Origin of the sequence: Citrobacter sp. Cf087 (assembly GCF_030334285.1) — a bacterium.
GTDB lineage: Bacteria > Pseudomonadota > Gammaproteobacteria > Enterobacterales > Enterobacteriaceae > Citrobacter > Citrobacter freundii.
Genome location: NZ_JAOWED010000020.1, coordinates 1 through 57,671 on the forward strand (window position 1 = coordinate 1; position 57,671 = coordinate 57,671).

A 57,671-nucleotide genomic window follows, 5' to 3' on the forward strand; every position below is an offset into this window, starting at 1 on the left:
TATCTTCGAGTGCCCACACAGATTGTCTGATAAATTGTTAAAGAGCAGTTGCGACGCGCTTTAGCGCTCTGTCGCGAGGTCCCGTATATTACGTTTTCCTCATTCAGAGTCAAGCATTTATTTTTGCTTTTCTCTACGAGATTCTCAGGAGAACCCCGCTGACCCGGCGGCTTGTAATCCGTTGTTCCGTGTCAGTGGAGGCGCATTATAGGGAGTTATTTCGGGCTGACAAGGGGAAATTTAAAATAATCTTCCGAGTGCGTATTTTTTCATCAAAACCACTTAAACTGACAGTTTTTCGAGCGTTTTAAAGCCATAGCGCTGTAGCACGGGCAATAGTTGTTCGGCTTCTGTCGTCATTGCCATACAAAATGCAACGTTCTCATCGGTTGATTTCGCATCTGGCGCTTCATGTTCTAATAACCAGGCCGTGCGGCGCGCAATCGCGGCACCAGAATCCACCAGCCGCGTCCCCTCGGGCAGGACCTGTAAAAGCTCTTCCTGTAATAGAGGGAAATGAGTGCAACCGAGCACTACCGTATCGGGTGGTTCCGACATCCGCAGCCACGGACGCAGAATACGCCGCAGCTCTTCCAGAGAGACCGTTTCGCCGTGCAGCTTCGCTTCCGCCAGTTCCACCAACTCAGCAGAACCCAACATTGCAATTTGGCATTCGTTAGCAAACCGCGCAATCAGCTCATGGGTATACGAGCGCTTCACCGTTGCACGCGTAGCCAGCAGTCCCACAACGCCATTCGCCGTGAGTCGCGCCGCCGGTTTAATAGCAGGAACGACGCCTACAACCGGGAAGGCAAACTTCTCACGTAACGCAGGAAGCGACACCGTGCTTGCTGTATTACATGCGATTACCGCAAGAGAAAGGGGATAGCGCTGCTGGACAGCAGTCACAATCTCAACAACACGCTCGACGATAAACTCCTCGCTCTTCTCTCCATAAGGAAAGGCGACGTTGTCGAAAGCGTAGATATAGTGGAGATCCGGCAGAAGACGCCGGATCTCGTCATAGACCGACAACCCACCGACGCCGGAATCAAACACCAGCACGGTGGGACGGGGATCAGAAGGTGTAGCTGCCAGACAAGGTGTATTCCCGTCCTGCAGTTGCGTAGCCATAAACTGTCTCGTAATCTTTATCGAACAGGTTGGCGATTTTACCACGAACTGTCAGCTGTGAGGTGATTGGATATGACACGGCAAGATCCCACAGGCTAACTCCTCCCATTTTTACCGGCTGGTAGGTTACGTAGTCCGTGTCATAACGCGTTCCCAGGTAGTGATACGTCAGGCCCCAGTCAAAATCATAGACCTGCCAGTCAAGCTGGTATTTCACCTGCTGTTTAGAACGTCGTGCGAGCGGCTTGTCCGTAATTGCATTGCGCGAATCGACATAATCGTAGCTCAACGTATGTGCCAGCGGTCCGGTATCAAAGTTTGCGGTCGCTTCAACGCCTTTAATGCGTACTTTACCTTCGTTAAAGTATTTCTCGGTATGTGGGTCATAATCGATCATGTCATCGATATCGTTACGATACCCTGAAACTCGCCAGTTCACACCCGCCGTTAAGCCTTCAAACGCCCCTTCCCATTGCTTACTTTGTTCAGGATCCAGGTTCGAATTGCCGTAATAACCATGCAACTGCCCGAGATTAGGTGCTTTGTAAGATGTACCGTAGGACGCAATAAAGCGATAGCCTTCAATAAACTCCCATCCGGCGCTGGTTTGCCATGTGCCATGACGTCCAAACTCGGAGTTATCATCACTGCGCGCAGCACCTTCGAAAGTGAAATCACCCAGTTGCTGTAATCCCGTCAAGTAGAGGCCGGTATTTCGCTGGTCGTAACCGTCCGTGACATACCCGGTGCCAGGCTCCGTAGTTTGCTTTTGCCAGTCGACACCAGCGCCCACATTACCATGACCAACCACTATGCTGTTTGACCACTGCACATTATATTGCTTCATCTCATCCAGTGTGGCCGAGGAATCATAGCGGCCATAATCCGGATCATAGTTGTAGTCTTTGCTATGGCTATAGCTCGAAACCAGCTGCGACTGGATAAGCTCGCCATTAAAACGCAGTCCGGCATCCCAGCTTTGGCTGTAGAGTTTTCGGGTATCGAGGAGCGGCGAGCCAGGAGAGTAATATGAGTCGTAATTCGTGCGGTTATCATAACCATAACCGCGAACAAACCCGCTCCATGTATCGGAAAAGTTGTGTTCCAGCGCGCCATACAGCGTTTTACTTAAAAAACCGTCTTTATCGGGCTGAGCCTGAGAGCCGGTGCTGCCGTATGCTACAACATCAAAGCCTTTGGTATAGGCATAATCGCCCATCAGCGTGACGCGCGTATTTTCGCCGAGCTGTTGTTGGGTTGAGACATCGTAATTCTGGTAGCCATTGCTTCCCACGCCAGCGGTCAGTTCCGTCCCCGGCTTTTCGCGCGTGGTAATGATATTCACCACGCCGCCAATCGCATCAGAACCATAAACCGCCGAACGCGGCCCTCGAATGTATTCGATACGCTGCACTAACGAGACCGGGAACTGGCTGAGATCGGCTGCGCCGCTAACCCCTGCCAGGTTCAGGCGCACGCCGTCAATCAGCACCAGAACATGGCTGGCGTTGGTGCCGCGAATAGAGATAGACGAGTTTTGTCCCATACCACCGTATTGAGCGATATCGACGCCAGGCAGGCGACGAAGCACATCATTCACGGAGGTAGATTGCCAGCGATCGATATCCTGACGCGTAACAACGGTAATAGGAGCGAGTACTGCGCTACGAGGCTGCTGAAAACGGTTGGCAGTGACGACGAGAGTATCCGGGCGAGTGTCCTGTGCCCAACCAGAAAATGCCGTGACGGACAGCGCCGTGCACAGCAATGATTTTTTGATCATTGTAAAGCATCCACAATTTAAGAAGGATGCCGCAGGTCCCACCGATAGTACGCGATGATGAAAACCAGATGCGACGTTAGCCGGCAGGTCTTCGGGCTTGGAGGCGACTTAAAGAGACGATGACTTCCCGCGGCAATCCGCAGTGTCTGCACCAGGTGCGCTCATCTCTTACCTTCCTTACCGCTGCGCGTCAGCTCCAGATTTACACTGGATTCCCTTTTAACTCACAGGACCGGAAAACGGATGCTACAGTTTGTTACAACCTGGTGTCCAGACCGCGTATCACATTATCGGAAATCATCAATGACTGGACATCTGTTGAGCAATCCCTACAATCCCCGCGTACTTTTATTTTTCAGGACGCATCATGACCCCCGAACACCTTCCGACAGAACAGTACGACGCCCAGTTAGCTGAGAAAGTAGTGCGTCTGCAGAGCTTAATGACGCCATTTTATGCACAGGCTCCGGAAGTGTTTCGCTCACCGGTCAGCCATTACCGTATGCGCGCCGAATTCCGCCTGTGGCATGACGGTGATGACCTGTACCACATCATGTTCGACAGCCAGACCAAAAACCGTATTCGCGTCGACAGCTTCCCGGCTGCCAGCGAGCTCATCAACACGCTAATGACGGCAATGATCGACGGCGTTCGCAACAACCACGTCCTGCGCCACAAACTGTTTCAGATTGATTACCTCACAACCCTGAGCGATCAGGCGGTGGTTTCGATGCTGTACCATAAAAAGCTGGATGATGAATGGCGTAAGGAAGCCGAAGCGCTGCGAGATGCGCTGCGGGCGCAAAACCTGAACGTGCATTTGATTGGTCGGGCTACCAAAACCAAAATTGAGCTGGACCAGGACTACATTGACGAACGCTTGCCGGTTGCAGGTAAAGAGATTATCTACCGCCAGGTTGAGAACAGCTTCACCCAGCCAAACGCCGCCATGAATATTCAGATGTTAGAGTGGGCGATTGATGTCACCAGGGGCTCAAAAGGCGACCTGCTGGAGCTGTATTGCGGCAATGGCAATTTCTCGTTAGCCCTGGCGCAAAACTTCAACCGCGTACTGGCCACTGAAATCGCCAAACCGTCCGTGGCTGCTGCACAGTACAACATCGCGGCTAACCATATTGATAACGTACAAATTATCCGCATGGCGGCCGAAGAGTTTACACAGGCGATGAACGGTGTTCGCGAGTTCAACCGTTTGCAGGGAATCGATCTGAAGAGTTACCAGTGTGAAACTATCTTCGTTGACCCACCGCGCAGCGGTCTGGACAGCGAAACGGAGAAAATGGTGCAGGCGTATCCGCGCATTCTGTACATCTCCTGCAATCCGGAGACGCTGTGTAAGAACCTGGAAACGTTAAGCCAGACGCACAATGTTTCACGTCTGGCGCTATTCGATCAGTTCCCGTATACGCACCATATGGAGTGCGGAGTACTGTTAACGAAGAAGTAAGACTGAACGGAAGCCGGATAAGCACTACCGGTTCAGATTGCCGGATAGCGGCTTTGCCTTATCCGGCCTACAGCGACAACTATTACTCCACAATTTCCTGTTTACGGTTACGCACTTTAAAGCCGATCCAGAACACCAGAATCACCGACAGCACCGCCGGGAAGAAGTTAGAGCCAATATCCGGATATTCAGCGCGTACCACGGTGCTGTACAGCAGAACACCGAGAATAAAACAGGCGGCGGCCAGGCCCGGCAATCCCACAGGCATGGTGCGGTTCTGATAGCGTTGATGCAAACAATAAACCGTCAGCACCAGCGAAATAATCGGGAATACGGAGAATGGCACAATGGAGCTAAACAGCGCCGCAAATGTACCATTGATCGATAAGCCAGCAACCAGCGCCAGCAGCAGCGTACCTTTATCTTGACCTGACTGTTTCATTGCTTGTCCTTCTCGTTACTCGGAGTGGTGCGTCATCTTCTCTTGTTCACGGCGGTACCAATAAAATGCGCCTTTCGCGATCATGCGCAGTTGCAATACCAGCCGCTCTTCTAGCTGTCGACGCTGTTCAGCGCCAACATCCAGTGCTTCTGCCCCGGCGCTAAAAACAATGGTTACCATGGCTTCGGCTTGCGCTTCAGTAAACGCACGAGGCATATGGTTTTCGAGTTCCAGATAGTCCGCAAGTTCCGCAATGAAGTGCTGAATTTCACGTGCGACCGCTGCACGAAACGCTGCGGATGTCCCCGAACGCTCGCGCAATAATAAACGGAAGGCGTTGGGATTGTTGCCGATGAACTCCATAAATGTTGAGACCGAGGTGCGGATCACACTCCCGCCCTTCGCGATACGCTGGCGCGCCTGGCGCATCAATTGACGCAGCATCAGACCGCTTTCGTCCACCATCGTCAGGCCGAGTTCATCCACATCGCGGAAATGGCGATAAAACGAGGTTGGCGCAATGCCCGCTTCACGAGCAACTTCGCGTAAACTGAGGCTGGCAAAACTACGCTCAGCGCTCAGTTGACTAAATGCGGCTTCTACCAGCGAACGCCGGGTTTTTTCTTTTTGTTGCGCTCTAACGCCCATCACGATGTCTGAATCCTTCCACATACCTTGCTGGCACTATACCAGAGATTAGGCGGTTGGCATGGCTTTGTGAATGATTGTTTACGCGCAGTTTGTGCTTCGACTTCGCAAAAAAGCACAACGATAATTGGGTTATCCTGACAACGATGTTACTATTCTGTTGCTTTTATGTATAAGAACAGGTAAGCCTGACCATGTCACATTCCTACGATTACGATGCAATAGTAATAGGTTCCGGTCCCGGCGGCGAAGGCGCTGCAATGGGTCTGGTTAAGCAAGGAGCGCGCGTCGCGGTGATTGAGCGCTATCATAACGTCGGCGGAGGCTGTACCCACTGGGGCACCATCCCGTCGAAAGCCCTCCGCCACGCCGTCAGCCGCATTATTGAATTCAATCAGAACCCACTGTACAGCGACCACTCCCGACTCCTTCGTTCTTCTTTTGCCGATATTCTCAACCACGCTGATAACGTTATTAATCAGCAAACGCGTATGCGGCAAGGATTTTACGAGCGCAATCACTGCGAAATTTTGCAGGGGAATGCCCGTTTTGTTGATGAACACACGATCGCCCTCGAATGTCACGACGGTACGGTGGAAACGCTGACTGCGGATAAGTTTGTTATTGCCTGCGGTTCGCGTCCTTATCGCCCTGTTGATGTCGACTTTTCGCATCCCCGGGTTTACGACAGCGACTCTATCCTGAGCCTACACCACGAACCCCGCCATGTGCTGATTTATGGCGCGGGGGTCATTGGCTGTGAATATGCGTCGATCTTCCGTGGAATGGATGTCAAAGTTGATTTAATCAACACCCGCGATCGTCTGCTGGCATTCCTCGATCAAGAGATGTCCGACTCGCTCTCTTACCACTTCTGGAACAGCGGTGTGGTCATTCGCCACAACGAAGAGTATGAGAAGATTGAAGGCTGCGATGACGGCGTCATCATGCACCTGAAATCCGGTAAGAAACTGAAGGCAGACTGCCTGTTGTACGCCAATGGCCGTACCGGTAATACCGATTCGCTGGCGCTGGAAAACATTGGTCTGAAAACCGACAGCCGTGGGCAGCTCAAAGTGAATAGCATGTACCAGACGGCGTTGCCGCATGTGTATGCCGTAGGGGATGTGATCGGTTATCCGAGCCTGGCATCGGCGGCCTACGACCAGGGACGCATTGCCGCCCAGGCGTTGGTAAAAGGCGAAGCCACCGCACATCTGATTGAAGATATCCCGACCGGGATTTATACCATTCCAGAAATCAGCTCCGTTGGTAAAACCGAACAGCAACTCACGGCAATGAAAGTTCCATACGAGGTTGGCCGCGCCCAGTTTAAGCATCTGGCACGTGCGCAAATCGTGGGTATGAGTGTCGGAACGCTGAAGATCCTGTTCCATCGCGAAACCAAAGAGATTCTGGGGATCCACTGCTTTGGGGAGCGCGCGGCCGAAATTATTCACATCGGGCAAGCGATAATGGAGCAAAAAGGTGGTGGTAACACTATCGAGTACTTCGTTAACACCACCTTTAACTACCCAACCATGGCAGAAGCCTATCGGGTAGCAGCGCTAAATGGCTTAAACCGCCTGTTTTAACGCACTGTCGAAATGGCCATCCATTGATCCACGGATGGCCTCTGCCAACTGTTCATAACGGCTGCGCAGCGGCGAACCAGGACGGTACACCAGACCAATCGTACGACGCGGTTCGGGTTTAATGCCTGGCAGATAAACGACACCATCACGCTTACGCTCCGGCGGAACAGCCAGCGCAGGCAGTAAGGTAATACCGCTTCCTGCCGCCACCATGTTACGCAGCGTTTCCAGACTGGTTGCCCGAAAATGGGTATCTTCATCAGCACCCGCTTCAAAGCAGAAGCCCATTGCCTGATCGCGCAGGCAGTGGCCATCTTCCAGCATCAGCAGTTTTTCACCCGCCAGATCGGACATCGGTACACAGTCACGGTTTGCCCACGGATGATCTTCATAGATCGCCAGCAGCATAGGCTCATCAAATAGCGGTACTTCGATGAACGCCTCACTCTCTTTCACCAGCGCCAGAATGACGCAGTCGAGCTTGCCGCTATCCAGTTGCGCTAACAGCTGATGTGTCTGCGCTTCATGGAGATACATTTCCAGTTTTGGGAAGGTCTGGTGCAACATCGGAATAATATGCGGCAGCAGGTATGGCCCCACCGTTGGGATCAAACCAATATGCAGCGGGCCAGACATTGTCTCGCCTTGTTGGCTTGCCATCTCCTTGAGCACTTTGACCTCGCGCAGCACGGTGCGCGCCTGATCCACCAGCAGCAAACCAGCCTGGGTGAACAGCACCTTGCGACTCGTACGCTCCAACAACATGACGCCAAGCTCATCTTCCAGCTTGCGGATCTGCCCGCTCAGCGTTGGTTGGCTAACGTGACAGGAGTCTGCCGCTCGTCGGAAGTGACGATGTTCGGCTAGCGCTACCAGGTATTCAAGATCACGAATATTCATTATTCATCCTCCATCGCCACGATAGTTCGTAGCGATAGGTAGCATAGCAACGAACGATTATCCCTATCAAGCTTTCTGTTTAATAATGCACCACAGAAACGGAACGGTACCCCTTTAACCCTTGAAGCTACTGTCCGTTTTGAGAGTTTCTCTCATACTCGAAATAACTAAAGCCAACGTGAACTTTTGCGGACCTTGTGTCCGCATTTTTTTTGCATAAAAAAGCCCGGCGTGACGCCAGGCTCGAATGATTACCCATCAATTTATGCCAGACGCGCCTTCGCGTAGTCGATCGCCTGTGCAACCTGCTGGGGTGACACGCCGCCTTTCGCCGCACGCTTGTCCAGGCACGATTGCAACGAGAGGATCGGGTAAACGTCATCGCCAATCACCTGGCTAAACTTTTGTAAGTCAGCAAGCGACAGCGCCTCCAGCGGTTTGCCCTGTCGAATCGCCTCGACCACCGTTTCACCTACGATATGGTGCGCTTCGCGGAACGGGACACCTTTCGCCACCAGATAATCCGCCAGTTCAGTGGCGTTAGCATAGCCCTGCTGCGCCGCTTCCTGACAACGCGGACGTTTCACCTGGATACCATCCAGCACCAGCGCGGCCATATGCAGACAGTCCAGCCAGGTGTCGAGCGCGTCGAACAGCCCTTCTTTGTCTTCCTGCATATCTTTATTGTATGCCAGCGGGAGGCCTTTTAACGTCATCATCATGCCGGTCAGCGCACCCTGCACGCGACCGCATTTACCTCTGATCAGCTCCAGCGCATCCGGATTTTTCTTCTGCGGCATCAAAGATGAACCCGAAGTCACACGATCGGACAGCTCGACAAAGCCCGCTTCGCCGGTGTTAAAGAAAATCAGGTCTTCAGCAAAACGCGACAGGTGTACCATGCCGATAGAGGCGTCTGAGAGTAACTCCAGAACGTGGTCACGGTCAGAAACGCTGTCCAGACTGTTGCGCGTAGCCGAGGCAAAGCCCAACCAACCCGCCAGCTGCTCGCGATCGATTTCATACGCCGTACCCGCCAGCGCGCCGCAGCCTAACGGACTGACGTCCAGGCGTTTGAGCGCATCCTGCAGGCGGCTCTCGTCACGCGCCAACATTTCAACATAGGCCAGACACCAGTGAGCAAACGTCACCGGCTGCGCACGTTGCAGGTGGGTGTAACCCGGCATGACGGCGTCCTGGTTATTCTCCGCCGTCACCACCAGCGCAGTTTGCAACTGACGATTGGCCGATAGTAATTCGATAACCGTGTCTTTGCACCACAGCTTGAGATCGGTCGCGACCTGGTCGTTACGGCTACGTCCGGTATGCAGTTTTTTACCAAGCTGGCCGACTTTATCAATCAGCTTACCTTCCACCCAACTGTGAATATCTTCGGCATCGCTTTGCAGAATCTGCTGAGGATTCGCACGAACCTCTTCCAGCAGATTATTCAGCGCCTCTTCCAACCGCAGCTGTTCATCAGCAGTCAGTACACCGACCGTTACCAACGCTTTGGACCAGGCCACAGAGCCAACAATATCCTGTTCTGCCAGGCGGTAGTCAAAACGCAATGAGTCGTTGAACTGTTTGAACCGCTGATCTGCTGCCTGTGTAAAACGCCCACCCCAAAGTGCCATAACGAATTTCCTTAATATGATATTTTTGCCCGGTGGCGCTGCGCTTACCGGGCCTACAAAACCCACGTAGGCCGGATAAGGCGAAGCCGCCATCCGGCACATTAGTAGTTAAGCCAGAATACGCGTACCAATTGGCGTGCCGTTAAACAGCGCCGGGAGTTGCTCTGCATGACGCCAGGAGGCGATATCCACCGGTCGACCCAGCGTACGCGCGGCATCCAGCGCCGCATTCACCTTCACGATCATGCCATCGGTAATAATGCCCTGTTCAATCAACTGTTCCGCTTTCGCTGCAGTCATTTCGGCAATACGCTGGCCTTTGCCATCCAGAATACCGCTCACATCAGAGAGCAGGATCAGATCCGCACCCAGCGTTGCCGCCAGCGCCGTTGCCGCCTGATCGGCATTCACGTTCATCAGCAGCCCATCATCAGTGACGCCAATAGAGCTCACTACCGGCAGAAAGCCGCTTTCCAGCAGCGTGTTAATCAGCTTAGGCGAACCCGGCTGCGCCAGTCCAACATGACCCAGTTCTTTATCGAGCGGCGTCACTTTTACGCTGTCGCCATCGCCAAGATACAGACCCACAGACGCGATGTGATGCTTTTTCGCCCAGGCCAGCAAGGTTTTATTCGCCGTTCCTGCCAGAGCACCGGTAATAATGTCAATTTGATCGGCAGGCGTGACGCGCAGACCATTTTTCTTTTTCACCGGCAGATTCAGCTGCTTCATTAGCTCGTCAACCACACAGCCGCCACCGTGCACAATGACCAGCGGACGCTGGTGCGACTCACGATAATTCACCAGTGCGGTAAACAAGCGCTCCAGCGCCTCTTCGCTATCCAGTAAAACGCCGCCCAACTTGATAATTAATGGATTCATTGTTGCACCCTAAATAAGAGACTGCGTTTGGGCAAAGCCAAAACGAATATTTGCGCACTGCATCGCCTGTGCCGCCGCGCCTTTCAATAAGTTGTCTTCCGTCGCCACGACGATCAGGTGTTCACCCTGTACGGCAAACCCGATATCGCAGAACGGTAATCCAACCACATTCTTCAGCGCCGGAACCCCTTTGTCATACAGACGCACCAGCGGTTTATCGCCATACGCCTGTTGCAGCGCCTGAGCCACCTGAGCATGGGTTACGCCCGCCTTAAGGCGGCAAGTGATAGTTTCCAGAATTCCGCGCGGGAAGTTACCCAGATGCGGGGTGAAAATCACTTCTGTCCCCAGATGAGTGGCGATTTCCGGCTGATGACGATGGGTAAACACGCCATACGGCTGCAGGCTCACCTCACAAAAGCTGTTGGAGATAGCCGCTTTACGCCCCGCACCGCTCACGCCGCTGGTCGCATTAATTACCGGCCACTGGCTGAGATCCAGCAGCCCGGCATCAATCAACGGTTTCAGCGAAAGCTGCGCCGCCGTCGGGTAACAACCTGGCACAGCAATCAGATTCGCTTCTTTCAGTTTGTCCGCGTTCCACTCCGCCAGCCCATAAACGGCCTGCTCCAGCAGCTCAGGATGCTGATGCGTAAAGCCATAATATTTTTCATAGAACGCGCCGTCGTTTACGCGAAACGCGCCCGAAAGGTCAAACACCACGCAACCGGCCTGCAAAAACTGCGGAGCCAGGTCATGACTCACCTCATGAGCCGTTGCGAGGAACACAACATCCACCCCTGCGCTAAACTCGCTGATATCTGACATTGGCTGCAACGGTAAATCGACAATGCCTTTCAACTGCGGATGCAAATCGGAGATTAATTTTCCTGCATCATTGCTTTGCGCTGAGACGGTCAAAGCGGTTATGGTCATATCAGGATGGCGATTTACATAGGTCACAAGCTCTGCGCCGGCATAGCCACTGGCGCCCACAATCAGCGTATTCAACATCGGGGCAGCTCACCTTCTTAGATTCTGTTGCCAGGTATAAGCCTTTATCACCTCACCTTACACTTGGTGGGTTTTATTACGCTCAACGTTAATGTATTTTTATTCACAAATACTGCATGAATATTGATACTATCATGACCCGAGGTGTGTCAACAATGAAAAACAATTTACCGCCATTTATCGAGATTTACCGCGCTCTGATTGCCACGCCATCGATCAGTGCCACCGAAGAAGCACTCGATCAAAGCAATGCAGGTTTAATCACTCTGCTGGCGGGCTGGTTTAAAGATTTAGGCTTCAATGTGGAGGTCCAACCGGTTCCCGATACGCGAAATAAATTCAATATGCTGGCGAGCATTGGACAGGGCGCTGGCGGCCTGTTGTTGGCGGGCCATACCGATACCGTACCCTTTGACGACGGACGCTGGACCCGCGATCCGTTCACTCTAACCGAGCATGACAATAAGCTGTATGGTTTGGGTACGGCGGATATGAAAGGCTTCTTCGCCTTTATCCTCGACGCGTTGCGTGATGTCGACGTCACGAAACTGAAAAAACCCCTGTACATTCTGGCCACTGCTGACGAAGAGACCAGCATGGCGGGAGCTCGCTACTTCTCTGAAACTACCGCTCTGCGCCCGGACTGCGCGATCATTGGCGAACCCACATCCCTGCAACCGGTGCGCGCGCACAAAGGCCATATCTCTAATGCGATACGCATTCTGGGACAGTCGGGTCATTCAAGCGATCCGGCGCGTGGCGTTAATGCGATTGAACTGATGCATGATGCCATCGGCCATATCATGCATCTGCGCGATGACCTGAAAGCGCGCTATCACCATGATGCCTTTACCGTCCCGTATCCAACGTTAAATTTGGGCCACATCCACGGCGGTGACGCCGCCAACCGAATCTGCGCCTGCTGCGAACTGCATATGGATATTCGCCCGCTACCGGGTATGACGCTAAACGATCTCAATGGGTTACTTAACGAAGCGCTGGCCCCTGTCAGCGAACGTTGGCCGGGTCGCCTGACCGTATCGGAACTGCATCCGCCGATTCCCGGCTATGAGTGCCCACCTGACCATCAACTGGTAGAGGTGGTTGAGAAACTGCTGGGCGCACAGACTGAAGTGGTGAACTATTGCACCGAAGCGCCGTTTATCCAGACGCTTTGCCCAACGCTGGTGTTGGGTCCAGGCTCCATTAATCAGGCGCATCAGCCGGATGAGTATCTGGAAACGCGCTTTATTAAGCCAACCCGCGAATTAATCACTCAGGTTGTGCACCATTTCTGCTGGCATTAACTGCTTGTCACCCCGCTAATCCCTTAGTGGTAAGCGGGGCGATTTTTTAACATTTCCATAAGCAACGCTTATTTGATTGGATGTGAATTAAATAACGTAAATTCACGGCATTTATTCGTTTGCTGAACCGATTTCGCAGCAATTGACGTCACGTGTTTTACGTGGCTTTATAAAAGACGGCTAAAAAGTTAAGTCCGCAAGATTTTGCGTGATAGTCAGGCGCGAAAGATACAGGACATATTCAAAATAGATGGGGTGTCTGGGTTAATATGAACGAACAATATTCCGCGTTGCGTAGTAATGTCAGTATGCTCGGCAAAGTGCTGGGAGAGACCATCAAGGATGCGTTGGGAGAGAACATTCTTGATCGCGTAGAAACAATTCGAAAGCTGTCCAAATCATCTCGCGCTGGCAATGAAATTAATCGCCAGGAATTGCTCACCACACTGCAAAATCTGTCTAACGACGAGCTGCTGCCGGTTGCCCGCGCATTTAGCCAGTTCCTGAACCTGGCCAACACCGCCGAGCAGCACCACAGCATTTCGCCAAAAGGCGAAGCCGCCAGCAACCCGGAAGTGATTGCTCGCACTCTGCGTAAACTGAAAGAGCAGCCCAACCTCAATGACGCCACCATCAAGAAAGCCGTAGAATCACTCTCTCTGGAGCTGGTACTCACCGCCCACCCGACCGAGATCACTCGTCGTACGCTGATCCATAAAATGGGTGAAGTGAACGCCTGCCTCAAGCAGCTTGATAACAAAGACCTCGTCGATTATGAACGCAACCAACTGATGCGCCGTCTGCGTCAGCTCATTGCTCAGTCCTGGCATACGGATGAAATCCGCAAACTGCGCCCAAGCCCGGTTGATGAAGCTAAATGGGGATTCGCGGTTGTTGAAAACAGCCTGTGGGAAGGTGTGCCGAACTACCTGCGCGAGCTGAATGAACAACTGGAAGAGCATCTTGGATATAAGCTGCCGGTTGATTTTGTCCCGGTTCGATTTACCTCCTGGATGGGCGGCGACCGTGACGGCAACCCGAACGTAACGGCGGATATCACCCGTCACGTGCTATTGCTCAGCCGCTGGAAAGCGACAGACCTGTTCCTGAAAGACATCCAGTTTCTGATTTCTGAGCTGTCGATGGTGGATGCCACGCCGGAGCTGATGGCGCTGGTAGGCGAAGAAGGCGCAGCTGAACCATACCGCTATCTGATGAAAACCCTGCGTTCTCGTCTGATGGCGACCCAGGCCTGGCTTGAAGCCCGTCTGAAAGGCGAGAAATTGCCGAAACCTGCGGGACTTCTCACCCAAAACGAACAGCTCTGGGACCCGCTTTACGCGTGCTACCAGTCTCTACAGGCCTGTGGTATGGGCATTATCGCCAATGGCGAATTGCTCGACACCCTTAGGCGCGTGAAGTGTTTCGGCGTGCCGCTGGTGCGTATTGATATTCGTCAGGAAAGCACCCGCCATACTGAAGCCCTGGGCGAGCTGACTCGTTATCTGGGCATTGGCGACTACGAAAACTGGTCAGAAGCGGATAAACAAGCGTTCCTGATCCGCGAACTGAATTCCAAGCGTCCGCTCCTGCCGCGTAACTGGGAGCCGAGCAATGACACCCGTGAAGTGCTCGACACCTGTCAGGTCATTGCCGAAGCCCCGTATGGCTCCATTGCCGCCTATGTTATCTCGATGGCGAAAACGCCGTCGGATGTGCTGGCCGTGCATCTGCTGCTGAAAGAAGCCGGAATTGGTTTTGCTATGCCGGTCGCTCCGCTATTTGAAACGCTGGACGACCTCAACAATGCCGATGACGTCATGTCCCAGCTTCTGAATATCGACTGGTACCGCGGCTTTATCCAGGGCAAACAGATGGTCATGATCGGCTACTCTGATTCCGCAAAAGACGCGGGCGTGATGGCAGCGTCCTGGGCGCAATACCAGGCTCAGGACGCGCTGATCAAAACCTGCGAAAAAGCCGGTATCGAACTGACGCTGTTCCACGGTCGCGGTGGATCCATTGGTCGCGGCGGCGCGCCTGCGCATGCGGCGCTGCTCTCTCAACCACCAGGCAGTCTGAAAGGCGGTCTGCGCGTGACAGAACAAGGGGAGATGATCCGCTTTAAGTACGGCCTGCCGGAAGTGACCATCAGCAGCCTGTCGCTGTATACCGGAGCAATTCTGGAGGCCAACCTGTTACCACCGCCAGAACCGAAGGATAACTGGCGTCATATCATGGATGAGCTTTCCGATATTTCCTGCGAGCTATACCGTGGATATGTGCGTGAAAACAAAGACTTCGTCCCTTATTTCCGCTCAGCCACACCGGAGCAGGAACTGGGTAAATTGCCGCTCGGTTCACGTCCGGCAAAACGTCGTCCGACCGGCGGCGTTGAGTCTCTGCGTGCTATACCGTGGATCTTTGCCTGGACGCAGAACCGTCTGATGCTCCCGGCCTGGCTTGGTGCTGGTACCGCGCTGCAAAAAGTGGTTGAAGATGGTAAGCAAAGCGAACTCGAAGCGATGTGCCGCGACTGGCCATTCTTCTCCACACGCCTTGGCATGCTGGAAATGGTTTTCGCGAAAGCAGACCTGTGGCTGGCAGAGTATTACGATCAGCGCCTGGTCAAAAAAGAGCTGTGGCCGCTGGGTGAAGAGCTACGCCAACGCCTGGCAGCAGATATCGATGTCGTACTGGCGATTGCCAACGACTCACATTTGATGGCCGACCTGCCGTGGATTGCCGAGTCCATTCAGTTAAGGAATGTTTATACTGACCCGCTGAACGTCTTACAGGCAGAATTGTTACACCGCTCACGCCAGGCCGAAGAGCAAGGCCATGAACCGGATCCACGCGTTGAACAAGCGCTGATGGTGACTATCGCTGGTGTTGCAGCCGGTATGCGCAATACAGGCTAACGCCCCCTCCCGCTGTCGCCTTCGTGCTATTGTACGAAGGCGACAGTAAAAACAGCTGTTACAACCACTTCATTTTCAATATATTCCCGCCTGAACATATTCACTACGTGAATATTACAACAGCAAAACACGATCCTGAGATCGTGATGCTTCAGTTCCTCTTAATGTTTAGTCGCTACTCTTGGCGCTACGATTAAAGACAGGCTCACATTATGCAATCCTTACAACTCCAGTCTAAACCCGCCTTTAGCTGGAAAGCCCTGGGTTGGGCGCTCCTCTATTTTTGGTTTTTTTCCTCATTACTACAGGCCGTTATCTATTTTAGCGGCTATAGCGGATCTACCGGCCTACGCGACTCCCTGCTGTTCAGCTCGCTGTGGTTGATCCCGGTATTCTTATTTCCAAACGGTATCCGCATTATTGCTGCCGTCATTGGCGTAATTCTATGGGCGGCCTCGCTGGCAGCTCTGAGCTATTACGTCATTTACGGGCAAGAGTTCTCGCAAAGCGTTCTGTACGTAATGTTTGAAACCAATGCGAACGAAGCCAGCGAGTACCTGAGTCAATACTTCAGCCTGAAGATCGTCTTAATTGCGCTGGCATATACAGCAATGGCAATTCTGCTATGGACACGTCTGCGTCCGGTACATATTCCATCACCCTGGCGCTATCTGGTGTCGTTTGCACTGTTATACGGATTGATTCTGCATCCGATGACAGTGAACACATTTATCAAACATAAGCCGTTTGAAAAAACGTTGGATGGCCTTGCTTCACGTATGGAGCCCGCCGCGCCGTGGCAATTCATCTCCGGGTATTATCAATATCGTCAGCAGTTGACCTCGCTCAATAGCCTGCTGAATGAGAACAATGCCCTGCCGCCGCTGGCTAACTTTAAAGACAGCTCAGGTGACGCACCGCGTACATTGGTGCTGGTGATTGGCGAATCAACGCAACGTGGCCGCATGAGCCTGTATGGCTACCCGCGTGAAACGACGCCAGAACTGGATGCGCTGCATAAATCCGATCCTAACTTCACCGTATTCAATAATGTCGTGACTTCCCGTCCGTACACCATTGAAATCCTGCAGCAGGCGCTGACCTTCGCTAACGAGAAGAACCCGGATCTGTATCTGACTCAGCCGTCCCTGATGAACATGATGAAACAGGCGGGTTATAAAACCTTCTGGATCACTAATCAGCAGACGATGACCGCCCGCAACACCATGCTGACGGTGTTCTCTAAGCAGACGGATAAACAGTTCTATATGAACCAGCAGCGTACGCAAAGTGCGCGCGAATATGACAGCAACGTGCTGGCGCCATTTAAAGAAGTACTGGCCGACCCGGCACCGAAAAAGTTCATCATCGTGCATCTGCTGGGTACGCATATTAAGTACAAATTCCGCTATCCGGATGGCCAGGGTAAGTTCGACAATAATATCGACCATGTTCCCGCAGGTCTGAGTAACGATGAGCTGGAAGCCTACAACGATTACGACAGCGCGAATGTTTACAACGATCATATTATTGCCAGCCTGATCAAAGACTATAAAGCGACCGATCCGAACGGCTTCCTGCTGTACTTCTCCGATCATGGCGAAGAGGTTTACGATACGCCACCGCACAAAACGCAGGGTCGTAATGAAGACAACCCAACGCGCCATATGTACACGGTGCCGTTCCTGTTGTGGACTTCGGAAAAATGGCAGGCCGCGCACCCGCGTGACTTCTCACAGGATGTGAATCGTAAATACAGCAGCTCAGAGCTTATCCACACATGGTCTGACTTAGCGGGCTTCACCTACGATGGCTTCGATCCAACTCGCGCCATTACCAGTCCTCAGTTCAAAGAGACAACCCGCTGGATTGGCAATCCGTACAAGAAAAATGCCCTGATAGATTACGATTCCCTGCCTTACGGCGATCAAATCGGTAATCAATAACCGTCTGCCGGATGCGCTACGCTTATCCGGCCTACAGCTCGCAAAGACTTGTAGGCCGGATATGGCATTAGCCGCCATCCGGCAATAATCACTTGAGGGCGATTGTTTTCAACGTTACTGTTTCCCTGTCTGCTGCCTGCAAGGGATTAACATGTATCACGACGTCAGCCATCTTCTCTCCCGCCTGATTAACGGCCCCACGCCGCTGCGGCAGATTTATTTCGCCAGCACCAATAGCACAACGCCGGAACTGGCGTATCAGGTCGATTTTCCCCGGCTGGAAATTGTGCTGGAAGGTGAATTTGCGGATTCTGGCATCGATAAGGTGCTTACCCCCGGCGATGTCTTGTTTGTTCCGGCTGGCGGCTGGAATATTCCGCAGTGGGTCACACCAGTCACCACACTCAGCATCCTGTTCGGCAAACAACAACTGGGTTTCAGCGTCGTGCAGTGGGACGGCAAGCAATATCAAAACCTTACCCACCAGCACGTCGCTCGGCGTGGGCCGCGTATTGGCTCTTTTCTGCTGCAAACGCTCCATGAGATGCAAATGCAGCCGCAGGAGCAGCAAACGGCCAGGCTAATCGTTGCGAGCTTGCTGAGCCACTGTCGCGATCTGCTCGGCAGCCAGATCCAAACCGCATCACGTAGTCAGGCGCTTTTCGACGCCATTCGCGGCTATATTGACGAACGCTACGCTTCGCCACTCACCCGTGAATCCGTCGCACAGGCGTTTTACATTTCACCTAATTACCTCTCCCACCTGTTTCAAAAAACGGGCGCTATCGGTTTTAACGAATACCTGAACCACACGCGACTGGAACACGCAAAAACGCTGTTAAAGGGTTACGAGCTGAAGATCAAAGACGTGGCGCACACCTGTGGGTTTATTGACAGCAACTACTTCTGCCGCCTGTTTCGCAAGAATACTGAACGTTCGCCGTCAGAGTATCGTCGGCAGTATCACAGCCAGTTGACGGAGAAAAAAACTGACCAGTTATAATCGCATACTGGGACAGAAAACGGAGACAAAGGTAATATTTACTGGATTTTTGTATTATCAAAAAACATATACCATCACATATCACTTACATGTGAGGTATCTCTCACTTTTATAGACATATTACATTTATCCAGCTTTTGACAGATTTGTCAGATAGCACCGCGTGACGAAACACTCTTATCCTGTGCATAGCAAAGCAACCCGGCAACGGGCAGCTAACGGAAAACGTAGAGGGTGTTTTTGTATGGAACTTTATCTTGATACCGCCAACGTCGCGGAAGTCGAACGTCTGGCCCGCATCTTCCCTATCGCGGGCGTCACCACCAACCCAAGCATTGTGGCAGCAAGCAAAGAATCCATCTGGGATGTGCTGCCACGCCTGCAGAACGCCATTGGCAAAGAGGGCATTCTGTTTGCCCAGACCATGAGCCGGGATGCGCAGGGCATGGTGGAAGAAGCTAAACGCCTGAGCAATGCGGTGCCCGGTCTGGTAGTGAAAATCCCGGTGACATCCGAAGGTCTGGCCGCGATCAAGATGCTGAAAAAAGAGGGTATCACCACGCTGGGAACCGCCGTTTACAGTGCTTCTCAGGGGCTACTGGCTGCGCTGGCAGGAGCGAAATATATCGCGCCTTACGTTAACCGTATCGACGCGCAGGGCGGCGACGGGATTCGCACAGTACAGGAACTGCAAACATTGCTGGAACTGCATGCACCGAACAGCATGGTACTGGCGGCCAGCTTTAAAACTCCACGTCAGGCGCTGGATTGCTTGCTGGCAGGATGTGAAGCAATCACCCTGCCATTAGACGTAGCGCAACAAATGCTCAATACCCCTGCGGTAGAGTCAGCAATAGAGAAGTTTGAGCAGGACTGGAACAACGCATTTGGTCACATCAACCTGTGAGGGAAATAAAGTATGGATCGCATTATTCAATCACCTGGTAAGTACATCCAGGGTGCCGATGTTATTACCCGTCTTGGCAGCTACCTCAAACCACTGGCAGAGCGCTGGCTGGTCGTTGGAGACAAGTTTGTCTTAGGCTTTGCCCAGGGGGCACTGGAAAAAAGCTTCCAGGATGCCGGACTGGCGCTGGAAATTGCACCGTTTGGCGGCGAATGTTCACAAAACGAAATCGACCGTCTGCGCGTCGTAGCGGAAAAAGCGCAGTGTGCGGCAGTACTTGGTATTGGTGGCGGTAAAACGCTGGATACCGCCAAAGCGCTGGCGCACTTTATGGGCGTGCCTGTCGCCATTGCGCCAACCATCGCCTCTACCGATGCGCCGTGCAGCGCGCTGTCCGTCATTTACACCGATGCCGGTGAATTCGATCGCTATCTGCTGCTGCCCAATAACCCGGACAGGGTCATTGTTGATACCAAAATTGTCGCGGGCGCACCGGCGCGTCTGTTAGCTGCGGGTATTGGCGATGCGCTGGCGACCTGGTTCGAAGCGCGTGCCTGTTCACGCAGCGGCGCAACCACAATGGCGGGCGGTCAGTGTACTCAGGCGGCGCTGGCGCTGGCAGAGCTGTGCTTTAATACGCTGATCGAAGAAGGTGAAAAAGCGATGCTGGCTGCAGAGCAGCACGTGGTTACACCAGCACTGGAGCGCATTATTGAAGCCAACACCTATCTGAGTGGCGTCGGTTTTGAAAGCGGTGGTCTGGCAGCGGCTCACGCCATTCATAACGGTCTGACCGCAATCCCGGATGCACATCATTATTACCACGGCGAGAAAGTGGCTTTCGGTACGCTGACGCAGTTGGTGCTGGAAAACGCGCCGGTCGATGAAATTGAAACCGTTGCCGCGCTGTGCCATTCCGTTGGCTTGCCGATTACCCTGGCGCAACTGGATATCAAACAGGATATTCAGGCGAAAATGCGCATTGTGGCTGAGGCAGCCTGTGCCGAAGGCGAAACCATCCACAACATGCCTGGCGGCGCAACGCCGGACCAGGTGTATGCCGCCCTGCTTGTGGCTGACCAGTACGGTCAACGTTACCTGCAAGAGTGGGAATAAAAGCTGTTTGCCGGATGAGTAAGATGTTTTAGCGTTGCCATCCGGCAGTTTTGTTCCTGCCGCTATGTTCTTTTATGTTCTTTTATGTTCTTTTCATCGCATGTTGCCAGCATGAGATGTGTGTTTTATAGTGCGCTTTTCCTTCAAACGAAGCGTGACTATGCAATCATCAGACAGAAGAATGAGCATTTACGCCATTCTGCAGCAGGACAAGAAAGTCGTCGTTAACGAACTCGCAGAAAAATTTGGCGTCACCAAGATGACCATTCGCCGCGACCTCTCCTTCTTTGAAAAACAAGGGATTGTCAAAACAACCTACGGCGGCGCTTACCTGACCAGCGGTGCCAGCGTAGAGCCCAGCTTCCAGCTAAAATCCGTGCAAATGGTCGATGATAAGCATCTGATAGGCCAGAAAGCCGCCGAACTGGTCGAAGACGGCGACACGATTATTATAGATTGCGGCACCACGCTGCTGGCCTTTGCACAATTCCTGTTTGATAAAAAAATCATGGTGATCACCAACTCTATTCCAGTGGTTAACCTGCTTAAAGGAAGGCGGGGGATAAAACTGATTGTTGCGCCTGGCGAATATGAAGATGATACGCAGGGGATGATTTCATCCTGCACGTCTAATTTTTTCAATAATATTCATGCCGATAAGGTCTTCCTCAGCACCCAGGGCATCAACGAAGCTGGCGAGCTCACCGTTCCCAAACTGCCGGATGCTCACGTCAAACAAGCTTTGCTACGCGCCGGACGACAAAAAATTCTGCTGGCAGATAAAAGCAAGTTTGGGCAGACATTTCTTGCCGGGCATGGTCGTATTGCTGATTTTAACTACATCATCAGTCAAAGCGGTGTACCCGATACCCTTACCGCACAACTTAACGGACATGTTCAGCTACTGTTAGCTGATACCCCTTCCTGAGTTCCCCCCCTCTTAAACGCACATCTTTCTGTGCGTTTCTGTCCTCTTTAAATGTTCTTTTTATATTTTTATGTGATCAAAGGAACAAAATAGATCATAAGCAGATTGACAATCGAACACCTCAGGCGTGGAATACGAAAACCCCTTCCCACATTGAGGTCTTTATGAACGGATTACTCAGTTTTAAACCCACCAACAACGATTGCGATTTTGCCAGGATTGCGAAAAAGCAGGATCAGATGTTCCACCGTACCGCGACGTTATGCCCGGAACGCGCAGAAATCATTACCGAATCGTTTAAACGTTCAGAAGGCAAACCGATCGTTATTCGCCGGGCGTTGGCGCTGGCCGACATTCTGGCAAACATGACCATTTACATTGAGCCGGATATGTTGATCGTCGGCAACCAGGCCAGCGCCAACTTCGCTGCGCCAGTATTTCCGGAGTTCTCTTTCAACTGGGTGATTGATGAACTCGACGAATTTGACAAGCGGTCCGGCGACAGCTTCCAGGTATGTGAAGAAACCAAAGCACGTCTGCGTGTATTGCAAGACTACTGGCAGGGTAAAACCCATCAGGATGAAGTATTAACCAACCTACCGCAAATTAACCGCCTGGCGGAAAAGCAGGGCGTATTGCACCGTGGTGGTATCAGCATGTCCGGTGATGGTCACATCATTCCAAACCATGATTTCGTACTCGAAGTCGGTTACGGCGGCATGCGCGATATCGCCAAACAACATCTGGCAGAAGATCAACACCTGACCGAAGAACAGACCGATTTCTACCAGGCCGTCATCATCACCATGGACGCCGCCCTGAACTACTGCAAACGCTTCTCTTTGCTGGCCAAAGAAGAGGCGGCAAAAACCAGCGATACTAAACGTCGCGACGAGTTGCTGGCAATGAGCGATATGTTCGCCCACTTGATGGAAGGCAAAGCGCAGAGCTTTTGGGAAGCGGTAGAAACAGTCTATCTAACCCATTTACTGATGATGATCGAAAGCAACGGCCACTCGTTCTCCTTTGGCCGTTTTGACCAGTACGTCTGGTCGTTCTACGAAGCGGATATTCACTCAGGAAAAATCAGTAAAGAGAAGGCGCTGGAGATCCTGACCCACTTCTTCATCATGACCAACAGCCTCAACAAAGTACGCCCGTGGGGCCACACTCAGTATAGCGGCGGTTACCCACTTTATTCCAACCTGATGGTCGGAGGCATGAAGCCGGACGGCACTGACGGCACCAACGATCTCTCTTATTTATCGCTGGAAGCGATGGCGTTAACCGGCCTGCCAGAACCAAACTTAAGCGTACGTTTCTCTAAAGATACCCCACATTCACTGATGCAGGATTCGGCAAAACTGATCCGCAAGGGCTTTGGCATGCCGTCCATTTTCTGTGATGAAGTGGTGATCCCTGCAATGATGACGCTTGGTCTGACGGAAGAGGTCGCCCGTGAATATGCCTCAATGGGCTGCGTGGAAACCGCTATTCCTGGCCGTTGGGGCCACCGCGCTACCGGTATGACCTACGTTAACTTCGGCAAAATTCTTGAACTGGTGATGAACAACGGCTGCTGCCCGGCGACCGGCGTGCAGCTGGTAAAAGTGAACGGCAAAGAAGGCCGCGAAATTAACTATGCGTCTTATGATGAAGTGTGGGCTGCGTGGAATCAGTTGCTGGAGTTCTACTCCGACCTGGCGGTGGACTGCGATCTGGTGTGCGATCGTGCACTGAAACATCACGATGCCGACGCTTTCGCTTCCGCGACCATTAACTGCTCTCTGGAGCGCGGTAAAACGCTGAAAAACGGCGGCGCAGAGTACGACTTTGTCAGTTCCTCCAATATCGGGCCTTCGGTAGTTGGTGACAGCCTCGCTGCGGTGAAGAAGTTGGTCTTTGATGACCAGGTGCTAACACTCAAGCAACTGCGTGATGCCATGGACAGCAACTTTGAAGGCATTGAAGGCGCACGCGTACGCAAGCTATGCCGCAACGCGCCGAAGTTTGGCAACGATATCGACTACGTTGATTACATTGTCGCCGACGTGTTCGAGTCCTATCTGAAGCTGCTGCCGAAGTACAAAACCGATCGCTACGGCAAAGGACCGAAAGGCTGCGGTTACACCATGTCCACGTCCAACATCACCTCCTACGTCCCGAACGGCTTTGACGTTGGCGCAACGCCAGATGGTCGCCTGGCGACTCTGCCATTAAACGAAGGTGCATCACCGTGCCTCGGCGCGGATAAAGAAGGGCCAACGGCGGTGATCAACTCCGTGGCGAAGCTGCCAAACCAGAAAATCGCCGGTGGCCAGTTGCTGAACATGAAATTCACGCCGAGCGCACTGGAAGGCGACGATAACCTGGAGAAATTTACCCATTTCATGGAAGCCAGCCGGATGAAGAATATCTTCCACAACCAGTTCAACATCATCGATTCAAATATTCTGCGAGCAGCGAAAGCGCACCCGGAAGATTATCCGAACCTAATGGTGCGCGTGGCGGGTTATTGCGCTTTGTTTTCGACGCTGATGCCGGAAGCGCAGGACGCGATTATCGCCCGTACAGAACTGGCATGGTGAGGAGAACGTTAATATGAGAACAGGCCTGATCTCCCGCATTCAGCATTATTCCACCAAGGATGGCCCTGGAATACGCAGCACCGTCTTTATGCAGCAGTGTAATTTACGCTGTCAGTGGTGTGCGAATCCGGAAACCATCAGGCCTGGTTTCAACGTTTTCTGGTTTAAAGAGCGCTGCCGCCAGTGCGGGACCTGCGTACAAGCGGCGGCAAACAGCGCGATTACCCTCGCACAACCCGGCAACGGGGTGAATATCGACCGGAAAAAGTGCACCAATCTGCTGGATATCGTCGACATGTGCCCCTATGACGGCTACGAGAAAGTCGGCCAAGAGATGACATCTCACCAACTGGCAGACCTGCTGCTGCGCGACAAAGCGTTTTACGATGAAAGCCACGGCGGCGTCACCTTTTCCGGCGGTGAGCCGGCGCTTCAGGCTGAGTTTGTCAGGGAAACCGCCCTGCTGTTGAAGGCGGAAGGGATACATGTCTGCCTGGATACCGCCGGTTATATTCGCTGGGAAAAACTCCGCCCTCTGGTTGAAGCCGTCGATCTTGTTTCCTACGATTTTAAAGTCTTTGATGCAGAAACCCATCTCAGTTGTACAGGTGTTGATAACCGGTTGATCCTGGAGAATGCCAAAGCGATCGCGGCAATGGGCAAGCCGATCCTGGCACGCATGGTGATCGTACCAACACGTAATGATGATCCAGCCGATATCCGTAAACGCCTCGATTTTATCCGCACACTCGGTAGCGCGGTGCAGCAGGTCGATATTCTCGAGTATCACATTTATGGCATCGGTAAATATCAAAAACTAGGCATTCCTTATTTATTAAAAGACATTCCCGCTTGCCAACACGAGATGACGGAACAAATTAAACAATATGCCGAAGAGATTGGCCTGAGGGCCACCATTGGCGGTTAAAGGACGAACATGCTTAATTTTATTATTACCGAAACCTATACAGAAATGAGCATGCTGGCGGCAAAACGCGTTGCCGCGGCATTGATAAATAAACCCGACCTGGTTATGGCTATTCCAACGGGTGGAACGCCAGTAGGCATGCTGGCAGAAATGAGTCGCATGGCGAAAAATGGTGACGCTGACTTTACAAAAACATTCGCCTTCAATATCGATGAATATATTCCGCTACGTAACACAGACCCACAAAGTTATTACTATTTCCTGCAACAACACCTTTATCAGTACGCAAATATCCCCGCCGAAAATACTTTTGTTCCCGATGTTCTGGCCGCCAATTTAACCGCAGAATGCGCCCGCTATGAGCAAACTATCGTTGATCACGGCGACTTTGATATGACCATCCTCGGCATCGGTCACGACGGCCATATCGGTTTTAACGAGCCGCATGCTACTCATAGCCCAGTATGTCATGTCATTAATCTCAACGTGGATACTATCGAAGCCAACGCCCGATTCTTTGCACGACAGGAGGACGTGCCGCAGCAGGCGATTACACTCGGCATGGGAACCATTCTGAGAAGCAAAGAGATAGTCCTGATTGCTAACGGCAAATCAAAATCCTCAGTGATTAAACAGCTTCACGACTGCACCCGCATTGACCCGCAATTTCCAGCGTCGTTTCTGTTAATGCACCCAAATGTGACGGTAATTTGCGATCGCGAGGCGGCATCACAGCTTCATATTTAATTTTCCGGAGGCGCGTATGATTATTCAGAGTGAACGGGTATGGCTTTACGGGAGTTTTTTTCCAGCGCACATTACCGTTGCGAACGGAAAAATTATTGATATTAACGTCGGACTAATCGCCGACGCCGATTATGATTTTGGTCTGCGTCGAATTGTTCCTGGCTTTATTGATATGCACGCACATGGCGGATGGAACTACGACACAAACGAAGATGACGCCGCTGGCCTGCGCCGCTGGCTCTCGCATTTACCGCAGGAAGGCGTCACAGCTTTTTGCCCAACAACGGTCACTGACGATCACCCAATTCTGCTTGCAGCACTACGCAATATTGCTCATGTTATGCACCACCCATCGGCTGGCGCGGAGATCCTCGGTATTCATCTTGAAGGGCCTTTCCTGAATCCTCTGTATCGTGGCGCACAGCCCGAAAAGGCCATTCGTCAGGCCAGCCTTACCGATTTCGCCGCTTACGAACAGGCAGCAGAGGGGCAAATTATCGCTGTCACTCTGGCACCGGAGATGGACCCGGGCCACACTCTAACCCGCTACTGCAAAGAGAAGAACATCATCGTCAGTATGGGGCATTCCGATGCTTCCTTTGAACAGGCACTGGAAGCCACGGGCAACGGCGCAAGCAGCGTCACCCACGTTTACAACGGGATGGCGAAATATGTTAACCGCGAGCCAGGTTTATTGGGGGCCGCCTGGCAGCTGGATGGGCTGTATGGCGAATTGATTGCCGATGGTATTTTTGTCAGCCTGGTTTCAGCGGCACATTTATTCCATGCCAAAAATGATGACTATATCATTATGATCAGCGACTCAATGAAAGCCAAAGGTGAAGCACCTGGCCGCTACATGTTTGGCGGAGAGCCGATGATTCTTGGTGAAGACGGTGCCACACGGCGAGAAAACGGCGTACTGGTCGGGAGCACACTTCAATTGAATCGCGGCCTGTATAATATGGTCGAGAGGGCGATGGTTCCCTTTAGCTCTGCGTTAAAATCCTGCACAATTAATCCCGCTCGCCTTCTCGGAATAGACGATCGTAAAGGGAAATTACAGCGCGGATACGACGCCGATATTGTCGTACTGGAAGATAATTACCAGGTCAATACCACTTTCTGTAAAGGAGAAATCACCTGGTCAATTAATTAATTGGTATTATATTTACCTATTTCTATTCAGCGGTTGTTAAATAACGACCGCCAAATTTTATTTATATTTTATAAAGGAAGCTAATTTATTATTTTAATAAAATGAGATACAAACCACATTAATCGCATTTATATTCACTTAAAAATAACGCACAAAATAATAACTATACACCCGCCACATTTACCTCCCATCGCAAACATTATTAACCATTCAGAATATATATTTCTGATCTGATGATTTCTATCTGCTTATAGGGAATGCCATGAATATTTTGGGTTATTTGCAAAAAGTGGGCCGTGCATTAATGGTGCCAGTAGCAACGTTACCAGCGGCCGCTATTTTAATGGGTATCGGATACTGGATCGATCCAACGGGTTGGGGAAGTGCCAACGCGCTGGCCGCCTTATTTATTCAATCTGGCTCCGCTATCATCGACAATATGGGAGTGCTGTTTGCTGTCGGTGTGGCGTATGGAATGTCAAAAGATAAAGATGGTGCTGCGGCGCTGGCGGGGTTTGTCGGCTTTCTTGTATTAACGACCCTCTGTTCACCCGCCGCCGTGGCGATGATCCAGCAAATCCCACTGGAGCAGGTGCCAGCGGCCTTTGCTAAGATTAAAAACCAGTTTATTGGCATCATGGTTGGCGTCATCTCTGCTGAACTGTATAACCGCTTTGGCAGCGTCGAACTGCCAAAAGCTCTTTCGTTCTTCAGCGGACGCCGTCTCGTCCCCATCATCACCTCTTTCGTGATGATTATTGTCGCTTTTATCATGATGTTTATCTGGCCTGTCGTTTTCAGCGGCCTGGTGGGTTTTGGCGAACATATTCAAAAGCTCGGTTCAGTTGGTGCGGGGATCTACGCATTCTTTAATCGATTGCTGATTCCTGTGGGCTTGCACCATGCACTAAATTCTGTGTTTTGGTTTGATGTTGCCGGGATTAACGATATCCCCAATTTTCTCGGCGGCGCACAATCAATTGAAACGGGAAAAGGCATTGTCGGCATCACGGGGCGTTATCAGGCGGGTTTCTTTCCGATCATGATGTTTGGTCTGCCGGGCGCTGCGCTGGCGATTTATCAATGCGCACGTCCTGAGAACAAAGCAAAAGTCATGGGGATCATGATGGCTGGCGCGTTCGCCTCATTTTTCACAGGCATCACTGAGCCGCTGGAATTTTCCTTCATGTTTGTCGCGCCGATGCTGTACGTCATTCACGCGTTGCTATCAGGGATTGCCGTTTTTGTCGCGGCCAGCCTGCACTGGATTGCCGGTTTTGGCTTCAGCGCTGGCCTGGTAGACATGGTGCTTTCTTCACGTAATCCGCTCGCCGTGCAATGGTATTTTCTCATACCTTTGGGACTGGTATTTTTCGTTATCTACTATCTGATGTTTCGTTTCACCATCATCAAATTTGATCTGCTCACCCCTGGGCGCGAGCTGGCCGTTGCCGGGAGTTGTGCCGATGGTCAGGACACCAATATCAGTAGCCCTAAAGATCAAAATGTGAGTGAACTGGCGCGTCAGTACATCGCGGCTATTGGTGGCTCAGAAAACCTGACCGGCATTGACGCCTGTATCACTCGCCTACGGCTGAGTGTCAACGATTCCTCACTAGTCAATGACGCCCTGGCAAAACGATTGGGTGCTACGGGGGTTATCCGTCTGAACCAAACCAGCGTGCAAATCATCGTCGGATTCGTCGCAGAAAAAATCGCCAACGCGATGAAAACTATAGGCTATGTAGAAGCAGCCAGAGCCGTTGCCGCCGCTCCCACTTCGGTTAAACCACAGATGACAAAGCATACTGCCGTCATCACTGAACTGGTCGCTCCGGTAAGCGGTAAGGTCGTCATGCTGGAACACGTGCCGGATGAAGCCTTCGCCAGTAAAGCTGTTGGGGATGGTGTTGCTATACTCCCGACAGGCAGCACGGTTGTTTCACCCGCAGCAGGCACTATCGTAAAAATCTTTAACACTAACCATGCGTTCTGCCTGACAACGAACACGGGCGCGGAGATCATCGTCCATATGGGGCTAGATACTGTTGCGCTTAACGGGCAGGGATTCTGTCGTCTGGTAGAAGAAGGGAGTGATGTTGTCGCAGGCCAACCGATACTGGAAATGGATCTCGATTTCCTGAATGCCAGCGTCCGCTCAATGTTAAGCCCGGTGGTATGCAGCAATATTGAAGATTTTACGGAGATAGAATTCAGGATGCCAGACGGTAACGTCATTGCGGGACAGACCCCGCTCTACATCATCAAGGGATAAATGACAAAATCAGCGACTGCCTTTGGCAGTCGCTGATTTATTGACTTACAGCAGGTCGAAACGATCCAGGTTCATCACTTTCACCCATGCGGCCACGAAATCTCTCACGAACTTCTCGTGGGCATCGCTGCAGGCATAAACTTCAGCCACTGCGCGCAGTACAGAGTTAGAACCAAATACCAGATCGGCGCGGGTTGCGGTGTATTTTACTTCGCCGCTCAGACGGTCACGACCTTCAAACAGTTCTTGTGACTCATCAACCGCCTTCCACTCATGGCGCATATCCAGCAGATTGACGAAGAAGTCAGTGCTGAGTACGCCTGGACGATCGGTAAAGACACCGTGCTGGCTACCATCAAAGTTGGTGCCCAGTACGCGCATACCTCCCACCAGCACGGTCATTTCCGGTGCGGTTAGCGTCAGCTGCTGTGCTTTATCGATCAGCAGCGACTCGGTGGTCGATACGTCAGGACGGGCGCGGTAGTTACGGAAGCCATCGGCGATTGGCTCAAGCAGTTCAAACATCTCAATATCCGTTTGATCCTGGCGCGCATCCACGCGGCCCGGCGCAAAAGGTACCTTAATGCTGACGCCCGCAGCGCTAGCCGCCTGCTCGATACCAACAACCCCGGCCAGCACGATAATATCGGCCAACGAGGCGGTATGGGCAGACTTATAAATCCCTTCCAGCACAGGCAGAACGCGTGCTGCGGTGGCATTCACATCCCAGCCTCGCTGTGGATCCAGCGCCAGACGCGCACCGTTAGCGCCGCCACGTTTATCCCCACCGCGGAAAGTCGATGCCGACGCCCACGCTACCGATACCAGTTCGCCCACGGACAGCCCGGAAGCGGCAATGGTCGCTTTCAGCTTCAGGATATCTTCTTCGCTTGGGTTGAAGAACGCATGCGGCAGCGGGTCTTGCCAAATCAGATCTTCTTTTGGCACTTCCGGCCCGATGTAACGCGCTTTCGGCCCCATATCACGGTGCGTCAGTTTAAACCACGCACGGGCAAACGCTTCGTTGAACGCCTGTGGATCGTTCAGGAAACGGCGGGAGATTTTCTCGAACTCAGGATCGAAACGCAGCGTCAGGTCGGTAACCAGCATGGTTGGCTTGCGTTTTTTCGACGGATCAAACGGATCGGGGATAATCTCCGGTGCGTCAACCGCTTCAAACTGAATAGCGCCTGCCGGGCTGCGAGTTTGCACCCACTCATATTTGAACAGGTTCTCGAAGAAATAGTTGCTCCACTGGGTTGGCGTCTGCGTCCAGACCACTTCCAGACCGGATGTAATGGCATCCGCGCCCGCGCCGCTGCCGTAGCTGCTGGCCCAGCCCAGGCCCTGTGCTTCAATCGGTGCGGATTCAGGATCGGCGCCTACGTGCGAAGCCGGTGCAGCGCCGTGGGTTTTGCCCAACGTATGACCGCCGCCAATCAGCGCTACGGTTTCTTCGTCGTTCATTCCCATATTACCGAAGGTCGCGCGAATAGCTGCTGCCGCAGAAAGCGGTTCGCCGCTATGGTCTGGCCCTTCCGGGTTCACATAGATAAGGCCCATTTCGGTTGCGCCCAACGGCGCTTTGGCCAATTCTTCCGGGTGACGGTGAGTCAGCCAGGCTTTTTCATCACCCCAGTTTACGTCGAGATCCGGTTCCCAGACATCTTCACGACCAGCACCAAAGCCGAAGGTGCGGAAGCCTGAGTTTTCCAGCGCCACGTTACCCGCGAGGATAAACAGGTCGGCCCAGGAAATTTTCTGGCCGTATTTCTGCTTGATTGGCCACAGCAGACGACGCGCTTTATCAAGGCTTACGTTGTCCGGCCAGGAGTTCAGTGGTGCAAAACGCTGCTGTCCGCGACCCGCGCCACCGCGTCCATCGATGGAGCGATAGGTCCCTGCACCGTGCCATGCCATGCGGATAAACAATCCAGCATAGGTTCCCCAGTCAGCGGGCCACCACGGTTGAGATTCGGACAGAAGGGCTCTGAGATCCCCTTTCAGGGCAGAATAGTCGAGTTTGCTAAACTCTTTGCGGTAGTCGAAGTCCTCACCCAGCGGGTTAGAACGGTTGGAATGTTGGTTTAAAAGATCAACGCGCAGTTGATTTGGCCACCAGTCGCGGTTGTTCGTTCCTGCTCCCGCGCTCTGGTCGTGACCGCCCTGATGAAAAGGACACTTACCGGCAGTTGATGCGTTTTGGCTATCGTCGGACATGCTCATCTATATGCTCCCTTTACAGTGTTCTGACTACGATATACACCACCAGAGATAAGATATAGTCGAAATAACCCACAGATTCGATAGCTAATTCCTTTTATATTTTACGTTACAGAGATGTAGATCAAAATGATCAACAAAAAGCCCTCCGTAGAGGGCTGGGCATCTGTTTAGTTCGGTCTTACACCCAGTGTGTGACAAATAGCGTAGCTCATCTCGGCACGATTAAGGGTATAGAAGTGAAAATCTTTCACCCCTTCGCGGCTGAGAATCTTCACCATGTCCATAGCGATATTAGCGCCCACCAGCTTGCGGGTTTCCGCGTCATCATCCAGACCATCAAACATGGTCGACATCCACGCCGGAATGCGGACGTTGGTCATGTCGGCAAATTTTTTCGCCTGCTTAAAGTTGGAGACTGGCAGGATACCCGGAATAATTTCCACGTCGATTCCCGCAGACACACAGCGATCACGAAAGCGCAGATAGCTTTCTACATCGAAGAAGAACTGGGTAATCGCACGGTTCGCACCGGCATCAACCTTACGCTTCAGGTTCAGCAGATCGGCCTGAGCGCTCTTCGCTTCCGGGTGCACTTCCGGGTAAGCCGCAACGGAGATATCAAAGTCTGCAACGTCTTTCAGTAGCGTCACCAGGTCAGAAGCATACATATCCGGTTTACCGCTTCCCGGCGGCAGGTCACCGCGCAGGGCAACAATATGACGAATACCGTTGTTCCAGTAGTCCTGAGCAATAGTCCGCAGCTCATCGCGGGTTGCATCAATACAGGTCAGGTGCGGAGCCGCTTCAAGGCCAGTGCGATCCTTAATGCCTTTAATAATGCTGTGCGTACGGTCGCGCTCACCAGAGTTTGCACCGTAAGTGACTGAAACAAACTTCGGCTTCAGGCTGCTCAGGCGATCGATGGAGTTCCACAGGGTTTGCTCCATTTCACTGGTGCGCGGCGGGAAAAACTCAAATGAAACGTTAATCTGACCGGCAACTTCTGCCAGGCTCTGATTCAGGGCTTCCCGCTGGTTGGCGTGAAAAAAGCTCATACCTTACCTCATCAATCTTTTGTCGTTATATGTTGTGTTGTGAACTGCTATACGTTTAGACGTCTAGATGTAAAAATGACGGAAAAGCATGCTGGCGTCAACACAAAAATCATCGCTAAAGGTGAGGAATACTCAGCCAACGTGAAAAAAATTCACATCAGTCTGAATTGATGAGGGATTGCGCCATGACCGTCTGCAGCCATGCTAATTGTTTTACGTTTTCAGGCAGCATCAGCAACCCCGTGCTAATACGCAATTCGGTATCGGTAAGCGGCAGGAATATCACCCCTCGACGTTGGATAGCGGAAAAGGAGGCCGGAAGCAGGCTCAAACCTTCACCCTGCGCGATCCGCGCCAACAACACATCATGTTCCAGCGGTTCTTCAATACAGGCAGGAGAGTAACCGGCATGACTAAAAATATGTCGGGTGTAATCAAAAAAGGCGGGGTTACGTTCACGTTTGAACCAGAACAGTGGTCGGTGGCTCAGCGACATTAACGAGAGCGAAGGCAGCGCCGCCTCTGGCCAGAGCGCGGGTAAGGCGACGATCAACGATTCTTGCCAGCCGAGCGGTGTGACGCTAAGCCCCGAAGTCTCAAGCGGTAACGCCACCAGCGCGGCATCCAGCTTTCCACGACGCACCAGACGCGCGAGTTCAGGCGAACCATGACGGACAATATGTCGCTTCTGCACATGCGTAGTCAGCTGTGACTCAAGCGCCGCAAAAACGCCCTGTTCAAACGCTGTACTTAGCCCTAAGCGCAGAGATGGCTCCCTGATTTGCGTTAATTGACTCAACGCAGTGTAGGTTTTGTCCTGAAGATCAAGCAGCGGGCGCACCATTTCAAGTACGCGCTGGCCGTCCTCCGTCAGCGTTAATCCACGGGTATGACGGACAAACAGCGTGACCCCCAGGCGCTCTTCAAGCTGGCGAATGTGGCGGCTCAACGGCGGTTGCGACATGAACAAGCGCTGCGCAGCCCGGCTCATATTGTTCTCTTCCGCTACTACGGAAAAGTAACGCAGCAGGCGAATATCCAGAGAGTGTAATGGCGATGTTGTCATACCGAAAAGGTATCACGGAAACGGTATTATCCAAATCATTCTACACCCCCTATTCTCTCGCCATACGCCACACCAACGAGGGAAAAATCATGGAATCAGAACGTTTTATTACCGGCCAGAAAATGTTGCAACAGGTAGATGGTAAAGGGGGAGAGGCCGTCGTTGAGAGCCTGAAGGATATCGCGCCGGATTTTGCCCGCTACCTGCTGGAATTTCCGTTTGGCGACATCTATGCACGTCCAGGTCTGGACCTGCGCAGCCGAGAAATTGCCACTGTCGCCGCGTTAACGGCAATGGGCAATGCCGCCCCGCAGTTGAAAGTACATATTGGCGCGGCATTACACGTTGGTTTAACGCAGGATGAGATCGTTGAAGTGATTATGCAGATGGCCGTATATGCCGGCTTCCCTGCCGCACTCAATGGTTTGTTCGCCGCGAAAGAGGTGTTTGCCTCTCACAGAGGCTAAAACAACAGGCCAGCGGATTGTCTGCTGGCCTGAGCTCACTATGGTTTCACATCTGCCACACGCATGCCTTTAAGCTGCTCATCCGTCAGCGTATTTCCCGCCTTGAAATAGTCAACGACAGCATTAGAGACATAGTAACCTCCGGAGGTATTTCGCGTTTTTCCTTCGGTAAATGCCGTAAAACCATCACCGCCGTCTGCCAGGAAGCTATTGGTGGCTATGTGATAAACCGTGGCATCCTCAATCGGTTTACCGTTTAACGTTAGTACAGTGACGCGCTGACCGACTGGTTTACTGCTGTCATACTTCATCTCCAGTCCTTTGGACACCTGCAATACACCGTTGCTTAAACCCGCGCCGTGCTCCATCAGGCTACGCAACTGTTTACCGGTGAGATCCATTGTTGCCAGCTCGTTGGGGAACGGGAAGGTGCTAATGACTGCACCAATCGTGATAGCACCTGCTGGGATTTCATTACGGATACCGCCCGAATTAGTGAGCGCTAATTGAGTATCTTTACCTGCCGCCACCAGCAACGCATCCGCCGCCAGATTGCCCAACGAAGAAGATTCACCGTAAGCACGCGTCAGCTCAACCGGGGAGTTTGCAACCGTCTGTTGTACCACCTTATCAAGCTTTTTATTCCAGCCATCAATGACCTGTTTCGTCTGCGGGTCTGGCTGCCACTCATCAGCATAAATGGTCTTCAGCTCGAAGTTCTTCACGGTAAATTGATGCGGTTTCTGCTGATAATCCAGCACCAGTTTACCCACATCAATACCGCCGCTGTCGGTAGAAAGAATCAGAGTGTTACCGACTTTAATCGGCTCCGGCGTGCCCACATGCGCATGGCCGGTAATCAGGATATCCAGCCCCTTTACCTGACCTGCGGTCTGGATGTCTTTATCCAATGCACGGCGCACATCTGTACTTCCCTGACTAGACTGACGCGCTGGCGTACCTTCATGGATCAGCGCCACAGTGAGATCGACTTTACCTTTAAGCTCATCGATATAGCGTTGCAACCACTTCACTTCATCCCGCGCTTCAATACCGACACGTGTCGCAGCAGAAACCGTATCATCAAAAGCAAACACGCCGTGCAGGCCAATCACACCAATCTTCACGCCATCTTTTTCAATAATGGTGTAAGGCTTATCCCAGAACATTTTGCTGCTGTTCTGATAAAAGATATTACCCTGCACGATGGGGAATTTCGCCTGACTCAGTTGTAGTAGCGTGTTATCCCAACCGTGATCGAATTCATGATTACCCATGGTGACAGCATCAAAATTCATGGTGTTCATGATATCGATAATCGCCTTACCCTTGGTCAGGCTGCTGATATACGGCCCGGTAAAATAATCACCGGCATCAAAAAACCAGGTGGCGCTATTTTTCGTTTTTTCCTGCTTCACCATCGTCGTGATATTAGCCCAACCACCAATATCACGCGTGCCATTAGCAATCCATGGGACTTTATAAGGTTCAACGTGGGCGTGAAGATCATTGGTATAGATAATCGTGACATCTTTGGCACTCGCCCAAAGCGGCAACGATACCAGAACACCAACAGCAAGCATTTTTAACTTCATAATCAATCCCTTTCAGTCATATAAAGAATCGCTACGTTACGTTCTGAAAGGTTTTTTTATGTGAGAAAACTCACATCCACTGGTGATAGTCGCGGGTCAAAATCAACGACCATTAAAAATCGTTGGTAATACGATGACGTCACTGTTCACCATCAATTGCTGTAAGTCCTTCGGCTGTAAAAATCTGGGGCTGGCGAGCTCACCAGATTACAGCTGGCCCGAGTATCGGTTGGGTTATGCTGCGCTGCATTGCCGGGCATGCGGCAGCTATCCCCCGCTGTTTAATGAGGAACAGTTTGGTGGGTGGTTGTCAGCATATTTAACGGATTTTGCCGCCCAAAGCGGTCATTTTTGCCCACGATGTTATCAGCGGGAAACCATCCTCTATGGGCATAATCCTCAGGGCAGCCAACGCGTTCAGTGCCGGAGCTGCAAACAAGTCTGGACACCAAAGCAGCAGCCGCTCACCACCATTGTTCCACCAGAACAAATAGCGACGGTTCCCTTAATCGTCCCTTTTCAGGGAGCCTGCACCGACCAGAAACTTTATGTATTACTCAGTTTTGACGCTATTCGCGGCAATATTTTGCATATTTCCAGTAATTTCACGCCCCATCTCGTAGGGGATACATTACGATACCGCTGGCGTAACAACGTTGAACCTACGGTCATTCATGACGATATCGTTGAACGAGTAAGACAGAGGGAAACCCTGTTTTTACGCCGCAGCCAGTTTGATGAAATCCAGTACGGCAGTGCCATGCTCAAACGAAATGCCAACGGCGCAGTTTTACGCCCGGTCATTACCGCGCACGGACATTTCCGCATACTGAGCCATCTCTGGCCTGAGGTAAAAAAGCACATTATTGCCCACGAATGTTTTCTGCGCGGCGCGGCGATTACCGCATGGGCGCAGCAATATCGCGATCATCACGCTTCGCTTTGGTTTATTGATGAAGAGATCAATAGCGATAAGTGCACACTGCCCTGGCGATTGCTGGGTAAAACCTGGCAGGGGTGGTGGCAAAACCAGTGGCAAATTTGGCAACAAGGCGACACACGCAAAATGGTGTGTCTGTTAACGGAGGGTCAGGTTGAAAAAGGGGCGTCAATCACACTGGCGGCAGGCCACCATTTTCTCGCCTGGTTACAGCAGCAGGCGGAGTTTCGGGATAGCGCCCGTTACTCGGCTCATTCGGTGTTTCAGACGATAAGGACGCTGACGGAGCAATACAACACCCTGATCACCCAGCGCGATTTGCCCGGTGGCGCTACCGCTTACCGGGCCTACGCTTCATGCCATATGTAGGCCGGATAAGCATAAGCGCCATCCGGCAACACAAACTACAGCAACTGCGCCAGACGGTTGATGTCAGACTGAATCGCCCCAGCGGTGACGTCACGGCCCGCGCCCGGTCCACGGATCACCAGCGGGTTATCGCGATACCAGCGGCTCTCTATAGCGAACACGTTATCGCACGGCAGCAGCGCTGCCAGCGGATGCTCCGGACGTACCGCTTCAACCCCAACGCGTGCTTTACCGTTAGCGTCAAAACGCGCCACGTAGCGCAGCACCAGACCCATTTCACGCGCCGCTTCCAGACGCTGCACCATCTGCTCGTTCAGTTCATCGCCATTCTCAAAGAAATGGTCAATAGAGCCTTCTTCACAATGCGCAGGCACCAGCGATTCCACGCGAACCTGGTCCGGTTCGATGTCGTAACCCGCTTCACGCGCCAGAATCACCAGCTTACGCATCACATCTTTGCCGGAAAGATCTACGCGCGGATCGGGTTCAGTCAGACCCTGTTGCCATGCCTGATCCACCAGATCGGTGAATGGGACCGTGCCATCAAATTGCAGGAACAACCACGATAACGTGCCGGAGAAGATCCCGCTGATCGACAAAATGGTATCGCCACTATCAATCAGATCGCGCACGGTATGGTTGATCGGCAAACCTGCACCCACGGTGGCGTTATATAACCAGTGGCGACCCGTTTTTTCGAAAGCGTCATGAATCTGGCGGTAATTATTACTGCTGCTCGCCCCGGCCAGTTTGTTGGCGCTGATGACGTGGAAACCATGGCTGGCAAAATCCAGATACTGATCCGCCAGTTGCTCGCTCGCGGTCACATCCAGCACCACTAAATCATCATACGGGTGAGCACGCATCCACAGGAATAGAGACTCTTCATCCTGCTCTACCGCCTCGTCATCAAAGAAAGCTAACGCGCGGCTGGCATCCAGCCCTTCGTAATTCAGCAGGCTACGACGGCTATCAACCACACCCGCCAGCACAAACTCTAATCCGGTACGCGCCGAGAGCGTGCTCTGCTCGCGAGCGAACAGCTCCAGCCAGCGCGACCCAATGTTACCTTTGCCGAACAACACCAGACCAATGCGTTTTTCAGCACGGAAGATTGACTGATGCAGACCCTGAATCAGGCTCTCCGTTGGCCCAGTACGCAGTACCGCGACCAGGCTGATGCCCTCTTCCGACTGCCAGGTGAATTCAACCGGCTGACCTTTCAACTGTTGCCAGAAACGGTGGCAGTGCAGCGGATTACGGGTGACGCCCGCCCCGACCATCGCCACCAGCGCCAGCCCCTGGCGCAGACGCAGCTCGCCTGGCAGGCCAGCTTCATCCAGAATTTTCAGCGCGCTGTCAGCGACTTCGGAGGTGTAGCAAAATTGCAATAGCTGGCGGTCAGGATGCACGCCCACTGCCAGCGGACGCACCTGGCTACGTTTTAAAACCTGGTCAATCTCTTTATAAGCCAGCTTAAAATCCTGGCCAGTCGGAACCAGAAACTCGATCAGGCAGACGTCATCATGACTGGTCACAATACGCGCCCCGGTACCGGAGGCCAGTACTCGCTCAATACGCGTTGAACCCTGCTCTGGAGTATAGCTACAACGCAACTGGAGATCGATATCGCTACCGGAAACCGGCTGTAAGGTACGGGCATGGAGAACCGGTGCCGCCAGACGCGCCAGCTCGCTGGCTTCATCCAGACGCAACAGCGGCAGCAAACAGGCGTCTTTTACTTTACGCGGATCCGCGCTGTAAACCCCGGCGACATCGCTCCAGATGGTTACTCGGGAAACGCCCGCCAACGCACCAACCTGCGTCGCCGAGTAGTCAGAACCGTTACGCCCCAGTAGCACTGTTTCACCGGCATTGCTGCGGCTAATAAAGCCGGTAACCACCAGGCGTTTACCAGGATGCTGCGCCAACAGTTGCTGCAGTAATGGGTAAGAAAGACCTTCATCTACCTGCGGCTGGGCACCGCGTTCAGCACGTAAAAAATCGCGCGCATCCAGCCACGCTGACTCCAGCCCCTGTTGATTAAGGACGGCAGACATCAAACGCGCGGACCATACCTCACCATGCCCAACAACCTCAGCATAGACGGCATCGTTCACGCCGCTGTCGAGTAACCCGGCCAGGCGTTCCAGATCGTGAATAAACGCGCCAATCAGTCCATCCGCCACCTCGGGAGGTAACAAACCGCTGATAAGCTCACTTTGATAGCGACGTAACGCCTGTTGAACCTGATGCGCAGAAAGGCGATCGGTCTGGCTTAATTTCAGCCAGCTAATCAACTGGTTAGTGGTACTGCCTGCGGCTGAAACAACCATCATGTCATCAGGCTGCGAGTAATCCGCCATAATGCCTGCGACACGCAGATAACATTTCACGTCTGCCAGACTACTACCACCAAATTTGTGCAGTTGACGACCCTTCGCCCCTGCCTGCGCAATCACACTCATGTTTACCCCTTGTTTGCAGCCCGGAAGCCATTTTCCAGGTCGGCAATTAAATCTTCGCCATCTTCAATACCGGTGGAGATACGCAGCAGCGTTTCGGAAATTCCGGCAGCAGCACGCGCTTCTGGTGCCATGCCCGCGTGTGTCATGGTTGCGGCGTGGGAGATCAGACTTTCAACGCCCCCTAACGATTCCGCCAGCGTAAACAATGACAACCCGCCGAGGAAACGGCGCAGCGTTTGCTCATCGCCATCCAGTTCAAAACTTAACATCGCGCCAAAGCCTTTTTGCTGACGCGCAGCAATCTCATGGCCCTGATTATCCGGCAATGACGGGTGATACAATTTTTTCACCAGCGGCTGAGTTTGCAGATAATCGACTATCGCCTGAGCATTACGTTGCGCCACCTCCATACGAGGAGACAAAGTACGCAGGCCGCGCAACAGCAGATAACTATCAAACGCGCCGCCGGTCACACCAATATTATTCGCCCACCATGCCAGTTCAGTGACCGTTTCCGGATCTTTGGCTATAACCACACCAGCCACCACGTCTGAGTGACCGTTTAAATATTTCGTGCATGAATGCAACACCAGATCGGCGCCTAATGCCAGTGGATTTTGCAGTGCCGGGCTTAAAAAAGTGTTGTCCACCACGCTGACCGCGCCAGCCTCGCGCGCCAGCCGGCAGATTTTCGCAATATCCACCACGCGCAGCAGCGGGTTGCTTGGGCTTTCTACCAGCACCAGCTTCGGTTTTTCCGTCAATGCGGCCTGCAATGCCTGCTCATCTCCTTGATCAACAAACAGGACGCGGTAACAGCCACGCTTTGCCAGACTGTCAAACAGTCGGTAGCTCCCGCCGTAGCAGTCGTGCGGTGCAACCAGCAGATCGCCAGGCTTAAGGAAGACAGTGGTCACCAAATGAATCGCCGACATGCCAGTATTGGTCAGTACAGCACCTGCACCACCTTCCAGTTCCGCCAGCGCACGTTGAACGACATCACGCGTTGGGTTGCCGCGACGCGAATAGTCATGAGCACGAGGTTCATTAAATCCGGTAAAGTTATAGGTGCTGGAGAGGTGAATCGGCGGGACAACGCAACCGTACTGTTCGTCGTCATTTAACCCGCTACGCACTGCGATGGTGGCCTGTTTACGCGTCATATTGAGAAGATCCTGGCTGAGTCGGTGAAAAGTCAGGCACCAGAGTAATCATTGTTACTATAGCCGTCAATACATCTGGACATCTAAACTTCTTTGCGTATAGATTGAGCAAACTGGAAATAGCCGTTAAAATTATATGCATTAGCGTACATCTGCGTCGGCTACTTCGTGTCAGGGCCGCGCCACTACGATAAACTACGCGCAATTATGGTCCGGGCTCAGGTTCTGGCCTCAATATTAATGACAAAGAGGATTAGGTATCTCATGGCTGAATGGAGCGGCGAATATATCAGCCCATACGCTGAGCACGGTAAGAAGAGTGAGCAAGTCAAAAAAATTACGGTTTCCATTCCTCTGAAGGTGTTAAAAATCCTTACCGATGAACGCACGCGTCGTCAGGTGAACAACCTGCGCCACGCCACCAACAGTGAACTGCTGTGTGAAGCGTTTCTGCATGCTTTTACCGGGCAACCATTACCCAACGATGAAGACCTGCGTAAAGAGCGCAGTGATGAAATCCCGGAAGAAGCAAAGGTAATCATGCGTGAACTGGGTATCAACCCGGAAACGTGGGAATACTGATTGTTAGAACAGATGAGAAAAGGCGGGATTGCTCCCGCCGATTCTCGCTATGTTACTTACTGATACCATTAAGTTTATTCAATGTTTCTTCCATTTTGAGCGTTTCCGTACGGTTTAATGGATAGAAATAAATCAGAATGACCGCCGCCAAAAACAGGCATAGTGCCGGCAAGAGATTCGCCATCGTATAAATATTTTCCTGCACAATGCTGGTTTGCACAGCGCCACCTGTTGACGATGATTGATAACCAATGATGGCCAACATAAAGCCGCCAATGGCCCCTGCACACGCCTGACCAACCTTGCGGGCAAAGAAGTTCACACCATAGACGGTACCATCCTCGCGATCGCCGGTGACATACTGGTGATAATCACAAACATCGGTCATAAACGCCCAAATCATCAGGTTGAATAGTCCGGCCCCCAACGTCGCCAGGAACAGGAAAACCAAATAGACTTTCGCGTCGGTAATGTGGATGAAGTACATAATCAAATACATCGCTACTGCAAAGAGTAGCGCGCCGACGCTGGCCTCTTTTTTACCAAACCGCTTCGTGAGCCAGGATGCCGATGGTGCCAGCAAAACCAGGGAACCAAAGGTAAACAGCAACGCGACTGACATCGCCTCTTTATTGTGGAAATAGTCATTAAACAGGTAAGTCATATTGGTACCGGACAATCCCTGATTAATCACAATCAGCAAATCCACAACCACTAAAACAATCAGCGCCTTATTGCGTGCCAGTCCCTTCAGCAACACCGAAACGGGCATGCTCTCTTTTCTCTCCACGCGCACGCGTTCGGTCGTTAACTGACAGGTCAAGGATAAAAAGATAAAGCCCAGCACTGCGCAACCAATGGAAATCCAGAAGAAGTGTTGCCCGGAAATCACCTGGCTTCCGTCCACCAGGGTGGTGTACATCAGGATCGGAATGAAAAAGCCAGTTGCCCCACCGCCGATAGCTGACCCAACGCTGCGCCAGGTTGACAGCGAGACACGATCATCCGGATTCGAGCTAATCGCCGCAGACATAGCGCCGTACGGAATACTCACGGTCGATAACAGCGAACCGTAAATGAAATAGGAGCAACAGATGTAGATAATTTTCGCCGTATAAGAAAAATCATTTACAAACGGCAGAAACAGGACAACTGCAATGATGCAAAATGGATACTTCATGCGACGCACCCACGGGTTAAAACGTCCATGTACCGTCAATTTAGAGGTATCGCATAAGCGCCCTACACCAACATCAACGAACGCATCAAAGAGTTTGGTCACAAAATAGAGTGAGCCAACAATAACGCCGGAAATACCGAGGACGTTAGTGTAATAAATCATTAAAAAACTATTAACTAAGCCAAGAATAAAACAGGTTCCGAGGTCACCACATAAATAACCAATTTTATCTCGAATTCCGAAAGGTCTGACGGCAGTGGTTTCATTATTTCCGATAATAGTTCCATCATTAAACATGATGTCAACTCCTTAGACATATTATTCACACAAACTATGCTTATCGATGTAATCAGTCGATATGAAAGCTATTACCGGTTAGAAGTTATAACCAAGACCGACACGATAACGGGTCTGACGATCGTCTGTCGTTGTTGTGTTATAACCCGAGGAAACGTTACCAACCTCAACAAATGGAACCCAGGAGCCTAGTTTATACGCCACGCGGAAGTTATATTCATAATCATCTTCCCGGTTGTTATATAAATCTTCGCTATCGGCAATTTTATAAATACCATTTAACTCAAACATCCAGTCATTGACGTTATAACCAAGCCAAGCTTCCGGACGATAGACCATGCGGTCATCTTTGCCGTCAGTGTTTCTGCGCATGTACTCCTGACGATAGCGGAACGCGGTCCACCAGCTGTCGTTAATGTTGTACTGCACGCGGATATAAGGTTTATAAATCGTGATGTTATCGCCCGTTTCGATCGCAATACCTGGCTGCCAGATAAGATCCCGCCAGGTAAACTGGTAGCTTGCAGTATACTCGTTGCCATTACTTTCCATATTATTCCACGCATCATTAGATTGCGTATCTTCGGAACGTGAAATGGCTTCGACTGCGACACCAAAACCAGTCGCAAAACGGTGAGACATATAAACACGATCGTAATTACGCCCATCGTCATAATATTCATGCCGGTAATCAACATAACCCGCTTGTGCGGCCGCAGAGAATAATGGAATCAGTAATAACGCAGATTTAAATTTCATGACAATCCCTCTTCACACTCAACAACGGAAATTCCCCATCTCGTCCCGTCCATTAATGGGAAACGATGAAGGATTAAGAATAATTTTATATTTCCACGAAAGTGTATTTTAGAAAGAAAGCAGAAACCTTTGGTATTTTGCCAACAATTGGCATGAGTGGCAGAAATCAGAAGATAAAAATGACGCAGATCACTACTAGAAACATTTTACCTAAAAAATAAAAACACTGTTTCATTTATTAAACAAAAAACACCATTCAACACATCAATATAAATTTTAGTCTTCAAGCGCAGATACAAAAAAAGCGCCATAAGGCGCTTTTTTTCTGACAGCTGAAACTTACTTGCTGCCTGGGATGCTGAAACGCTTGTTGAAGCGATCAACACGGCCACCGGTAGCAACATCACGCTGCTTGCCAGTATAGAACGGGTGGCACTTGCTGCACACGTCGAGGTTCAGATCGTGACCGACAGTAGAGCGGATTTTAATGACGTTACCGCAAGAGCAGTTTGCAGTAATTTCTTCGTATTTCGGGTGAATATCTTTTTTCATGGGAAAACCTCGGTTTAAGGCCGCGTCGCTCTTCCAGCCCTAACGCCAGACACCACGCGATGTTAATAGTATAGGTCAGTGATACAAATTTGTATCAAAGGCGGCGAATCATACAGAAATTAACCTGCTCATGCAAACTGATCCGCATTCTACCCTCCACTAATGTGTATACTAACCCGCCAGATTTCAAGTCAGGATGATTCAATGCCCGTTGCGCACGTTGCCTTACCTGTTCCGCTACCTCGCACCTTTGACTACCTCCTGCCGGAAGGCTTGAGCGCCAAAGCCGGGTGTCGTGTACGCGTGCCTTTTGGCAAGCAGCAGGAGCGCGTGGGTATCGTCCTGTCCGTCAGCGAGCACAGTGAACTACCGCGGAGCGAATTGAAAGCCGTTCTCGAAGTGCTGGACAGCGAACCGGTCTACTCGACCTCTGTCTGGCGTCTGCTGTTGTGGGCGGCGGATTATTATCATCATCCTATCGGTGACGTACTGTTTCACGCTCTGCCAATTTTACTGCGCCAGGGACGTCCGGCGACAAACGCGCCCATGTGGTACTGGTTTGCCACTGAAGAAGGCCAGGTTATTGACCTCAACAGCCTGAAGCGCTCTCCCAAGCAGCAGCAGGCGCTGGCTGCGCTACGCCAGGGAAAAATCTGGCGCGACCAGGTGGCTGAACTGGAATTTAATGACGCCGCATTACAGGCACTGCGGAAAAAAGGGCTGTGCGAGCTGGCGAGCGAAACGCCAGGCTTTAGCGACTGGCGTACGCACTACGCGGTTTCCGGTGAGCGTCTGCGGCTGAATACCGAACAGGCCACCGCCGTCGGGGCGATCCACAGTGCATCTGACAGTTTTAGCGCCTGGCTATTAGCGGGCGTGACGGGATCGGGTAAAACAGAGGTCTATTTAAGCGTACTGGAAAATGTGCTCGCCCAGGGCAAACAGGCGCTGGTAATGGTGCCGGAGATTGGCCTGACGCCGCAAACTATTGCCCGTTTTCGCGAACGCTTCAATGTGCCGGTCGAAGTTCTGCACTCGGGTTTAAATGACAGTGAACGTCTTTCGGCATGGCTGAAGGCGAAAAATGGTGAAGCGGCAATTGTTATCGGCACGCGCTCGTCGCTGTTCACGCCGTTTAAAAATCTGGGCGTGATTGTCATCGACGAAGAGCACGACAGCTCTTATAAACAGCAGGAAGGCTGGCGTTATCATGCGCGCGACCTCGCGGTTTATCGCGCCCATAGCGAACAAATTCCTATCATTCTCGGCTCAGCCACCCCAGCGTTGGAAACGCTGTGCAATGTGCGGCAGAAAAAATACCGCATGTTGCGCCTGACGCGCCGTGCCGGGAATGCACGCCCAGCCACTCAGCACGTGCTGGATCTCAAAGGTCAGCAGGTACAGGCCGGGCTCGCCCCTGCGCTTATCGCCCGTATGCGCCAGCATCTGCAGGCGGATAACCAGGTGATCCTGTTTTTAAACCGCCGGGGTTTTGCGCCTGCCCTGCTGTGCCACGACTGTGGCTGGATTGCTGAATGCCCGCGCTGCGATCACTACTACACGCTGCATCAGGCGCAACACCATCTGCGCTGCCATCACTGCGACAGTCAGCGTCCGATACCGCGTCAATGCCCTTCCTGCGGCTCAACGCACATGGTTCCGGTAGGACTCGGCACCGAACAGCTTGAGCAGGCTCTGGTGCCTTTTTTCCCCGGCGTGCCAATCTCACGCATCGATCGCGACACTACCAGCCGCAAAGGCTCGCTGGAGCAGCATCTGGCGGAAGTGCATCGCGGCGGCGCGCGAATCCTGATCGGCACGCAAATGCTGGCGAAAGGCCACCATTTCCCGGACGTCACCCTGGTGGCGTTGCTGGACGTTGACGGCGCGCTGTTCTCCGCAGATTTCCGGTCGGCAGAACGCTTCGCCCAGCTCTACACGCAGGTTTCCGGGCGTGCCGGTCGCGCCGGGAAGCAGGGCGAAGTGGTACTGCAAACGCACCACCCTGAACATCCGCTGCTGCAAACCTTGCTGTATAAAGGGTATGACGCCTTTGCCGAGCAGGCGCTGGCAGAGCGACAAACGCTCCAGCTTCCCCCATGGACCAGCCATGTGATCGTGCGGGCAGAAGATCACAACAACCAGCATGCGCCGATGTTCTTACAGCAGTTACGAAATCTGATTCAGGCCAGTCCGCTGGCCGATGAAAAACTGTGGGTGTTAGGCCCAGTTCCCGCCCTGGCGCCCAAACGTGGCGGTCGCTATCGCTGGCAAATTTTGTTGCAGCACCCGTCGCGAATTCGCCTGCAGCATATCGTCAGCGGAACGCTGGCGCTGATTAATACGTTACCCGATGCACGTAAGGTTAAATGGGTGCTGGATGTCGATCCCATCGAGGGATAATCCCTCACGATGCGAGGCGGATCGTAAAATTAAATATCCATCACACTTTTTATGAAAATTCTGTAACCGCTTCCATTCACTATCTGATAAAAATGTTTCAGATGAAGGCTATTCAAGGACGAGTCTGTGCCAGCAGCTCTCTGGCGAGGAGAAAGAGTGAAACCGAATAAGCAGGTTGCCGCCGCTACGATGAAAGATGTTGCTCTGAAGGCGAAAGTCTCAACGGCAACCGTATCCCGCGCATTAATGAACCCAGACAAAGTCTCGCAGTCAACCCGTAACAAGGTTGAGCAGGCAGCGCTTGAAGTGGGATATTTACCCCAATCAATGGGGCGTAACGTTAAGCGTAATGAATCGCGTACCATTCTGGTGATTGTGCCGGATATCTGCGATCCGTTTTTTAGCGAAGTGATTCGTGGCATCGAAGTCACCGCCGCAGAACAGGGATATCTGGTGCTTATCGGCGATTGCGCGCACCAGAACCAGCAGGAAAAAACCTTCCTTAACCTCATAATTACCAAGCAGATCGATGGCATGGTGCTGCTCAGCTCGCGCCTGCCGTTTGATGCCAGCGTGGAAGAGCAACGCAACTTGCCACCGATGGTTATGTCCAACGAGTTCGCGCCAGAGCTGGAACTGCCCACCGTGCACATTGATAACCTCACCGCCGCCTTCAACGCGATGAACTATCTGCTGGAACTGGGGCATAAACGCATTGGCTGTATCGCTGGGCCCGAAGATATGCCGCTGTGCCATTATCGTCTGCAAGGTTACGTTCAGGCACTACGTCGCAGCGGAATTACTGTCGATCCGCATTTCATCGCGCGCGGTGACTTTACCTATGAAGCGGGAGCCAATGCGCTTAAACAGCTCTTGGCGCTACCACAGCCGCCTACCGCGGTCTTTTGTCACAGCGATGTCATGGCGCTTGGCGCCCTCTCTTACGCCAAACGTCAGGGTCTGAAGGTGCCCGACGATTTATCGATTATCGGCTTCGATAACATTTCGCTCGCGGAATTTTGTGATCCACCCCTGACAACCGTCGCACAGCCGCGTTTCGATATCGGACGTGAAGCTATGCTGTTACTGCTCGATCAATTACAAGGACAGAACGTCAGCAGTGGCTCACGATTACTGGACTGCGAGCTTATTATTCGGGGCACTACCCGGGCACTGACGTAAAGTAAAGTGCTTTCGGACTCCCCTGTCTGGTCAAAGGCCCGCCGCTTAAGTAACATGGCGGGCTGACGAACGAATAAATACAGCGAAACGATAGTGGCACAACGAGATTATGTACGTCGCGGCCAACCGGCACCTTCGCGGCGCAAGAAGAGCACATCACGGAAAAAACAACGCAATACGCCTGCGGTATCGCCCGCAATGGTTGCTATTGCTGCAGCCGTACTCGTGACCTTTATCGGTGGTCTGTACTTCATTACGCATCACAAGAAAGAAGAGTCCGAAACGCTGCAAAACCAGAAAGTCACCGGTAATGGCATCCCGCCAAAACCGGAAGAGCGCTGGCGATACATTAAAGAGCTGGAAAGCCGTCAGCCTGGCGTACGTGCGCCTACCGAACCGTCTGCCGGCGGCGAGGTGCTGAACGCCGATCAGCTAACCAATGAGCAGCGCCAGCTATTGGCGCAAATGCAGGCTGATATGCGTCAACAGCCAACGCAGCTCAACGAAGTGCCGTGGAACGAACAAACGCCTGAACAACGCCAGCAAACGCTGCAGCGCCAGCGTCAGGTACAGCAACAGCAATGGGCCAACACGCAGCAGCAGGCTCAACAGCCGCGCACGCAACCACGGGTAGCGGAACAGCCTTACCAGCAGCCGCAAACGCGTACGGCGCAAACCGCGCCGGTACAGCAGCCGAAAGCACAGCCAAAACCGGCGGCGCAACAGCCGTATCAGGATTTGCTGCAAACGCCTGCGCATACCACCGCCGCTCAGCCGAAAACGCAACCGGCCGCGCCAATAACGAATGAAACGCAGCCGCCAAAACAGACGGCGGAGAAAAAAGATGAACGCCGCTGGATGGTTCAGTGCGGGTCATTTAAAGGCGCTGAGCAGGCAGAAACCGTGCGCGCGCAGCTGGCCTTTGAAGGGTTCAACTCGCGTATTACCACCAATAACGGCTGGAATCGCGTGGTCATTGGTCCGGTCAAAGGCAAAGAGAATGCCGACAACACCATCAGCCGCCTGAAGGTTGCTGGTCACACAAACTGCATTCGACTCGCCACTGGGGGTTGAAACCCCCAAAATCCCCCCCATCTATACTTGCATTACGCCCCGCATACTGTGCGGGGCCTGTACATTGCATTTGTAACCAAGGGGTCTGCTCGTGACAACAATAGTAAGCGTACGCCGTAACGGCCATGTGGTAATCGCCGGTGATGGTCAGGCCACACTGGGTAACACCGTAATGAAAGGCAACGTGAAGAAAGTCCGCCGTCTTTACAACGACAAAGTCATCGCGGGCTTTGCGGGCGGTACTGCGGATGCATTCACGCTGTTTGAACTGTTTGAACGCAAGCTGGAAATGCACCAGGGTCACCTAGTGAAGGCTGCCGTTGAACTGGCAAAAGACTGGCGTACAGACCGTATGCTGCGCAAACTCGAAGCGCTGCTGGCCGTCGCAGATGAAACGGCATCGCTCATCATCACCGGTAACGGCGACGTCATCCAGCCAGAAAACGATCTGATTGCCATCGGCTCCGGCGGTCCCTACGCCCAGGCTGCTGCACGCGCTCTGCTGGAAAACACCGAGCTTGGCGCACGCGAGATTGCTGAGAAAGCGTTGGATATTGCAGGGGATATCTGCATTTATACCAACCACTTCCATACCATCGAAGAATTGAACTCCAAAGCGTAAGGATCCCCCATGTCTGAAATGACCCCACGCGAAATTGTCAGCGAACTGAACAAACACATCATCGGCCAGGATAACGCTAAGCGTTCCGTGGCGATTGCCCTGCGTAACCGCTGGCGTCGTATGCAGCTCAACGAAGAGTTGCGTCATGAAGTCACGCCGAAAAACATTCTGATGATTGGCCCGACCGGCGTCGGTAAAACCGAAATCGCCCGTCGCCTGGCAAAACTGGCCAACGCGCCGTTCATCAAAGTTGAAGCAACCAAATTCACCGAAGTTGGCTATGTTGGTAAAGAAGTTGACTCGATCATCCGCGATTTGACCGATGCTGCCATTAAGATGGTCCGCGTTCAGGCAATCGAGAAAAACCGCTTCCGTGCCGAAGAGATGGCGGAAGAGCGCATTCTCGACGTGCTGATCCCACCGGCTAAAAATAACTGGGGACAGTCAGAGCAGCCGCAGGAACCTTCTGCAGCGCGTCAGGCGTTCCGTAAAAAACTGCGTGAAGGCCAACTGGATGATAAAGAGATCGAAATCGATCTCGCGGCCGCACCGATGGGCGTTGAAATCATGGCGCCTCCGGGAATGGAAGAGATGACCAGCCAGCTGCAGTCCATGTTCCAGAACCTGGGCGGTCAGAAGCAAAAACCGCGTAAGCTGAAAATCAAAGACGCGATGAAACTGCTGATTGAAGAAGAAGCGGCCAAACTGGTGAACCCGGAAGAGCTGAAACAAGAAGCTATCGACGCCGTTGAGCAGCACGGGATCGTGTTTATCGACGAAATCGACAAAATCTGTAAGCGCGGTGAATCCTCCGGCCCGGACGTGTCCCGCGAAGGCGTACAGCGCGACCTGCTGCCGCTGGTTGAAGGCTGCACGGTGTCCACCAAGCACGGCATGGTGAAAACCGATCACATCCTGTTTATCGCCTCTGGCGCATTCCAGGTGGCGAAACCGTCCGACCTGATCCCAGAACTGCAGGGTCGTCTGCCGATTCGTGTGGAGCTGCAGGCGCTGACCACCAGCGATTTTGAGCGTATCCTTACCGAACCGAATGCCTCCATCACCGTCCAGTACAAAGCGCTGATGGCGACTGAAGGTGTGGACATCAACTTCACTGAATCCGGTATTAAACGCATTGCCGAAGCGGCCTGGCAGGTCAACGAAACCACCGAAAACATCGGTGCACGTCGTCTGCATACCGTTCTGGAACGTCTGATGGAAGATATTTCCTATGATGCGAGCGATTTGAACGGCCAAAGCATCACAATTGATGCCGAATATGTGAGCAAACATCTGGATGCGCTGGTCGCAGATGAAGATCTGAGCCGTTTTATCCTATAATCGCGTTCAATGCATTTTCATCACTGTTGATGGGGCTGATAAAGCCCCATTTTTATTGGCGCTAAATATGACTGAACAACAACAAATTAGCCGCTCACAAGCCTGGCTGGAAAGTTTACGACCTAAGACCTTACCGCTCGCCTTCGCGGCGATCATCGTCGGTACGGCATTAGCATGGTGGCAAGGATACTTCAATCCGCTGGTTGCTCTGCTGGCATTGATTACGGCGGGATTGCTGCAAATTCTGTCCAATCTCGCTAACGACTATGGCGATGCCGTCAAAGGCAGCGACAAGCCCGACCGCATAGGACCGCTGCGCGGTATGCAAAAAGGGGTCATCACCCAACAGCAGATGAAGCGGGCGCTGATCGTCACCGTGGTCTTGATCTGCCTGTCCGGTCTGGCCCTGGTTGCTGTGGCCTGTCACACGCTGGCAGATTTTGTCGGCTTCCTGGTGCTCGGCGGCCTGTCGATCATCGCCGCAATCACCTACACCGTAGGCAATCGCCCTTACGGATATATCGGTCTGGGCGATATTTCCGTGCTGGTGTTCTTCGGCTGGCTGAGCGTTATGGGAAGCTGGTATCTGCAGGCGCATACGTTGATTCCGGCGCTCATTCTGCCTGCTACCGCCTGCGGCCTGCTGGCAACTGCCGTGCTCAACGTCAACAATCTGCGCGATATCAACAGCGACAGAGAGAACGGCAAGAACACGCTGGTCGTGCGTTTAGGCGCTGTCAATGCCCGCCGCTACCACGCCTGTCTGCTGATGGGCACGCTGGTCTGTCTGGCCCTGTTTAACCTATTCTCACTGCAAAGCCTGTGGGGATGGCTGTTTATCCTCGCCGCTCCGCTGCTGATTAAACAGGCGCGATACGTGATGCGTGAGATGGATCCTGCGGCAATGCGCCCAATGCTGGAACGCACCGTGAAAGCGGCATTGTTAACTAACCTGCTGTTTGTCGTTGGAATTTTCTTAAGTCAGTGGTCTCTTTAACTGACAAATATCAATTAACAATTGATGATTTTGCCAACAGTACACATAGCGCGATATACTAAAAATTCTCGCAGCAACTGAACGTTGAGCCTATGAAATACGATACATCCGAGCTTTGTGACATCTATCAGGAAGATGTCAACGTCGTGGAACCACTGTTCTCTAACTTTGGAGGACGGTCGTCGTTTGGCGGACAAATCATCACGGTAAAATGTTTCGAAGACAACGGGTTGCTGTACGATCTGCTCGAACAAAACGGCCGTGGTCGCATTCTGCTGGTCGATGGCGGCGGTTCTGTCCGTCGTGCGCTGGTCGATGCCGAACTGGCTCGACTGGCCGTACAGAATGAATGGGAAGGTCTGGTCATCTACGGCTCAGTCCGTCAGGTAGACGATCTGGAAGAACTGGATATCGGCATTCAGGCGATTGCCGCCATTCCGGTCGGTGCCGCAGGGGAAGGTATTGGAGAAAGCGATGTACGCGTCAACTTTGGCGGCGTAACGTTCTTCTCTGGAGACCACCTGTACGCCGACAACACCGGGATAATCCTCTCCGAAGACCCGCTCGATATCGAGTAAAGAAAACACCGCAATTCGGTGTGATGCCAGTCGGTTAAACAACTGACTGGCTTTTTTTTTGCCACACCACCCTTCCGATTCCCCCATCCAGCGCATTGACGAAGAAAAAACTCTCTCTATACCTAATGATGAATCCCATCACTCTCATCACGAGGTCATCATGCATATCGATCTGACAGGTAAAAAAGCGCTGGTCACCGGAGCCAGTCGTGGATTAGGGCGCGCCATTGCACTGTCGCTGGCGAAAGCCGGTGCTGATGTTGTTATAACCTATGAAAAATCTGCGGAGAAAGCCCAGGCCGTTGCCGATGAAATTACAGCACTTGGCCGCCATGGTGAGGCGATTCAGGCAAACAGTGCAGACGCTCAGGCGATTCAGAATGCCGTAAACCGCACGGTACAGTCACTCGGAGGACTGGATATCCTGGTCAACAACGCAGGGATCGCACGCGGCGGCCCGCTGGAGTCGCTGTCACTGGAAGACATCGACGCATTGATTAACGTGAACATCCGTGGCGTGGTAGTTGCCATACAGGCCGCGCTACCGCATCTCCCTGAAGGTGGGCGAATCATCAATATTGGCAGTTGTCTTGCCAACCGCGTCGCCCAGCCGGGGATTGCCGTCTACGCGATGACTAAATCAGCGCTCAACTCGCTAACCCGTGGCCTGGCTCGTGATCTCGGCCCACGAGGCATTACCGTTAATCTTGTCCATCCCGGCCCAACGGACAGTGATATGAACCCGGCAGATGGCGAGCAGGCAGAATCCCAACGACAGCTTATTGCGACAGGGCATTACGGAACACCGGAGGATGTTGCAGCGGCGGTGACGTTTCTGGTAAGCCCAGCGGCTGGGCAGATTTCCGGCACCGGTCTGGACGTAGATGGGGGTTTGAATGCCTGAAATTAACGTTGTGTTGCGGTAAAACGATTGTATTGCCGGATGACGGCTTACGCCTTATCCGGCCTACACAGGAACGATTACGCAATAGATTTCGTGTTGTAGCAAGGCGGCAAACGAAGGTATCCCCAGGAGCGTAGTAACTACGTGACTGGGGTAACTGAGCGCAGCCAACGCAGCTACGGCACGAAAGATGAAGCGTAATTAGACTTCTTCCATACGACCCAGCAGGGCATGCAGACGATCCTGCCAGCCATTCTGCTGTTCTTTCAGGTTGTTGTTCTCACGCTCCAGCTCTTCACGCTGCTGCTGTGCAGTCTGAACTTCCTGCGACAGTGAGTTGTTCTTTTCTTTCAGCTCTTCGATTTCCATCTGTAACAACGTGATGGTATCAATCGCCTGCTGTACTTTTGCTTCCAGTTTCTCAAACACTTCTAATGACATCGTCATACCTCTCCTGAATTGCAAGGCGTTGATGGATAAAAATCCTCGTCCCGATAACCGGCGACGCCTTAATAAAAACGAGCGCACTCTACTTAACACCGATTGTATGAAGCCGCGTCATCGCTGTCCAGCGGCATCCCGCGCAGATTGCGGTTTGCAACACTTTTAGTCTTTCTCCTGGTGACATGACTGTCATAACTCTTAAGTGTTAACAGATTGATCAGTGAAATGATTCAGCTCACACTATTTTTGTATAACAAATACCGCACAATGGCGCGAAAACGCTCATTTTGTTGATGCAGTACACACATTTTAATTTCGATATTTCTCGTTTTTGAGCGTTAACGATAAATTAACAGTGTGCCTACCGGCTCCGGGGATGTCAGTGACCTTCTCGCACACAATAAACATTAAACTCTCTTCAGGATCCGATTATGAGTCAAACCTCAACCTTAAAAGGCCAGTGCATTGCTGAATTCCTCGGTACCGGGTTGTTGATTTTCTTCGGTGTGGGCTGTGTCGCTGCACTCAAAGTAGCTGGTGCTACTTTTGGTCAGTGGGAAATCAGTATCATCTGGGGTCTGGGGGTAGCGATGGCTATCTATCTGACCGCAGGTGTTTCTGGTGCACACCTGAATCCCGCGGTAACCATCGCACTCTGGCTGTTCGCCTGTTTTGATAAACGCAAAGTTGTCCCTTTTATTATTTCGCAAATTGCCGGCGCCTTTTGCGCAGCGGCATTGGTTTACGGGCTTTATTACAATCTTTTCATCGATTTTGAACAAACCAACCATATCGTGCGTGGCACTACCGAAAGCCTGGGTCTGGCGGGTACTTTCTCCACCTATCCGAATCCGCATATCAATTTTGTGCAGGCCTTCGCGGTTGAAATGGTCATTACCGCTATTCTAATGGGGCTGATTCTGGCTCTGACCGACGATGGTAACGGTGTACCTCGTGGTCCGCTGGCACCGCTGCTGATTGGCTTATTAATTGCCGTTATTGGTGCTTCCATGGGTCCGCTGACAGGTTTTGCGATGAACCCGGCACGTGACTTCGGACCGAAACTCTTCGCCTGGATGGCCGGATGGGGTGAGATTGCCTTCACAGGTGGTCGCGATATCCCTTACTTCCTGGTTCCGGTATTTGGCCCGATTACCGGCGCGATTTTGGGCGCATGGGCATATCGCAAACTGATTGGTCGCCATTTACCGTGCGATGTCTGCGTGATTGAAGAAAAAGACGCGGCGGCCAACACTCAACAAAAAGCTTCGCTGTAATGTGACTACGGGACAAAAATTATGACTGAAAAAAAATATATCGTTGCGCTCGACCAGGGCACCACCAGCTCCCGCGCGGTCGTAATGGACCACGATGCGAATATCGTTGCCGTTTCACAGCGCGAATTCGAGCAAATCTACCCGAAAGCAGGTTGGGTAGAACACGACCCAATGGAAATTTGGGCAACCCAAAGCTCTACGCTGGTTGAAGTTCTGGCGAAAGCCGATATCAGTTCCGATGAAATTGCAGCGATCGGTATTACCAACCAGCGTGAAACCACCATCGTCTGGGAGCGTGAGACCGGTAAACCAATCTACAACGCCATTGTGTGGCAGTGTCGTCGTACCGCAGATATCTGCGAAAAGCTTAAGCGCGATGGCATGGAAGAATACATCCGTAACAACACCGGCCTGGTGATTGACCCGTACTTCTCGGGCACCAAGGTGAAATGGATCCTCGACCACGTTGAAGGCTCGCGTGAACGCGCTCGTCGCGGCGAACTGCTGTTTGGTACCGTGGATACCTGGCTTATCTGGAAAATGACGCAGGGACGCGTACACGTCACGGATTACACCAACGCTTCACGTACCATGCTGTTCAACATCCACTCCCTGGACTGGGATGACACGATGCTGGATGCGCTGGATATTCCGCGCGCCATGCTGCCAGAAGTGCGTCGCTCTTCTGAAGTGTACGGTCAGACCAACATTGGTGGTAAAGGCGGCATTCGTATTCCTATCTCCGGTATCGCCGGTGACCAGCAGGCAGCTCTGTTTGGCCAGCTGTGCGTAAAGGAAGGGATGGCGAAAAACACTTACGGTACCGGCTGCTTCATGCTGATGAATACCGGTGAGAAAGCCGTTAAGTCCGAAAACGGACTGCTGACCACCATCGCCTGCGGACCGACCGGGGAAGTGAACTACGCGCTGGAAGGTGCGGTATTTATGGCTGGCGCATCCATTCAGTGGCTGCGCGATGAAATGAAACTCATCAGCGATGCATTCGACTCTGAGTATTTCGCCACCAAAGTGAAAGACACCAACGGCGTGTACGTCGTTCCGGCATTTACTGGCCTGGGTGCACCGTACTGGGACCCGTATGCACGTGGCGCCATCTTCGGCCTGACCCGTGGCGTAAACTCCAACCACATCATCCGCGCAACGCTTGAGTCTATCGCTTATCAGACGCGTGATGTTCTGGAAGCGATGCAGGCTGACTCCGGTATTCGTCTGCACGCCCTGCGCGTTGACGGCGGTGCGGTCGCCAACAACTTCCTGATGCAGTTCCAGTCTGACATTCTGGGCACCCGCGTAGAGCGTCCGGAAGTTCGCGAAGTCACCGCATTAGGTGCAGCGTACCTGGCTGGCCTGGCAGTAGGCTTCTGGCAGAATCTGGATGAGTTGCAGGAGAAAGCGGTCATCGAGCGTGAATTCCGTCCAGGCATCGAAACCACCGAGCGTAACTTCCGTTACAGTGGCTGGAAAAAAGCGGTCAAACGCGCCATGGCATGGGAAGATCACGACGAGTAATACGTCATTGCCGGATGGCTACTTTGGCTTATCCGGCAAAATCTTCGTGCGGGGGCAACCCCGCACACACATCAATAATCTCGCCCCCTCCCCTGTGCTACACTTCGCGCCATTCCTTTCAGCTACGAGTTTGCAATGAGACGAGAACTTGCCATTGAATTTTCACGCGTGACCGAAGCGGCCGCGCTGGCTGGCTATAAATGGCTGGGCCGCGGCGATAAAAATACCGCTGACGGCGCGGCGGTGAACGCCATGCGTATTATGCTCAACCAGGTCAACATCGACGGCACCATCGTGATTGGCGAGGGTGAGATTGATGAAGCGCCGATGCTGTTTATCGGTGAAAAAGTCGGGACCGGTCTTGGCGATGCGGTCGACATCGCCGTCGATCCTATTGAAGGCACACGCATGACGGCAATGGGTCAGGCAAACGCGCTGGCCGTACTGGCTGTGGGCGATAAAGGCTGCTTCCTGAATGCGCCAGATATGTACATGGAAAAGCTGATTGTCGGCCCAGGCGCAAAAGGGTCTATCGACCTGAACCTGTCGCTGGAAGCCAACCTGCATAACGTTGCCGCTGCACTCAATAAACCGCTGAGTGAGCTGACCGTAACCATTCTGGCCAAACCACGCCATGATGAAACGATCGCCGAAATGCAAAAACTGGGCGTGCGCGTCTTCGCTATTCCAGACGGCGACGTTGCGGCCTCCATTCTGACCTGCATGCCAGACAGTGAAGTTGACGTGCTGTACGGCATTGGCGGCGCACCTGAAGGTGTGGTTTCCGCAGCTGTGATCCGCGCGCTGGACGGCGACATGCAGGGCCGTTTGCTGGCGCGTCATGACGTCAAAGGCGACAGCGAAGAAAACCGTCGCATTGGCGAACAAGAACTGGCTCGTTGCACCGCCATGGGCATTGAAGCGGGCAAAGCGCTGCGCCTCGATGAAATGGCACGTAGCGACAACGTCATTTTCTCCGCCACCGGCATTACCAAAGGCGATTTGCTGGAAGGGATTAGCCGTAAAGGTAATATCGCGACCACCGAAACGCTGCTGATCCGCGGCAAATCACGTACGATCCGTCGCATTCAGTCGATTCACTACCTCGATCGTAAAGATCCCGATGTGCAGGCGCACATCCTGTAATTGATTTGATCAATAGAGCCTTCCAGCCCATATGGGCTGGAAATCTTTCGTCCAACGAACGAAGATAAGGCAATCAAAACAGACAGGAGAAAACCATGGCAGATTGGGTAACAGGCAAAGTCACAA

At 52.4% G+C, this 57,671-nt stretch carries 47 protein-coding genes and 1 riboswitch (1 of these 48 running past the window's edge); of the genes, 29 read left to right on the forward strand and 18 right to left on the reverse strand.

The genetic code is table 11. The features are described from left to right. Positions 1 to 282 precede the first annotated feature (282 nt). Both murI and btuB read right to left on the reverse strand, forming a co-directional pair. Positions 283 to 1,134, reverse strand: a complete 852-nt coding sequence (murI, locus tag OGV57_RS01305; protein ID WP_003847829.1) for a glutamate racemase — start codon at positions 1,132 to 1,134, stop codon at positions 283 to 285. Continuing rightward, a complete protein-coding gene (btuB, locus tag OGV57_RS01310) occupies positions 1,079 to 2,917 on the reverse strand; it encodes a TonB-dependent vitamin B12 receptor BtuB (RefSeq protein WP_003840550.1) in 1,839 nt (612 codons plus the stop codon). Before btuB ends, murI begins: the two co-directional genes overlap by 56 nt. Before the next feature lie 65 nt (positions 2,918 to 2,982). After that, positions 2,983 to 3,169, reverse strand: a riboswitch (cobalamin riboswitch). A 115-nt stretch (positions 3,170 to 3,284) separates the two neighbouring features. On the opposite strand from btuB, the gene trmA reads away from it, so the two are divergent. Then, positions 3,285 to 4,385, forward strand: coding sequence for a tRNA (uridine(54)-C5)-methyltransferase TrmA (gene trmA, locus OGV57_RS01315; protein ID WP_003028866.1), 1,101 nt, complete (start codon positions 3,285 to 3,287; stop codon positions 4,383 to 4,385). Positions 4,386 to 4,467: 82 nt separating this feature from the next. On the opposite strand, the gene OGV57_RS01320 is transcribed toward trmA, so the two are convergent. Beyond that, on the reverse strand, positions 4,468 to 4,827 hold the full coding sequence (locus tag OGV57_RS01320) for a YijD family membrane protein (protein WP_003028863.1): 360 nt from the start codon (positions 4,825 to 4,827) through the stop codon (positions 4,468 to 4,470). 15 nt (positions 4,828 to 4,842) lie between these two features. Beyond that, positions 4,843 to 5,478 carry an HTH-type transcriptional repressor FabR gene (fabR, locus tag OGV57_RS01325; protein WP_003028862.1) on the reverse strand — a complete coding sequence of 212 codons (636 nt, stop codon included), beginning with the start codon at positions 5,476 to 5,478 and terminating at the stop codon, positions 4,843 to 4,845. Positions 5,479 to 5,669: 191 nt separating this feature from the next. On the opposite strand from fabR, the gene sthA reads away from it, so the two are divergent. After that, a complete protein-coding gene (gene sthA, locus OGV57_RS01330; RefSeq protein WP_003028860.1) occupies positions 5,670 to 7,070 on the forward strand; it encodes a Si-specific NAD(P)(+) transhydrogenase in 1,401 nt (466 codons plus the stop codon). Here sthA and oxyR read toward each other — a convergent pair. The 4 genes from oxyR to argC all read right to left on the reverse strand — a co-directional run bounded on the left by oxyR (position 7,053) and on the right by argC (position 11,503). Next, entirely contained in the window at positions 7,053 to 7,970 is a 918-nt protein-coding gene (oxyR, locus tag OGV57_RS01335) for a DNA-binding transcriptional regulator OxyR (RefSeq protein WP_286530679.1), read from the reverse strand. The two genes, sthA and oxyR, sit on opposite strands and share 18 nt — an antisense overlap. 263 nt (positions 7,971 to 8,233) lie before the next feature. Next, the gene (gene argH / locus OGV57_RS01340; protein WP_003028856.1) at positions 8,234 to 9,607 is read right to left on the reverse strand and encodes an argininosuccinate lyase; all 1,374 of its coding nucleotides are present in this window, start codon (positions 9,605 to 9,607) and stop codon (positions 8,234 to 8,236) included. A 108-nt stretch (positions 9,608 to 9,715) separates the two neighbouring features. Continuing rightward, positions 9,716 to 10,489 carry an acetylglutamate kinase gene (argB, locus tag OGV57_RS01345; RefSeq protein ID WP_003028854.1) on the reverse strand — a complete coding sequence of 258 codons (774 nt, stop codon included), beginning with the start codon at positions 10,487 to 10,489 and terminating at the stop codon, positions 9,716 to 9,718. 9 nt (positions 10,490 to 10,498) lie between these two features. Then, positions 10,499 to 11,503 (reverse strand): N-acetyl-gamma-glutamyl-phosphate reductase, encoded by a 1,005-nt coding sequence (gene argC / locus OGV57_RS01350; protein WP_016151284.1) that lies wholly within the window; start codon positions 11,501 to 11,503, stop codon positions 10,499 to 10,501. A gap of 155 nt (positions 11,504 to 11,658) precedes the next feature. On the opposite strand from argC, the gene argE reads away from it, so the two are divergent. From argE to nagE, 12 genes are all read left to right on the forward strand, one after another. Further along, a complete protein-coding gene (gene argE, locus OGV57_RS01355; protein ID WP_003028848.1) occupies positions 11,659 to 12,810 on the forward strand; it encodes an acetylornithine deacetylase in 1,152 nt (383 codons plus the stop codon). Positions 12,811 to 13,079: 269 nt separating this feature from the next. Next, a complete protein-coding gene (gene ppc, locus OGV57_RS01360) occupies positions 13,080 to 15,731 on the forward strand; it encodes a phosphoenolpyruvate carboxylase (RefSeq protein ID WP_003840542.1) in 2,652 nt (883 codons plus the stop codon). Positions 15,732 to 15,943: 212 nt separating this feature from the next. Beyond that, positions 15,944 to 17,677: a phosphoethanolamine transferase CptA gene (locus tag OGV57_RS01365; protein WP_054527939.1), complete on the forward strand. Its 1,734-nt coding sequence runs from the start codon at positions 15,944 to 15,946 to the stop codon at positions 17,675 to 17,677. Between the two features lie 151 nt (positions 17,678 to 17,828). Then, the gene (locus OGV57_RS01370) at positions 17,829 to 18,680 is read left to right on the forward strand and encodes an AraC family transcriptional regulator (RefSeq protein ID WP_049016212.1); all 852 of its coding nucleotides are present in this window, start codon (positions 17,829 to 17,831) and stop codon (positions 18,678 to 18,680) included. Between the two features lie 244 nt (positions 18,681 to 18,924). Then, positions 18,925 to 19,587, forward strand: coding sequence for a fructose-6-phosphate aldolase (gene fsa / locus OGV57_RS01375; RefSeq protein ID WP_016151282.1), 663 nt, complete (start codon positions 18,925 to 18,927; stop codon positions 19,585 to 19,587). Between the two features lie 12 nt (positions 19,588 to 19,599). Continuing rightward, complete coding sequence (gene gldA / locus OGV57_RS01380) at positions 19,600 to 20,703, forward strand: bifunctional L-1,2-propanediol dehydrogenase/glycerol dehydrogenase (RefSeq protein WP_016151281.1); 1,104 nt, start codon at positions 19,600 to 19,602, stop codon at positions 20,701 to 20,703. Between the two features lie 181 nt (positions 20,704 to 20,884). Beyond that, positions 20,885 to 21,631 (forward strand): DeoR/GlpR family DNA-binding transcription regulator, encoded by a 747-nt coding sequence (locus OGV57_RS01385; protein WP_048234192.1) that lies wholly within the window; start codon positions 20,885 to 20,887, stop codon positions 21,629 to 21,631. A gap of 164 nt (positions 21,632 to 21,795) precedes the next feature. After that, entirely contained in the window at positions 21,796 to 24,219 is a 2,424-nt protein-coding gene (locus tag OGV57_RS01390; protein ID WP_048234193.1) for a glycyl radical protein, read from the forward strand. Between the two features lie 13 nt (positions 24,220 to 24,232). After that, positions 24,233 to 25,147 (forward strand): glycyl-radical enzyme activating protein, encoded by a 915-nt coding sequence (locus OGV57_RS01395; protein ID WP_048234194.1) that lies wholly within the window; start codon positions 24,233 to 24,235, stop codon positions 25,145 to 25,147. A gap of 9 nt (positions 25,148 to 25,156) precedes the next feature. Next, on the forward strand, positions 25,157 to 25,894 hold the full coding sequence (gene nagB, locus OGV57_RS01400) for a glucosamine-6-phosphate deaminase (RefSeq protein ID WP_048234195.1): 738 nt from the start codon (positions 25,157 to 25,159) through the stop codon (positions 25,892 to 25,894). 16 nt (positions 25,895 to 25,910) lie between these two features. Further along, positions 25,911 to 27,053, forward strand: coding sequence for an N-acetylglucosamine-6-phosphate deacetylase (nagA, locus tag OGV57_RS01405; RefSeq protein WP_048234196.1), 1,143 nt, complete (start codon positions 25,911 to 25,913; stop codon positions 27,051 to 27,053). A gap of 262 nt (positions 27,054 to 27,315) precedes the next feature. After that, complete coding sequence (nagE, locus tag OGV57_RS01410) at positions 27,316 to 29,328, forward strand: N-acetylglucosamine-specific PTS transporter subunit IIBC (RefSeq protein WP_048234197.1); 2,013 nt, start codon at positions 27,316 to 27,318, stop codon at positions 29,326 to 29,328. Between the two features lie 45 nt (positions 29,329 to 29,373). On the opposite strand, the gene katG is transcribed toward nagE, so the two are convergent. The 3 genes from katG to OGV57_RS01425 all read right to left on the reverse strand — a co-directional run bounded on the left by katG (position 29,374) and on the right by OGV57_RS01425 (position 33,675). Continuing rightward, positions 29,374 to 31,554 carry a catalase/peroxidase HPI gene (katG, locus tag OGV57_RS01415; RefSeq protein WP_048234198.1) on the reverse strand — a complete coding sequence of 727 codons (2,181 nt, stop codon included), beginning with the start codon at positions 31,552 to 31,554 and terminating at the stop codon, positions 29,374 to 29,376. Between the two features lie 167 nt (positions 31,555 to 31,721). After that, complete coding sequence (gene metF / locus OGV57_RS01420; RefSeq protein WP_003028830.1) at positions 31,722 to 32,609, reverse strand: methylenetetrahydrofolate reductase; 888 nt, start codon at positions 32,607 to 32,609, stop codon at positions 31,722 to 31,724. A 157-nt stretch (positions 32,610 to 32,766) separates the two neighbouring features. Further along, on the reverse strand, positions 32,767 to 33,675 hold the full coding sequence (locus OGV57_RS01425) for a LysR family transcriptional regulator (protein ID WP_054527938.1): 909 nt from the start codon (positions 33,673 to 33,675) through the stop codon (positions 32,767 to 32,769). Between the two features lie 89 nt (positions 33,676 to 33,764). On the opposite strand from OGV57_RS01425, the gene OGV57_RS01430 reads away from it, so the two are divergent. Further along, on the forward strand, positions 33,765 to 34,142 hold the full coding sequence (locus tag OGV57_RS01430) for a carboxymuconolactone decarboxylase family protein (protein ID WP_003028825.1): 378 nt from the start codon (positions 33,765 to 33,767) through the stop codon (positions 34,140 to 34,142). Positions 34,143 to 34,180: 38 nt separating this feature from the next. Here the strand turns inward: OGV57_RS01430 and OGV57_RS01435 are convergent, their stop codons facing one another. Continuing rightward, positions 34,181 to 35,737, reverse strand: a complete 1,557-nt coding sequence (locus OGV57_RS01435; RefSeq protein WP_054527937.1) for a bifunctional metallophosphatase/5'-nucleotidase — start codon at positions 35,735 to 35,737, stop codon at positions 34,181 to 34,183. Positions 35,738 to 35,870: 133 nt separating this feature from the next. On the opposite strand from OGV57_RS01435, the gene OGV57_RS01440 reads away from it, so the two are divergent. Beyond that, positions 35,871 to 37,046 carry a hypothetical protein gene (locus OGV57_RS01440; protein WP_054527936.1) on the forward strand — a complete coding sequence of 392 codons (1,176 nt, stop codon included), beginning with the start codon at positions 35,871 to 35,873 and terminating at the stop codon, positions 37,044 to 37,046. Positions 37,047 to 37,081: 35 nt separating this feature from the next. On the opposite strand, the gene metL is transcribed toward OGV57_RS01440, so the two are convergent. Both metL and metB read right to left on the reverse strand, forming a co-directional pair. Further along, positions 37,082 to 39,514 (reverse strand): bifunctional aspartate kinase/homoserine dehydrogenase II, encoded by a 2,433-nt coding sequence (gene metL / locus OGV57_RS01445; RefSeq protein ID WP_003028820.1) that lies wholly within the window; start codon positions 39,512 to 39,514, stop codon positions 37,082 to 37,084. A gap of 2 nt (positions 39,515 to 39,516) precedes the next feature. Next, a complete protein-coding gene (metB, locus tag OGV57_RS01450) occupies positions 39,517 to 40,677 on the reverse strand; it encodes a cystathionine gamma-synthase (protein ID WP_054527935.1) in 1,161 nt (386 codons plus the stop codon). A 264-nt stretch (positions 40,678 to 40,941) separates the two neighbouring features. Between metB and metJ the strand changes: the two genes are divergently transcribed. After that, positions 40,942 to 41,259 (forward strand): met regulon transcriptional regulator MetJ, encoded by a 318-nt coding sequence (metJ, locus tag OGV57_RS01455; RefSeq protein WP_003028816.1) that lies wholly within the window; start codon positions 40,942 to 40,944, stop codon positions 41,257 to 41,259. Between the two features lie 52 nt (positions 41,260 to 41,311). On the opposite strand, the gene OGV57_RS01460 is transcribed toward metJ, so the two are convergent. The 3 genes from OGV57_RS01460 to rpmE form a co-directional block, all read right to left on the reverse strand. Continuing rightward, positions 41,312 to 42,736 carry an MFS transporter gene (locus OGV57_RS01460; RefSeq protein WP_054527934.1) on the reverse strand — a complete coding sequence of 475 codons (1,425 nt, stop codon included), beginning with the start codon at positions 42,734 to 42,736 and terminating at the stop codon, positions 41,312 to 41,314. A gap of 78 nt (positions 42,737 to 42,814) precedes the next feature. Beyond that, entirely contained in the window at positions 42,815 to 43,495 is a 681-nt protein-coding gene (locus OGV57_RS01465) for an oligogalacturonate-specific porin KdgM family protein (protein WP_046671340.1), read from the reverse strand. 339 nt (positions 43,496 to 43,834) lie between these two features. Continuing rightward, entirely contained in the window at positions 43,835 to 44,047 is a 213-nt protein-coding gene (gene rpmE, locus OGV57_RS01470) for a 50S ribosomal protein L31 (RefSeq protein WP_003028810.1), read from the reverse strand. Between the two features lie 204 nt (positions 44,048 to 44,251). On the opposite strand from rpmE, the gene priA reads away from it, so the two are divergent. The 8 genes from priA to OGV57_RS01510 all read left to right on the forward strand — a co-directional run bounded on the left by priA (position 44,252) and on the right by OGV57_RS01510 (position 53,148). Then, positions 44,252 to 46,450, forward strand: coding sequence for a primosomal protein N' (gene priA, locus OGV57_RS01475; protein ID WP_054527933.1), 2,199 nt, complete (start codon positions 44,252 to 44,254; stop codon positions 46,448 to 46,450). Between the two features lie 156 nt (positions 46,451 to 46,606). After that, a complete protein-coding gene (cytR, locus tag OGV57_RS01480; protein ID WP_003028807.1) occupies positions 46,607 to 47,632 on the forward strand; it encodes a DNA-binding transcriptional regulator CytR in 1,026 nt (341 codons plus the stop codon). A gap of 93 nt (positions 47,633 to 47,725) precedes the next feature. Beyond that, positions 47,726 to 48,706 carry a cell division protein FtsN gene (ftsN, locus tag OGV57_RS01485; protein ID WP_003840513.1) on the forward strand — a complete coding sequence of 327 codons (981 nt, stop codon included), beginning with the start codon at positions 47,726 to 47,728 and terminating at the stop codon, positions 48,704 to 48,706. A gap of 91 nt (positions 48,707 to 48,797) precedes the next feature. Then, entirely contained in the window at positions 48,798 to 49,328 is a 531-nt protein-coding gene (gene hslV / locus OGV57_RS01490) for an ATP-dependent protease subunit HslV (protein ID WP_003028805.1), read from the forward strand. 9 nt (positions 49,329 to 49,337) lie between these two features. Next, entirely contained in the window at positions 49,338 to 50,669 is a 1,332-nt protein-coding gene (gene hslU / locus OGV57_RS01495; protein ID WP_003028803.1) for an ATP-dependent protease ATPase subunit HslU, read from the forward strand. 67 nt (positions 50,670 to 50,736) lie between these two features. After that, positions 50,737 to 51,666 (forward strand): 1,4-dihydroxy-2-naphthoate polyprenyltransferase, encoded by a 930-nt coding sequence (gene menA, locus OGV57_RS01500; protein WP_003028801.1) that lies wholly within the window; start codon positions 50,737 to 50,739, stop codon positions 51,664 to 51,666. A 92-nt stretch (positions 51,667 to 51,758) separates the two neighbouring features. Beyond that, a complete protein-coding gene (rraA, locus tag OGV57_RS01505) occupies positions 51,759 to 52,244 on the forward strand; it encodes a ribonuclease E activity regulator RraA (RefSeq protein ID WP_003028798.1) in 486 nt (161 codons plus the stop codon). A gap of 160 nt (positions 52,245 to 52,404) precedes the next feature. After that, positions 52,405 to 53,148, forward strand: a complete 744-nt coding sequence (locus tag OGV57_RS01510) for an SDR family NAD(P)-dependent oxidoreductase (protein ID WP_044701846.1) — start codon at positions 52,405 to 52,407, stop codon at positions 53,146 to 53,148. A 201-nt stretch (positions 53,149 to 53,349) separates the two neighbouring features. Here OGV57_RS01510 and zapB read toward each other — a convergent pair whose 3' ends face one another. Then, positions 53,350 to 53,595 (reverse strand): septal ring assembly protein ZapB, encoded by a 246-nt coding sequence (gene zapB, locus OGV57_RS01515; protein WP_088732415.1) that lies wholly within the window; start codon positions 53,593 to 53,595, stop codon positions 53,350 to 53,352. Positions 53,596 to 54,023: 428 nt separating this feature from the next. Between zapB and OGV57_RS01520 the strand changes: the two genes are divergently transcribed. The 4 genes from OGV57_RS01520 to fpr form a co-directional block, all read left to right on the forward strand. Beyond that, positions 54,024 to 54,869 (forward strand): MIP/aquaporin family protein, encoded by an 846-nt coding sequence (locus OGV57_RS01520; RefSeq protein ID WP_003028793.1) that lies wholly within the window; start codon positions 54,024 to 54,026, stop codon positions 54,867 to 54,869. Between the two features lie 21 nt (positions 54,870 to 54,890). Then, on the forward strand, positions 54,891 to 56,399 hold the full coding sequence (gene glpK / locus OGV57_RS01525; protein ID WP_003028792.1) for a glycerol kinase GlpK: 1,509 nt from the start codon (positions 54,891 to 54,893) through the stop codon (positions 56,397 to 56,399). 135 nt (positions 56,400 to 56,534) lie between these two features. Further along, positions 56,535 to 57,545 (forward strand): class II fructose-bisphosphatase, encoded by a 1,011-nt coding sequence (gene glpX, locus OGV57_RS01530; protein WP_003847859.1) that lies wholly within the window; start codon positions 56,535 to 56,537, stop codon positions 57,543 to 57,545. A gap of 95 nt (positions 57,546 to 57,640) precedes the next feature. Further along, positions 57,641 to 57,671: the 5' portion of a ferredoxin--NADP(+) reductase gene (gene fpr / locus OGV57_RS01535; RefSeq protein ID WP_003840504.1), read on the forward strand. It continues 716 nt past the right edge of the window; 31 of the gene's 747 nt are visible here — the first part of the coding sequence; its start codon is at positions 57,641 to 57,643; the stop codon falls past the right edge of the window.

Bases quoted from the DNA above. Each gene is read 5' to 3' on its own strand.
- OGV57_RS01465 (WP_046671340.1), bottom strand. From the start codon at position 43,495: ATGAAATTTAAATCTGCGTTATTACTGATTCCATTATTCTCTGCGGCC.
- priA (WP_054527933.1), top strand. From the start codon at position 44,252: ATGCCCGTTGCGCACGTTGCCTTACCTGTTCCGCTACCTCGCACCTTT.
- fsa (WP_016151282.1), top strand. From the start codon at position 18,925: ATGGAACTTTATCTTGATACCGCCAACGTCGCGGAAGTCGAACGTCTG.
- btuB (WP_003840550.1), bottom strand. From the start codon at position 2,917: ATGATCAAAAAATCATTGCTGTGCACGGCGCTGTCCGTCACGGCATTT.
- OGV57_RS01395 (WP_048234194.1), top strand. From the start codon at position 24,233: ATGAGAACAGGCCTGATCTCCCGCATTCAGCATTATTCCACCAAGGAT.
- argE (WP_003028848.1), top strand. From the start codon at position 11,659: ATGAAAAACAATTTACCGCCATTTATCGAGATTTACCGCGCTCTGATT.
- OGV57_RS01365 (WP_054527939.1), top strand. From the start codon at position 15,944: ATGCAATCCTTACAACTCCAGTCTAAACCCGCCTTTAGCTGGAAAGCC.
- rraA (WP_003028798.1), top strand. From the start codon at position 51,759: ATGAAATACGATACATCCGAGCTTTGTGACATCTATCAGGAAGATGTC.
- OGV57_RS01460 (WP_054527934.1), bottom strand. From the start codon at position 42,736: ATGTTTAATGATGGAACTATTATCGGAAATAATGAAACCACTGCCGTC.
- OGV57_RS01385 (WP_048234192.1), top strand. From the start codon at position 20,885: ATGAGCATTTACGCCATTCTGCAGCAGGACAAGAAAGTCGTCGTTAAC.
- OGV57_RS01320 (WP_003028863.1), bottom strand. From the start codon at position 4,827: ATGAAACAGTCAGGTCAAGATAAAGGTACGCTGCTGCTGGCGCTGGTT.
- nagE (WP_048234197.1), top strand. From the start codon at position 27,316: ATGAATATTTTGGGTTATTTGCAAAAAGTGGGCCGTGCATTAATGGTG.
- metL (WP_003028820.1), bottom strand. From the start codon at position 39,514: ATGAGTGTGATTGCGCAGGCAGGGGCGAAGGGTCGTCAACTGCACAAA.
- OGV57_RS01390 (WP_048234193.1), top strand. From the start codon at position 21,796: ATGAACGGATTACTCAGTTTTAAACCCACCAACAACGATTGCGATTTT.
- metB (WP_054527935.1), bottom strand. From the start codon at position 40,677: ATGACGCGTAAACAGGCCACCATCGCAGTGCGTAGCGGGTTAAATGAC.
- OGV57_RS01520 (WP_003028793.1), top strand. From the start codon at position 54,024: ATGAGTCAAACCTCAACCTTAAAAGGCCAGTGCATTGCTGAATTCCTC.
- murI (WP_003847829.1), bottom strand. From the start codon at position 1,134: ATGGCTACGCAACTGCAGGACGGGAATACACCTTGTCTGGCAGCTACA.
- menA (WP_003028801.1), top strand. From the start codon at position 50,737: ATGACTGAACAACAACAAATTAGCCGCTCACAAGCCTGGCTGGAAAGT.
- OGV57_RS01440 (WP_054527936.1), top strand. From the start codon at position 35,871: ATGACGTCACTGTTCACCATCAATTGCTGTAAGTCCTTCGGCTGTAAA.
- ppc (WP_003840542.1), top strand. From the start codon at position 13,080: ATGAACGAACAATATTCCGCGTTGCGTAGTAATGTCAGTATGCTCGGC.
- OGV57_RS01425 (WP_054527938.1), bottom strand. From the start codon at position 33,675: ATGACAACATCGCCATTACACTCTCTGGATATTCGCCTGCTGCGTTAC.
- sthA (WP_003028860.1), top strand. From the start codon at position 5,670: ATGTCACATTCCTACGATTACGATGCAATAGTAATAGGTTCCGGTCCC.
- argB (WP_003028854.1), bottom strand. From the start codon at position 10,489: ATGAATCCATTAATTATCAAGTTGGGCGGCGTTTTACTGGATAGCGAA.
- metJ (WP_003028816.1), top strand. From the start codon at position 40,942: ATGGCTGAATGGAGCGGCGAATATATCAGCCCATACGCTGAGCACGGT.
- rpmE (WP_003028810.1), bottom strand. From the start codon at position 44,047: ATGAAAAAAGATATTCACCCGAAATACGAAGAAATTACTGCAAACTGC.
- OGV57_RS01370 (WP_049016212.1), top strand. From the start codon at position 17,829: ATGTATCACGACGTCAGCCATCTTCTCTCCCGCCTGATTAACGGCCCC.
- OGV57_RS01430 (WP_003028825.1), top strand. From the start codon at position 33,765: ATGGAATCAGAACGTTTTATTACCGGCCAGAAAATGTTGCAACAGGTA.
- OGV57_RS01435 (WP_054527937.1), bottom strand. From the start codon at position 35,737: ATGAAGTTAAAAATGCTTGCTGTTGGTGTTCTGGTATCGTTGCCGCTT.
- OGV57_RS01510 (WP_044701846.1), top strand. From the start codon at position 52,405: ATGCATATCGATCTGACAGGTAAAAAAGCGCTGGTCACCGGAGCCAGT.
- katG (WP_048234198.1), bottom strand. From the start codon at position 31,554: ATGAGCATGTCCGACGATAGCCAAAACGCATCAACTGCCGGTAAGTGT.
- oxyR (WP_286530679.1), bottom strand. From the start codon at position 7,970: ATGAATATTCGTGATCTTGAATACCTGGTAGCGCTAGCCGAACATCGT.
- metF (WP_003028830.1), bottom strand. From the start codon at position 32,609: ATGAGCTTTTTTCACGCCAACCAGCGGGAAGCCCTGAATCAGAGCCTG.
- argC (WP_016151284.1), bottom strand. From the start codon at position 11,503: ATGTTGAATACGCTGATTGTGGGCGCCAGTGGCTATGCCGGCGCAGAG.
- glpX (WP_003847859.1), top strand. From the start codon at position 56,535: ATGAGACGAGAACTTGCCATTGAATTTTCACGCGTGACCGAAGCGGCC.
- glpK (WP_003028792.1), top strand. From the start codon at position 54,891: ATGACTGAAAAAAAATATATCGTTGCGCTCGACCAGGGCACCACCAGC.
- trmA (WP_003028866.1), top strand. From the start codon at position 3,285: ATGACCCCCGAACACCTTCCGACAGAACAGTACGACGCCCAGTTAGCT.
- gldA (WP_016151281.1), top strand. From the start codon at position 19,600: ATGGATCGCATTATTCAATCACCTGGTAAGTACATCCAGGGTGCCGAT.
- nagB (WP_048234195.1), top strand. From the start codon at position 25,157: ATGCTTAATTTTATTATTACCGAAACCTATACAGAAATGAGCATGCTG.
- hslU (WP_003028803.1), top strand. From the start codon at position 49,338: ATGTCTGAAATGACCCCACGCGAAATTGTCAGCGAACTGAACAAACAC.
- nagA (WP_048234196.1), top strand. From the start codon at position 25,911: ATGATTATTCAGAGTGAACGGGTATGGCTTTACGGGAGTTTTTTTCCA.
- zapB (WP_088732415.1), bottom strand. From the start codon at position 53,595: ATGACGATGTCATTAGAAGTGTTTGAGAAACTGGAAGCAAAAGTACAG.
- argH (WP_003028856.1), bottom strand. From the start codon at position 9,607: ATGGCACTTTGGGGTGGGCGTTTTACACAGGCAGCAGATCAGCGGTTC.